The organism is Tritonibacter mobilis F1926 (genome assembly GCF_000376545.2).
GTDB classification, from domain to species: Bacteria; Pseudomonadota; Alphaproteobacteria; order Rhodobacterales; family Rhodobacteraceae; genus Epibacterium; species Epibacterium mobile.
In genome coordinates this window covers 959076-1015066 of record NZ_CP015230.1, presented here as the reverse complement: position 1 = coordinate 1015066, position 55991 = coordinate 959076, and the positions used below count along the sequence as shown (strand labels likewise).

Here is a 55991-nt window from a genome sequence, read left to right as displayed (position 1 = left end):
CGGCGCGTGCAACGACGCCGGGGGCCAGCGGCTTGCCACACTTGCGCTGACGTCCGCTCCGGCCTCCAGCAGCAGCCGGATCACCTCCAGCACAGCGGCGCGGTGTTCGTGTTGGCCAAGCAGACCGGAATGACAGGCCGCCATCAAAGGCGTCAGCATCAGGGGCCCGCCCGGCTGGTTGATCCAATCGATGCCCCTCTGCAGGGCGGCCCGCACCGGCTCCACCGCCCCCGCACCGGCTGCTGTCACCACGCAGCCCTGGGTGATCTCGGGGTGACGCTCAAGAACCTGCGCCGCTGCGCGCGGCTGCGCGCCATCCATATGGCCGCTCAGATCCCCACCATAGGCGCGCTGCGCGAACAGCAGCCGCAGCGCAGGCACATCACTTGCCCGCAGCCGTAACAGTTCCACCATGGCACGCAGATCGGCCCATGAGGCATAGCCATACGCGCGCGCAATGCAGGACTGCGCATCCGCCAGCCGCAAACCTGCGGCCATCAAATCCGCATCACTTGCGCCGCGCGCCACAGGCAGATGCCGCCGGAACTGGTCCATCGCCTCGGGCTGGTGCCTGCGATAGGCTGCAAGCAGATCCTTGGCCTGACGTTTCAGATGATCAAGATTGGGAGTCTCGGGAAGAGAGTTCATAAAAAACCTCCGTGCGCATATCACGCCGATGACCCGCAAATTCGGCTGCACAAAGGTTGAAAACCTTAGGTTAGATCTCTCAAGAGGGCTCAGCCCTTCCCGCGGGTCCGGAAGCGGCTTGACCCGCTGCCTGTTCCTTCGTGCAATCTGCGCAAGCTGTCAAGGTGCGGGGCGGCACAGAGAAGAACAGGCAAGAACGGGGCCGCTGTTGCGCAGGCCGCGCACGCCCCTCTCACCAGAGGTTAAACCCAGCCTGTCATACTGAAGGCGTCGCGACATCGGGCGGCGGGCTGACACCCCGCTGCCACAGGAGAACAGGCCCCAGAGACCACCCCTTCATTGGGTGCAGGGGATCAGGCTTGATGCGGTGAGTGCCGCACCACCTCTCCGCCTCCCCGGGGATCATATCTCTGGTGGCGGCGCCGCCATTCGCTCTTTTGTGCCATGCAGAGGCTGACCAGACTGCAGCATTATATAGATCCGCTACAGGACATGACGCCCCCCGCGCTCTCGCAGGTCGGGCGCTTTGGGCGTGCCATAGGCGCGCTCACGATTGTTTCAGAAATCCGACGTAGTGCCGCAGTCTTCGGCCCGCTAAGGTACAGGAAATGGCCGCCCCATATGTATTTCGCCGGAGCCCCAATGCCTGCCCAACAGACCTCGCTGCCCAGCCCTCCCCTTCGGCGACGCATGATCCAGACTGGCGCGCTGGCTTGTGTGCTGCTGGCGCTCACATTTCTTGCGGCCTGCGGACGCAGCCCGACCGAGCGCGAACAGATGTTTCTGGGCACCATCCATGGCGACAGTCTGGACTACAGCCGCATGCGACTGGTGGAAGGCGCCCCCTTGCGCGCGGTCACATTCCGCCGCCCCCAGCGCCCGCGTGTCACCTGCCGCGAACGCATTGTCCCGCCGCGCCCTGCAGGCGAAATGGTCACGGCCTCTCCGGCAGCGCTGGCGCTGTTCAACCGGATCTTTTTTACCCGCGACTGGTTCTTGCCCGACTACACACCGGAATACCCCGACGCCCTGCATCTGGTAGAGGCGATGCTGCTGGCGCATGAGGCCACCCATGTCTGGCAATGGCAAAACCGCAAATTGACTGGCTACACGCCGCTCAAGGCGCTGCGCGAACACAGCACCTCACCAGATCCCTATCTCTTTGATGTCAATGGTCCTGCGGATTTCCTCGCTTACGGCTACGAGCAACAAGGCACCATCGTCGAGGAATACGTCTGCTGCCGCGCCCTCGCCCCCAAAGCCGCCCGGACACGCCGCCTGCACGATATGCTCGCAAAAGTAATGCCGGTCTCAGATCTGCCCCAAAGCCGCGAACAGGATGTGTACCTGCCGTGGAAAGACGCAACAGTCAAAGGCATCTGTGACTAAGGCCTGACTTTAGGGGGCGCTGCCCCCGGCCCCTTGGGCCTCCCCCGGGATATTTTCAGTTAGAAGAATAAGAGAGGAAGCACTTTCCCCTCTTCTAACCACCAATATCCCGGAGCGCGAGGCAGAGCCTCGCTCCCACGGGGCCAGGTTCGGATACTTAGCTTTGGCGCAAAACGCCCTCTTCCAGATGCAGCACCCGGTCCATGCGGGACGCAAGCTCCAGATTATGGGTCGCGATCAACGCCGACAGGCCGGTTTCTGAGACCAGCCGCATCAACACCTCAAACACCTGATCCGAGGTCGCCGGATCAAGGTTCCCTGTCGGCTCATCCGCCAGCAGGATACGCGGGCTGTTGGCCAGCGCCCGGCAAAACGCCACCCGTTGCTGCTCGCCGCCAGAAAGCGCTGCGGGTCGATGCGCGGCGCGGTCTTTCAGCCCCACAAGCGCCAACAGTTCGGCGCCGCGCGCCTCTGCCGCGCGTTGGGACACCCCATTGGCGAGCTGGGGCAGAACGATGTTTTCCAGCGCCGTGAACTCCGGCAGCAGGTGATGGAACTGGTAGACAAAGCCCACATCCTGCCGCCGCACCCGCGTGCGCTTGCGCTCCCCCGCTCCGGTCATGTTCTGCCCGCCGATCTGCACCAGACCGCTGTCCGCCACATCCAGCAGCCCCGCGATTTGCAACAGCGTCGATTTGCCCGCACCGGAAGGGGCAACCAGCGCCACAACTTCGCCCGCGCGCAGGGTCAGGTCTGCTCCGCGCAGGACCGAGACTTCACCGGGCGTGCCCGCCAGATAGGTCTTGCTCAGCCCTTCGATCTGCAAGGTGATCTCACTCATAGCGCAGCGCCTCCACAGGGTTCAGCCGCGCCGCGCGGCGGGCCGGAAAAATGGTGACAACAAACGACAGGCCCAGCGACAGGCCAACGGCCTTGATCACATCACCCGCCCGCAGTTCAGCCGGTAGCGCGTAAATGCCCCGGATCGACGGATCCCAGACTCCGCCCCCCATGACGTAATTCACAAACGAGAAGATCGGGTCGATATAGATCGCAAAAAGACAGCCAAGGATCACCCCAAGCAAGGTGCCGATCACCCCGGTGATCGACCCGCAAATGAAAAACACCCGCATCACCGACCCTTCGCTGAGGCCGATCGTGCGCAGGATGCCGATGTCGCGGCCCTTGTTCTTCACCAGCATGATGAGGCCGGAGACGATATTCATCGTCGCGATCAGCACCAGGATCGACAGGATCACGAACATCACATTGTCCTCGACCTCCAGCGCCCGCAGGAATCCCCCCGAACTGTCACGCCAGCTCCAGACGCCATAGCTTTGCCCCGCCGCCCGCAGCAACGGCAGGATGTATTGATCCACCCGCTCGGGGTCATCAACCATCACCTCGATCTCATCTGCCGCACCTTCGCGGTTAAAGTAGCTCTGCGCCTCGGCAAAGGGCAGATAGGCGCGGGTGTTGTCGATGTCATAGCGCCCGGCGGTGAAGACATAGACCACCTCATAGGCGTTCACGCGTGGACTGGTGCCAAAGGCAGTCTTGACGCCGTTGGGCGAGATCAGCTTGACCTTGTCTCCGATGCTGAGGCCCAGGGCACGCGCGACACCCGATCCAATCGCAATTCCTTCGTCGAAACGGCCGAGATCGCCATAGGCGACGTCGCTTTGGGCAACACCCGGAATCTCGGCCAGATCCGCGGCGTGAATACCATACACCTGCACACCGGCGTTGCGGTCGCCCCGGCTCGCCATCACCTGACCTTTGATCAGCGGGGCCGCCTGCAACACGCCGGGCACTTGCCCTACCGCATCCGCCAACGCGGCATAATCGGTGATGCTTCGATCGAGCGTGCCGGCTTCAGTGACTTCGCCATGGGCGTAGACCGTGGCATGGGCGTTGGCGCCCAAAATGGTACCCACGAATTCCGACCGAAAGCCTGAGCGCACCGCCAGTGTCGCGATCAGCGCAAAGACCGCCAGCGTGATGCCGATGAGGGAAATCCAGGTCATCACCGACACGCCGCCTTCGCTGCGGCGGGCGCGCAAATAGCGCCAGGCAATCATCCATTCGAAACGGGAAAAAGGCGCAGGTGCAGCCATTTAGGCGGTCTTCCTCTTACGATGAAAATGCGGCTCTGCCAAGGCAGAGCGCGTGTCGCGCAGACCCTAGGGGCGCGAGCATGTGCGGTCAAGCAAGCCTGTCGCGGCGGCGCGCACTGCGGGCAAAGAGACGCCGCACCCCCGCCATCAGCCCCCAGATAAGACCACTGCCCAAAAGCACCCCCACCGCCGCCAGCATCATCGCATCAAGCGAGACCGGCACCGCAGGCTCAAACGCCTGAAGCGTGGCAGAGGCGATCTCACTTTCGGCAAAGCGCCCCAGATGCAGCGCGCGCTCCACCGGGGCCATGGCGCTCAACTCACGCAAGTCAGACGACAGGCGACCGTAGCGGTCGATGGTGGCCGCCATGGTTTCGGCGCGCGCGGCCCCCATCTCGCCCCCCTGAGCCAGTTGCACCAGCGCCGCATGCCGCTCCAGCCCGAGCGCCGCCGCATCGGCATCGAACTCTGCCACCGTGCGGCGCAGCGCGTCCACGTGCCCACCCAGCCGTTGCAGATAGGCCTGCGCATAGGCGGGAAACTGTGACAGGCCCACACCTGCGCCCGCCCCACCCAGCAGTGACACCATCCGCGTAATCATGCTCATCGTCCTTCTCTCACCCCTCAACGCCTATAGGCCGGCACAGGCCCAAAGGTTTCAACCCTTGACCTGAACACGCTATCAAATCGGCCAAAACCCCGCCTGTGAAGGGGGAAAGGGGGGTGCTCCCGCCCCCTTTTGGTGTTTTGCATGCGCAAAACGCCGAAAAGGCGTTGGGGGTGGCGCCGGGCCTTTGGCCCGGCGCCACCCCCAACCCGCAGGGCCCAACCGGATCAGGGCATGTTTCATGCCCGCAAGATGGGCGGGAGCTTGCCCCAGCCTGCAGAGGTTCAAATGAGTTTTCGCAAAATGCTCCACAAAAACCATAGGCCGTGGGCCGACATCCCGGAGAACGCAACCTTTTGGTAAGCGATCTGGAATCACACTCCCATAGGTAGATTGACCCCTTCACCATATCGATCAGCGACATGAGGAGATTGATATCATGACCGCAATTTTGCCGGGACAAGATCCTCGGGTCGCACAGATTTTTCAGGACATGGCCAACAACCAACGCGCCCTCAAGGATGCTGATGAGGTCGAACAGGCAGGCAAACGCGGCCAGGCGGCCATGCACACCGAATATCAGATGCGGGCAGACGACGGTCTCACCGTCAAGGAAGGCATGGGCGTCGGTGACATCAATCTCACCGCCCAGCGCTACCGCCAGCAGGCTGCGGATATGCGCGTTGCCATCGCCAAACTGCGCGATGAAGATCCCGACCACGCAGATTACGCCACCACAATCGCCATGCAGATCCTCGGGCAGGTCAGCACCGGCGACACGATGGCGGACACGATCCTGATGTCGATCGTGGGCGGTGACGCGACGGATGACACGTTCCTCAGCGCCAAATTCGCCATGCCGGATGCGGTGGGCACCGCAGGCGCGGATGAGGTCTCGGTCGACACCGAGGGTATGATCTTTGGCGTCAAAACCGGCGACGGGGCTGATGTGGTCTCGCTCAGCGGCGCGCAGGTCTTTGACGTCAGCACCGATGCCACACCCACTATTGCCGTCACGATTGCGGACAAAGACGGCTCCACCACCTGGATGAGCACGCAAACCTTTGCCAACAATGACAGGTTGACCATTCAGGCCGGAACCGCGGGGTCCATCAGCACCGGTGGCGGTGACGACAGGCTCACTATTGATGCGGATAACCTCTACAGTGTCTCCGCTGGCGATGGGAACGACAGGCTGCGGATCTCAGCCGATTATGCGCAGGGCATCAACGCCGGTGCAGGCAATGATATCATCAACTTACAGGCCACAATTGCCGAACGCATCAGCGGCGGCGACGGGGCTGATGCGATTGATGTGACGGCGGCGCGGGGCTCTGTGGATGGCGGTGAAGGCGACGACCTGATCCGCATTTCCGCAACCGAAGCGGTGACTATAAGCGGGGGACGTGGCAATGACCTGATCGAGGTGCGCAATGGCGGTGGCACCGTCACCCTGTCGCGCAAGACCGGGGACGGCGATGATATCGCCATGCTGGCACCGGGGGCGAAGCTGACCATTGCCTCTGCCGCACCCACCAGCATCACCCGCGAGGGCGACAAGCTGCTCCTGCGCTATGCCGATGGCGGCAGCCTCACCCTGAGCGGGATTGATCAGGCGGGAGAGATCTCCCTCGCCAATGCCCGCGGCGGTGATCCTGTACCGCTGCAAATCCCGCCGGCAGACGCCGATGGTGTCGATACGAGGGTCTGACATTCGGATCTGTCAGAGGCCACGGCTGCCGCGCCTTTAGATTCCCTCAAAGACATGGACCTTGGTCTACACGCAGTGGGCGCACTCGCGCCTAGGGGCGCGCGCCCTTCACCGGTGCTGCGCGCTCACTCGAACAAAGACATCTGATCTGGATGCGGCTGCGTGGGTGTCGCGGGGCTGTCCGCACGAACTGCATCAACCAACGCCCGCAGCCGCAGCAATTCGGACGAAGCGGACGTTTGCTGCAGGCGCGGCAAAAACGATTTGGGGCGGTCGCACCGCATAGAATCTGACTTTGCAAAGTTTGGTTGGGGTAGACCTCAAAAAAACACTTCGCACAGTACATTTTCTTTACCGACAAGCCTCTGCCAAGTACATTCCACCGACAGGATTACACCAGTTCAATTGTGCAGCACATGGGTTTCACTGAAATTATCAATACGGCATTGGACAGGCTTAGCTTTTCAATTGGGCTGGCCTCATGCGTTGCCAGTGGCTTCGCTGCGCTTTCTCCGTGGGTGAGCGCCAACCTTGATCCGAAGTACTTGGTGATCGCGTGGATCGTCTTTGTGTTTTCTTCCGTGTGGGTAGTTGCCGAGATCGGTCGCTGGGCGTCTGGTCGCCTGAAAAACCACAAGCGATCAATCGCTGCTGATCGGGGAAACCTCTTCAGGGATATTTACTATTTGCAGAAAAAGCAGGGGGGCCTCGGCGGTACGCAATGGGTCTTGGAACAGCCGTTCGAAGTTGCTTCTGAAATCGCCGACAAGTATGCGCGATTGAACAATCTCGGCATCAAGACACCCAATATCAATCCTGCAAACGAGGGATGGGATTTTGATCTGCACAACCAGTTTTTGACTGCATTGATGCCATTTCTTACAACCAGCCCGATGAAAGAGGTAAAGGCACAAGCCCGCAACATTCTACGGCATTTGCGGGTAACGACCGCTCCGGGCCGTGACTGAAGTGCTGCGCACGCGAAGGACCACCGATAGGGCAACGAACGCTGAGCGCCCCAAGCTGACCATAGCCTAGATGCACTGAATTCACAGCATTGCTGGCCAAACACAACATGCGGCATAGAAAAACCCCGCCCGACGGCTCTGTCGGGCGGGGTTCTCAATGCTGTGGTGCCGGTGGCTTTAGAAGCCGCGGGGCGTGGGGTGGTTGGCGTAGATCGCGGCGATTTTCTTTACTGCGTCTTCCGGGCTCATCTCTTCGCTTTCGCCGGTGCGGCGGCTGGTCACCTCGACGACGCCGTTCTTCAGCCCGCGCGGGCCGACGGTGATGCGCCATGGCAGACCGATGAGGTCCATGCTGGCGAATTTGCCGCCTGCACGTTCCTTACGATCATCATAAAGCGGCTCCAGACCAATGGCGGTGAGCGCGGCATAAAGCTGCTCGCAGGCGGCATCCGCTTCATCGTCGCCCTGTTTGAGGTTCACGATGCCGCAGTGGAAGGGGGTGACACCTTCGGGCCAGATGATGCCCTTGTCGTCGTGGCTGGCCTCGATGATGGCGCCGAGAAGACGCGAGACACCAATCCCGTGTGAGCCCATGTGGACCGGCACGCTGTCGCCTTCGGCGGTCTGCACGGTGGCGCCCAGCGCCTCGGAGTATTTGGTGCCGAAGTAGAAGATCTGACCAACCTCGATACCGCGCGCCACGCGGCGGCGCTCTTCTGGCACCGCGTTGAACAGCGCCTCGTCATGGGTCTCGTCGGTGCGGGCATAGCGGGAGGTGAACTCTTCGAGAACCGCCTGACACTGCTCGACACTGTCATAGTCGATCTCGCGCGCGCCAAAACTCAGATCGGTGATCTCGCTGTCATAAAAGACCTCCGACTCGCCGGTTTCGGCCAGCACGAGGAATTCGTGGGTGTAGTCGCCACCAATCGGGCCACCATCGGCGCGCATCGGGATCGCCTGCAGCCCCATGCGTTCATAGGTGCGCAGGTAGGTGACCAGATGGCGGTTGTAGGCGTGCAGCGCGTCCTCTTTGGTGAGGTCGAAGTTATAGCCGTCCTTCATGTAGAATTCACGCCCCCGCATCACGCCAAAGCGCGGGCGGATCTCGTCGCGGAATTTCCACTGGATCTGATACATCGTCAGCGGCAGATCTTTGTAGCTGGAGACATTAGAGCGGAAGATGTCGGTGATCAGCTCCTCGGCGGTGGGGGTGAACAGCATGTCGCGGTCATGACGGTCGCGGATGCGCAGCATCTCCTCGCCGTAAGCGTCATAGCGCCCGGACTCGCGCCACAGGTCGGCCGACTGGATGGTGGGCATCAGCATCGGGATGTGGCCCGCGCGCATCTGCTCTTCGTGCACGATGCCTTCGATCTTTTTCAACACGCGGTAGCCCAGCGGCAGCCAGGAGTAGATCCCGGCGGCGGACTGTTTGATCATGCCGGCGCGCAGCATGTAACGGTGGCTGACGACCTGCGCCTCGGAGGGGGTCTCCTTGAGGACAGGCAGGAAATAGCGAGACAGGCGCATAATGGCTCCATGCGGTGAAAGATGTTTCGCCCGGTTTAGTGGCTGCGGCGGGTGTGGACAAGAGTTGAGATCAGACCGCCCTGCCCGCCACCTGTGGGCTGCGGCACTTCTCAACCCTGACAGGCGTGATCACACGCTAGAGTAATTAACATCAAAGTATCTCGTATTTGATATTTGAAAATTACGCATCCAATTATCGGGCTTCATTTCCCGGGACATCTGTCAGTTCTGCCATCGTCAATCTGACGTAGACCCCTACACAATTTTGCGCTCATTTCACGAAATACCAAATTGCGCTCGCCCGGGATGAGCGGAGCATCCCTGTGCCGGGCGTGTTACGCGACAGGATCTGGCAGCGACGCTTTTCCCAGGTTCTGGTCTGATGGCTCCGAATGCGACATGCTACACGCTCCTTTGAGAACTGAACGAGTCGGTCGATTCTGCACCTTTTGAGAGAATTTTCCCCGTGTCTGAGCGCCAAGGCGGGCTAGACATAAAATTTCGCGGCGACTCAGATTTCGCGCCCCTCGCTGTCATTAAAGCGTATAACCAATTGGGCCCTCGCCATTTTTGGCGAGGCAATACTTCAAGGCTGCAGCAAAGAAAAATTCCCGCCCGAAAAAATAAATTCAATTCAATATAGTTTTTTGACACATTCGCTCCGATTGTGCGTATTCAATGAATGGAATTTAGTCACAATGTCCGGGCTACCCCATTTTTTCGATGCCCGATCCGCAGATGTTAAAGATGTGTTGTTCATGACCCAAGCTGCAAAATTGACGCCCGATCCCTATGATGTGCAGCTGCGCGAGCTGGGGCTTGTGAAACATGAACGTGAAGCCGACATTGACAATCTGACCACGCTGGCGGCGCGGCTCCTGAATGTGCCGACCGCATTGGTGTCGGTGGTGCAGCGCAGTCTAGACCGACAGTTTTTCAAAAGCTGCATCGGTCTGCCGGAACTGTCGAGCGAGCTGCGCCAGACGCCGCTGTCGCATTCCTTCTGTCAGTTTGTGCAGGATACCAATCAGCCCTTGGTGGTCACGGACAGTCGTAAGGATGCGCAACTGCGCGACAATGCGGCGGTGATTGATCTGGGTATGGTGGCCTATCTGGGCGTGCCGATCCACCTGCCGGATGGCAAACCCATCGGGGCGCTTTGCGTGATTGACCGGGTGCCCCGGCAATGGAGCCATGATGACCTGAAAACCATGCAGCAGCTGGGCTGCGCGCTGGATGATATGATTGCGCTGAAGCGGGCGCGTGATGTTGCAGCGGATGCGGAGGCGCGCGCGCAGCAGGATGCAGAGGCGCGCAAGACCCATCTTGCCCATATGAGCCATGAAATCCGCACGCCGCTCAATGGGATTATCGGCTCGGTCGATCTGCTGATGCGCGGGGCCTCCAGCCTCAATGCAGATCTGCGAGAACAAAACGATCTGCTGCGCACCATCAACCGCTCTGCCCAGAGCCTGCAGCGCCTGCTGAACGATGCGCTCGATATTGCCAAGATTGACGCAGGCAAGCTGGAGCTGGCCCCTGCCGCCTTTGATCTGCGCGAGGTGGTGAATGATGCGGTCAAACTGTTTTCGGCGCAGGCCAGCCAGAAAGGGGTCGATCTGACCCATAGTTTCCGCGAGATCGATGCCAAGGAATGGCGCTATGGCGATCAGTTCCGCCTGTCGCAGGTCCTTGGAAACTTGTTGAGCAATGCGATCAAATTCACCGATCAGGGCACGGTCAGCCTGCATCTGCATGGCACCCCTGACGCGCTGCATCTGACCCTGAGGGACAGCGGCTGCGGGATTGCGTCGGATCGGCTGGACAAGCTGTTCCTCCCCTTCACGCAGGCCAGCGCGCATGTGGCCCATGAAAAAGGTGGCACCGGGTTGGGGCTGACGATCGTGCATCAGATGGTGGAGTTGATGCAAGGGCGCATCCGGGCCGAAAGCACCCCCGGCGAGGGCACGATCTTTCACCTCTACCTGCCGTTGCCGGTGACCGACGCCGAGATTGAACCTGTGATCGAAGAGTTCGATTTCGACGCCTCCACCCGCAGGGCTGAGGACTTGCCGCTGCTGGGCAAACGGGTCTTGGTGGCTGATGACAGCCCGGCCAATCGCTTGGTCCTGCAGAAGATGCTGGAAAATCTCGGGGCGAGTGTCGACAAGGCCTATGACGGCAGCGATGCCTTTGGCCGCGCGGTCACCACCCGCTATGACGTGCTGTTGCTGGACATACAGATGCCGGGCCACAAGGGCACCGAAGTGGTGCGCAAACTGCGCGCGCATCCCCGCCATCTTGCCCATTCCGCGCTATGTATCGCTGTCACTGGCAATACCTATGGCGATCAGGTCGAAGAATATCTCGACGCCGGTTTTGACGCTTGGCTCGGCAAGCCGCTGCGCCAGCCGGACCTGTTGCGGGTGCTCTCCCCGCTGATCCCGGATCTCGAAACAGACGCCTAGCCCTCCAGAGGTAGAAACCGAGGCGCTGCAAACGCCAACTCTCTCTTGCAACTGAAGAGAGCATGGGCGATCACAGACGCATCCGCGAACAGCCATAGCGAGGATGCCGGATCATGGCTCTGCCCGCCCGCAAACAATTGAAATACTGGGGCCTTGCCGCAGTCCTATTTGCAGTGATCATGTGGGCGCTTGGCAATGTGCTGATGCCCTTTATCCTTGGTGGGGCGATTGCCTATATCATCGACCCGCTTGCTGACCGGCTGGAGCGGGCGGGATTGAGCCGCGAAGGCGCCACTGCGGTGATCACAGTGGGGGCGGTGCTGATTTTCCTCATCATGCTGCTGCTGATCGTGCCAGCCCTGATCAACCAGATGATCGATCTGGTGCAGACCCTGCCGCAAGCGATGTCCAATCTGCGTTCCTTTGCACAGGAGCATTTCCCGTCGCTGTTTGAAGACAACAGCCAGGTCCGCGAGGCGCTGGCGGGCCTTTGGAAAATCGTTCAGGACAAGAGCGTCACCCTGCTGCAGACCTTTGTCGGCTCGGCGATGTCGCTTTTGAATATCGTGGTGCTTTTGGTGATCGTGCCGGTGGTGGCCGTCTATCTCTTGGTGGATTGGGACCGGATGGTGGCGCGCATTGATGATCTGCTGCCGCGCGACCATGCGCCGGTGGTGCGCCATCTGGCGCGCGAGATTGACCGGGTGCTGTCGTCTTTTATTCGCGGCATGGGCATGGTCTGCGTGATCCTTGGCAGCTATTACGCGGTGGCCTTGATGCTGGTGGGGCTGAACTTCGGTCTGGCGGTGGGCTTTGTCGCGGGGCTGGTTACGTTTATCCCCTACCTCGGGGCCATTATCGGCGGTGTTCTGGCCATTGGGCTGGCGCTGTTTCAGTTCTGGGGCGCCGTGGAAGGCGCGGATGGCGAGATGATCCGGCAGGGCACCGACTGGCTGCGGATTGCGCTGGTGGCGGGCATCTTTGTGATCGGCCAGATGGTCGAAGGCAATTTCCTGACGCCCAAGTTGGTGGGGAATTCAGTCGGGCTGCACCCGGTCTGGCTGCTGCTGGCGCTGTCGGTGTTTGGCGCATTGTTCGGCTTTGTCGGCATGTTGATCGCGGTGCCGGTGGCGGCGGTCATCGGGGTGGTTGCACGTTTCGCCGTGGATCAGTATTTGCACAGTCGCCTCTATCAGGGGCTCTCTCACCGGGATGCCGCCACCCTCGCGCCTGAGGACCAGCGCTCCGACATCTGAAACATAGGGTTCGACCCGCCCGACCCATACGCATAAAACAAGCAGACTGCCGATGTCCGAACAGCTGAGCTTTGATCTCCCGGCGAAACCCGCGCTGGGGCGGGATGATTTCTTTGTTGCACCGTCAAACGCCATGGCGGTCGCACTGATCGACCCGGCCTTTGCGTGGCCTTCGGGCAAGCTGGTCCTGACCGGGCCAAAGGGGTCCGGCAAAACCCACCTCGCCCATGTCTGGGCCAAAGAGAGCGGCGCCCGTGTGGTGCCGGCCCGTGCCCTGACCGAGGCCGATGTGCCCGATCTGGCAAGCGGTCCGGTCGCCATCGAGGATGTCCCGGCAATCGCCGAGGATGCGCGGGCGCAAAAGGCGCTGTTTCACCTGCATAATATGGTGTTGACCCATGGGCACCGGCTGATGCTGACCGGCCGCCCTGCCCCGAACCTTTGGGGTCTGGGACTGGCGGATCTGCAAAGCCGGGTGCAGGCGGCGACCCATGCCGCTCTTGAAGCCCCGGATGATGCGCTGCTGGCGGTGGTGCTGGCGAAACTCTTTAATGACCGACAGATCACCCCCAAGCCCGATGTGATCCCCTATCTGGTCGGGCGGATGGATCGCAGCTTTGCCGCTGCGGCAGCGGTGGTGGACCAGTTGGACCGTCTGGCGCTCGCAGAACAGCGCACCCTCAGCCGCGCGCTGGCGATCCGCATGATGTCGAGCGATCAGGAGGGCTGAGGCTATGGGCAAGCCGCAGGAGAGCAACACAGGACAGTTTTGCGCCCTGCCCGCCCCTGTCTTACCTGCGCCTGCGCCCCAGCCTGCTCAGCGACAGCTCATATCGAGACGCAAGGAAATTGCCGCAATGCTGCATGTGCGAATTGACCTGATCGCCTTGATACCCCATTCTTTCCAAAGTCAAAACGCCCCGGAGCCTGCATGACCATTCAGCCCGCTGCCCCGCACCGTGACCTCGATACAGCGACCTCCGGGTCGGACCCGTCAGAGGCCGCACGATCTGATGCACCGGCAGAGGATTGGGGCCCCTATGGCCGTCCTCTGTTTAATGACCCGGATGCCCGCGCGCTGAGCCGGGTGGGCGTGGTCGATGTGGGGTCGAACTCTGTGCGGCTGGTGGTGTTTGATGGCGCAGCGCGCAGCCCCGCCTATTTCTACAACGAGAAAATCATGTGTGGCCTTGGCGCGGGTCTGTCCGACACCGGCAAGCTCAACCCAAAGGGCCGCGCCCGCGCGCTGGAAGCGCTCAAGCGGTTTCAGATGCTGGCAAAGGGCCTCCTCAAAGACCCGCTTACTGTGGTGGCGACGGCGGCGGTGCGCGACGCCAGCGACGGGCCGGAGTTCTGCGCCGAGGTTGAGGCCGCGACGGGCCTGCGCATCCGCGTGATCACCGGCGAAGAAGAGGCGCGGCTGTCGGCACAGGGCGTGCTCTTGGGGTGGCCCGGTGCCTATGGGCTGATCTGCGATATTGGCGGCTCCTCCATGGAGTTGGCGGAAATCCACGACGGTGAGGTCGGCAAATGCGTGACCTCCAACCTCGGGCCGCTGAAGCTCAAGGACATCAAAGGCGGTCGCCGGGGCCGCAAGGCGCATATCGACGAGGTGATGGCCTCGCTGCGTGACCAGCTTGGCGATCAGCGGGATCGTCTGTTCCTTGTGGGCGGCAGCTGGCGGGCGATTGCGCGGCTGGATATGCTGCGGCGCAACTACCCGCTGACGGTGCAGCACGAATATCGCATGACCGCCAAGGATGTGCGCGAGACGGTCAAATTCATTGAGAAGGGCGATCTGGAAAAGCTGCGCTCCGAGTGCGGCGTGTCCTCGGCGCGGATGGCATTGGTGCCTTACGCGATTGATGTGCTCTCGCGCCTTATCAAGACCTTTCGCCCCAAGGATATCGCGATTTCCAGCTATGGGATTCGCGAGGGGCTCTTGTATGAACAGATGCCCGACCGCCTGCGCCAGCGCGACCCGCTGATTGAGGCGGCGCGCTTTGCCGAGGCCAAGGACGCGCGGGTTCCGGGCTTTGGCAAGACGCTATACACCTTTGTAAAACCGCTGTTTTCCGGCGCGCCCTACGCCAAGATGCGCCTTGTTAAGGCGGCCTGTGTGCTGCATGATGTCAGCTGGCGCGCGCACCCGGACTATCGCGCCGAGGTCTGTTTTGACAACGCCACCCGCGCCAATCTCGGCGGGCTGAAACACTCCGAACGGATCTTTCTTGGGCTGGCGCTGCTGCACCGCTATCGCAACAAACGGCAGGGCACCCATTTCGAACATCTCTACGATCTACTGCCGCCGGAAAAACAGAAAGAGGCCGAAATCCTCGGCAAGGCGATGCGCTTTGGCGCGATGCTGATGGTGGGCGAGGATCAGGACATCGGGAGCCTGCGCTGGCAGCCCCGCAAACGCCTCCTGCATGTGGAATTGCCCGCCGCCAGCACCGCGCTGTTTGGCGAGGTGGCAGAGTCGCGGCTGATGTCGCTGGTCAACACGCTAAAGGCCGAGGTGCGGGTGACCGTTGCAGGCACACGCGGCGCGCTGTTGGAAAAGGACGCGCGGGACTAGCGCCTATCCGTCCCGTCCCGGCTCGTTTGGATTGCTGGCATAAAGAGCGATCTTATTGCCCTGCGGGTCGCGCAAATAGCCCACGTAAAACCGCGGACCGTAGGCCGCGCGAAAGCCCGGCTGCCCCTCGTCACTGCCGCCCGCGCGCAGCGCTGCGGCGTGGAGGTCGCGGACCTGCGCTTGGCTTTGCGCCTCAAACGCCACGATCGCGCCATTGCCCGCCGAGGCAGGCCGCCCGTCAAAGGTGGGTTTCACATAATAGTCAGGCGCGATCGGTGACTGCCCCGCTGCTGTCGGCAAGACGTAACTCAGCCCCTCTGACCCCTCTGTTAGCGTGTAGCCAAGAGCAGGCATAAAGGCGGAATAGAACCGCTTGGCGCGTGGGATGTCATCCGCGCCGACCGTGACATAAGAGATCATGACCTTCTTTCCCTGCGGCAGATCATAGCTCGATGCTGCCGTCCTCAGTCGCTTTTGGCGTGGTCTCGGGCTGTGGTGCCTTGCGACGGATGATGATGTCGCCGTTGGGCAGGATTTCTGGCATCTCGTAGACGCTCCAGTCCTCTACCTGATCGGCGATATCCGCCAGCGCAGGCCCCATCTCGGTGAGGAAGCTGCGCATAGAGGGGCCGATTTCGGCAAAAAGGCGCGCGGCCTCTTCGAGCGTCGGCTCCATCTCGCGGCGCAGCCCCTCAAAGAACAGCTCCATCCCGCGATCCATCAGTGTCGGCCCCTCCTCGTCCGTCGGGGCGTCTTCTGCGGCGAGCGGCAGCGCCAACAGGGCCGCAACCCCGGCCCCAAGGGCAAGGCGGCGAAACATGCGAGGGCGAATATCCTGTGTCATGCCTAAGAGTATAGCGCGCTTCTGTAACAGGCATAGGGGGACAAATCCGCGCCGCTTACCCCCGCCACATCGGCTTGGCGATCTCTTGCCGAAGGGCGGCGCGGGTCCAGCCTGCATCCTGCAATGCGCTGTCGGGCGCGCCGAGCAACTCGCGAGCCAGCATCAGGCGCAGACGACGACGGGCAAGCCACAGCGCCAGCCCCCGCTGATCCGGGGCGCAACAGGTCCGGCGCAAGGGGCGCGCGTGCGGCAGGGTCAGAATATCGGCGGACATAAGAGGCTCCTTTGTTCCAATACCGCCAGCTTAGTCCTATAATGACCGCAGAAAAATTGAGTTCTTCTCCTGCTCTTTGGTCTTTCTAGGAACATATGAGACATCTGCCACCCCTCTCCGCCCTGCCCGCATTCGAGGCCACCGCCCGGCTCGGGTCCGTGACCGCTGCGGCCGCAGAACTGGGCCGGACCCATAGCGCCATCAGCAAACAACTGCGTCATCTGGGCGAGGATCTGGGTGGCGCGCTGTTTGAAAAAGACGGCACCGGATTGCGGCTGACCCAGCGTGGTGCACAGTTGCAAGCGGAGCTGCGGCCCATGCTGGACCGGCTGGATCATGTGGCGCAGCAGTTGCGACAGCAGCAGGATCAGCGCCGGGTGCGACTGGCGGTGAGCGCCACCTTTGCCACCCGCTGGCTGACCCCGCGCCTGCCCCGGTTTTATGCGCAGCACCCGGATGTGGAGGTGGATCTGCTGATGTCCGGACCCCACCGCGACATGCGCGACACCTATGATCTGATCTTGAGCTATGACCGCCTGCGCGGCCCTCTGCGGGACACGCGCGAGCCCGAAATCCTTGGCGATACCTCTTATGGTCCGGTCTGCGCGCCGGGCTATCCGTTGGTGCAATCGCCCGAGGGCTGGCGTGCGGAGCTGCGGTTGGTGCACGCAGGTGCGCCGCAATCCTGGGACGCGTGGTGCCGTCTGAGCGGCGTGGCCCTGCGCGCCGCGCGTGAGAGCGCCTATCCGCACCACATCCTCGCGCTGGAGGCGGCGGCAGCGGGGCTTGGCGTGGCGGTGGCAGAGCGGCGGCTGGTGGCGGATGATCTGGCCTCGGGGCGGCTGATTGCGCCGCTGGGGTTTGTGCGTGTGTCCAATGGCTTGCAGGCGATCGTCACCCCGGCGGGTGAGACCAGCGGCCAGCACAAACATGCGGTGCGCGCGGTGCTGGACTGGCTGCGCGCCAGCGTCGCAGAGGAAAGCGCACAGGATTAGCCGGAGGTATGCTCCAGATCCAGCGTGACCGGGAAATGGTCCGATGCCGTCAGGAGCGCCTGACAGAGCGTGGGCGTGCCATAGCAGGCGGCATCCTCAAACGGGTGCCAGATGCGCCATTTCGGCTGATGCGCCTGCAAGGGTGGCGAGATCATGATGTAATCCAGCAACGCCTGAAAATACCGCCCTTCCAGATGGTTATAGAACCGCGCTGAGGTCGGCAGCCCCTGCTGATTGGGCCGAAGCAAATGGCGCGCGTGGGGGTCAAACAGCTCTGCCCCCAGGATGATTTCCACTGAAGAGCGGCCAAAGAGCGCCTCGTAGACATCAAGGCCGGGGCCGTCGTTCAAGTCACCCATCACCACCAGCGGATCGCCCGCCTCCAGATGGTCTTCGACCCGCCCCCTGAGCCAGACCGCCTGCGCCAGCTGCTTGCGGCGGTTGGCAATGGAGATCGCGCGGGCTTCTTCCGGGGTACGCGCGCCATGGGGGGCCTTGGATTTCAGATGCGCGCCGATCAGGCGAAAGGGCATACCCTCCACCGGGGTCACCATAAGCTCCATCGGGGGTTTGGAAAACCGCACCATATCGGCCTTGGCATCGACATCGAGGTCGATTTCAAACGTCGCATCGAACCGGGGCGCGCGCGGCGATGAGATGGGCGCATGTTCCGCCTGCATCACATTGGAATCAAACAAGAATGCGATTTCCTGACGGGTGTCATTGGCAAAGCCCATCACCACGTCCCTTGTGCGCAGATCGGCCCATTCGGCGAACCGCGTGAGCGCGCGCACGGTGCTTTGACGTTTGCCGGTGTTGGGGCCCTCAATGATGGTGATGCCATCGGCATCAATGGCGCGCAGCACATCGGCAATGGCCTCGGCCTGCGCGCGGCGGCTGACCTCGTGACGGGCGGAGGGGGAGCCATCCAGACGCAAGTGATCGCTCTCGTCAAAGAGCGCCTCGAACCATTCGATATTATACGTGCTCAGGCGCATGATCGCGGGCTTGCGCCTTGCCGCTGAGGTCTTCCCACGCGCGGTTGATGTCGATCATGCGCTTTTCGGCCAGCCGGATCGCCTCTTGTGGGACGCCGCGCGCGATCATCGCGTCGGGGTGGTTGTCGCGCACCAGCCGACGCCAGATGCGGCGAATGTCTTCCATCGGGGTGCCGGGGGCCACGCCCAGCACCTCATGCGGATCCTTTGGGGCATCCTCGACAAACCGCGCCCGAAGCGAACGGAACTGTGCCTCGGACTGGCCAAAGATGCGGCTCACCTCCTCAAGGAACACATCCTCATTGGGGTGATAGAACCCGTCGGCAATGGCGATGTGAAACAGCCCCTCCATCAGGTCACAGAGCGTTTCGGGGTCATCCGAGAACATCGCCCGGATGCGGCGGGCATAATCGTCGTAGCCTGCGATATCCTGCCGGGCGAGGTTGAAGACCCGCGCCGCCTGCGCCTCATCCTCGGCGGCGATCTGGAACACCTCGCGAAAGGCGGCGACCTCATCGCGGGTCACCTGCCCGTCGGCCTTGGCCATTTTTGCCCCCAGCGCGATCACCGCGATGGTGAAGCCCACGGAACGTTCCGGCGGCGTGCGCAGGCGGTCGAACACCTCGGCCAGGCTTTCGCCCTGCGTCAGCGCCGCAAGCGCCTCGGTTATGCGGGTCCAGAGTGACATAAGGCCAGTTTAGCCGGGATTGACCGCGCTGTCAGGCGGGGCAGTGCCGTCCTCACGCAGAATTTTCTGCATCAGCACAAGATCGAGCCATTGATCCCATTTGCGCCCCACCTGCGGCAGGCGTCCGACCTCTGTGTAGCCACAGGCGGCGTGGAACTCTTGGGCTGTGGGGTTGGCGCTGCTGATGGCGGCGACCATGACGTGGATGTCGCCTTCCATGGCTCTGTTTTCCAGTTCTGTCAGGAGCTTACGCCCTGCCCCTCGTCCACGGGCGGCCTCGGAGAGGTAGATCGACAGCTCTGCCGTGTGGCGATAGCCCTCGCTGCTGCGAAAGCCCGTGTAGGTGGCGTAGCCAAGGAAGTCTCCATCCGTATCTTCGGCCACCAGAATTGGCGGATCACCGTAGAGGATATCGTCCTGCCAGTCGCTGAGCGCGCGCGCCTCGGTGGCGAAGGTCATAAGCGTGGTGTCAACGATGTGGCGCTGCAGATGCGTGATCGCCTCGGTATCGCTGTCGCGGGCGGGTCTGATCCGCGTCGTTTGTGCGGCGGTCATGACAGATGGCGCAGCCCGTGCGGCGTGTCGATTTCCGCCCGCAGCGCGGCGGGACCGGGTTCAAACACCACCCGTGCATCACCAAGCGGCAGCAGCTCTGCCAGAGCCTGCGCCTCGGGGTGGGAGACCACCAGACGACGCAGGCTACAGCCCTGTTGCATCAGGCGCGGTGCAGGGTGCGGTCCCTGCCACTGGATCAGCGCAGGAAAGATATTGTCATAGGGCAGGATGCCGCTTTTGGGCACCGCCATCTGCCAGCTGAGATCCCCACGGGTGAGCGAGACCGGCGCGCCTGCATCCACCGGCAGCGCGGCCAGCGTGCTGTCCAGATCGCTGCTGCGGCAGATCCAATTGGTGATCCGGGCCGCACCTGCAAACCGGTCCAGATCAAACCAGCGCGGCTGGCGTTGCGGCGTGGCCTCCGGGTCGATGGCGATGGCCTCCAGATAAAGCCCGTCTGCCAGCCCCAAAAGACGGTTGTGGGTGCCAAAGACCGCATGTTCCCCGCCCGGCTGGAGGGGCACGCCAAGCGCCTCCTCGACATGGGCGGTGGCCTCGGCCAACGTGTTGGCGGCAATGGCGAAATGGTCGAGTTCCATGGTGAAGCCCCTTGGCTGGATCGGTGTGGTCCTGGGCGGCAGCCTAGCAAATCCGGGGGGGAAGGACACCCGCAATGCGCGCGGATCACAGAGGCATGGTGGTCTTGATGTTTTGTGCTTGATCTAAAGTGAGCTTGAGGAATTACCGTCTGAGTCGCCGCCCCGGTTGTGCTGCTTTGCAGCCCTAGGGCGCACCGACTATGACTGGAGTTCACATATGCACGACCCTTTGACGCCCGAAGACTGGGCCGCAAACCACATCCTTGGCATCTATGAGACGCATCTGCCGGTGCGGGATCTGGACCGTTCTCTGTCGTTTTATACCGGCCAGTTGGGACTAAAGCTGGCGCATCGGTTGCCCGCGCGCAATGTCGCCTTTGTCTGGGCCGGACCCAAGGAGGTGGGCATGCTGGGCCTCTGGGGGGCGGGCAGCGCGCCGCTGAGCATGACGATGCATTTTGCGTTTCGCGCGACAAAATCCGCCGTGTTGAGCGCCTGTGAGGTATTGCCAAGCCGGGGCATCACGCCGCTTGGCTTTGGCGGAACACCGGTCACAGAGCCGGTGGTGTTTGGCTGGATGCCTGCGATGTCGATCTATTTCAAGGACCCGGACGGCCATTCCATCGAGATGCTGCATATGCTGGAAGATGAGCCAGATACGGATTTTGGCGTGCAGGGCTACTCCGACTGGCTCAACCGAGCGTAACCGGAGTGATAACCGGGGCGGCTCCCGCCCGTCCCGGTGGCATGGCACATGCCACCACGCCCGTTGGGCGTGGCGCGTCGCACCCATTGGGTGCGACGCGCGCAGCCGGCCCTCTCGTCGAGGGTCGGCTGCCACCGCCCGGATGAGACCAAGCGCCCAAGGTCAGAACCCTAATCTTCGGTGATTTCGTACGCGCGACGTATGCCCTGCGTTTTTTGGCCCCAGAGGGAGGCCCCTGCCCGCAGTTGATGCGCGTCAAACGCCGCGCGATCCGTGAAACATTCCTCCACCCGCCAGACGGATGGATCATCGGTTTGCGTCACCTCAAAGGACAGGCACCCCGGCTCCGCCCGCGTGAGGCGGATGTGCTCCGGCAGGTATTGCTCCACTAAGGCCCGCTCCTGCGCCGAAGCGCAGAAGAGATGCCCCGAGAGGTGCACGCGGCCCTTGGGGAGTGCATCGCTCATATCGCACCCCTCGCGTCAGCTGCGGGCATCGCGGATCAGCTCCAGAATGTCCTGCGCGGCGGTGGGGATATTGGTGCCGGGGCCAAAAATGGCCTTCACCCCTGCCTTATACAGGAACTCATAATCCTGCTGCGGGATCACCCCGCCACAGATCACGATGATATCCTCGGCCCCTTGCGCCTTCAGCTCGGCGATCAGCTGCGGTGCCAACGTCTTGTGCCCCGCCGCCTGAGAGGAGATTCCGATCACATGCACGTCATTGTCGATGGCGTCTTGCGCGGCCTCGGCCGGGGTCTGAAACAGCGGCCCCACATCCACGTCAAAGCCGATATCGGCAAAGGCGGTGGCGATCACCTTGGCGCCCCGGTCATGGCCGTCCTGCCCCATCTTGACCACCAGAAGACGCGGGCGGCGGCCCTCTTCTTCGGCAAAGGACTCAATAGATTTCTGGATCGCGGCAAAGCCTTCGTCGCCCTCATAGGCCGCGCCATACACGCCGGCGAGGGTTTTCACCTCGGCGCGGTGGCGGCCAAACTCTTTTTCCATTGCCATGCTGATTTCTCCGACTGAGGCCCGGGCGCGGGCAGCCTCGACCGCCGCTTCGAGCAGGTTGCCGCCCTCAGATGCGCGGCGGGTCAGCTCGGCCAGTGCCGCCTCGCAGGCTGCCGTATCACGGCTGGCGCGGATCTGCTCGAGCCGGGCGATCTGGCTGTCGCGCACCTTGACGTTGTCCACATCAAGAATGTCGATCGGGTCTTCCTTGTCCTTGCGGTATTTGTTGACGCCGACGATCACCTCTTCGCCGCGATCGATCATCGCCTGACGACGGGCGGCGGTTTCCTCGATGCGCAGTTTCGGCATGCCGGAGGCCACGGCCTTGGTCATGCCGCCCATCTCCTCCACTTCCTGCATCATCGCCCAGGCCTTATCGACGAGTTCGGCGGTGAGGCTCTCGACATAATAGCTGCCGGCGAGCGGATCGACGACATTGGTGACGCCGGTTTCTTCCTGCAAGATCAACTGGGTATTGCGCGCAATTCGCGCAGAGAAATCGGTGGGCAGCGCGATCGCCTCATCAAGCGCATTGGTGTGCAGACTTTGCGTGCCGCCCAGAACCGCGCTCATCGCCTCGTAGGCGGTGCGGATCACGTTGTTGTAAGGGTCCTGTTCCTGCAGACTCACGCCCGAGGTCTGGCAGTGGGTGCGCAGCATCTTGGAGCGTTCGGATTTGGCGCCAAACTCCGTCATCACCCGGTGCCAGAGCGTGCGGGCGGCGCGCAGCTTTGCGGACTCCATGAAAAAGTTCATGCCGATGGCAAAGAAGAACGAGAGGCGGCCTGCGAATTTGTCCACGTCCATGCCCGCCTCGATGGCGGCTTTGACGTATTCGCGCCCATCCGCCAGCGTATAGGCGAGTTCCTGAACGAGGTTCGCGCCCGCCTCCTGCATGTGGTAGCCGGAGATCGAGATGGAGTTGAATTTCGGCATCTCGTTTGAGGTGTATTCAATGATATCCGCAATGATCCGCATCGAGGGTTCGGGCGGATAGATATAGGTGTTGCGGACCATGAACTCCTTAAGGATGTCGTTCTGAATGGTCCCGGAGAGGAGCGCCTTGTCGTGGCCCTGCTCTTCACCTGCGACGATGAAGCTGGCCAGAATCGGGATCACCGCGCCATTCATGGTCATGGAGACCGAAACCTGATCGAGCGGGATGCCGTCAAAGAGGATCTTCATATCCTCAACGCTGTCGATGGCCACACCCGCCTTGCCGACATCGCCCATCACACGTTCATGGTCACTGTCATAGCCGCGGTGGGTGGCAAGATCGAAGGCGACGGAGACGCCCTGCTGACCGGCGGCAAGGTTGCGGCGGTAAAAGGCGTTGGATTCCTCGGCCGTGGAAAAACCCGCGTATTGGCGGATGGTCCAGGGGCGGCCTGCGTACATGGTGGCCTTCACCCCGCGGGTGAAAGGGCCAAAGCCTGGCAGAGTCCCCATATGGCCAAGGTTTGCGGTATCCTCAGCCGTATAGATTGGCTTTACGTCGATGCCCTCCAAGGTCTGCCAGGTGAGATCCTCGAGCGGGCGGCCGCGCAGTTCTTTTTCAGCCAGTGCCCGCCAATCGTCCGGTGTCTGGGTCATGCAATCGTCCTCTTGTCAGATCTTCCTGCGCGATTTGGTCAGGCGCAGGTGTGTTGGTGGTCGTGTCCGATTTATTCGGATCTTCGGCCAGTTCAGCGAGGCCATCGGCCCCGCCGACCAGCCACATCATATCGTCATAGTAACTCTCGCGCAGGCGCGCGGCCTCAGCCTCGGAAAAGGGCATCCAGCGGCCCTCCCCTTCGGGCAGGAGGTTGGTGATGCGCTTTGGCAGCTCTGCATGCAGTTCCGGCAGGCGCAGGCTGGCGTTCAGACGAAAGCTGCCACGCACCCGCGGGCAGTCGACGCCGGTCACCGCCGAAAGCTGTGCTTCGGGCTGCGCTGCAAAAACCTCATGTGCGAAGACCCGGATGCGGGCACCGGGCATGGCGCAATAAATGTCTTGAATAACATCACGCCAGCTGCGCGTGGCCTCTGCGATGCGCGACAGTGTCCGCGCGTTGGGCAGACGCAGGGAGTGTTCCAGCCGCACCGCCATGGCGGAGGCCCAGAAGCTCTCCGGGCTGCGGATATTGAGCATCACATCCGTGACAGCGCCGGAAAAAGCATGATCCAGCCGCGACAGATGTTCGCCCGCACCGGGATAGAGCGCGCCCAATGCAAAGCACTGTTCCAGCGGTTGCAGCATGGCCGCATCAGAAATCACCACAGCGGCAGTGCCTGCGTTGTGCAACCCCGCCAGCTGCAAGGAGATCCGCCCGCGCGCGCGTTCAACCGGGTTGCGTCCGGTGACAGAAATCGCCCCCGGCTGCACCCCGTGCAACAGCCCCTTGCGCGTGCGCTCTGGTCCCATGAACGCAATGCCGTATTGCGACAGGGTTTCGCTTTTGCGGGTCATATAGTTCTGAAAGCTGCGGGTGGCGCAGCGGTGGGCACCGATATGCAAAATGACTTTCATCGCAGGTTCTCCTTGCGCAGGCTGAGGGCTCCGCAGAAAACCATGCGCGAAAGGGGTTCCTTCACGCTTAACAGAAGATGATTTTTTTGTGTCCTTGGGGGTTTCAGCGGTCGCTTTTACGCTGGGAACACATATATTTGCGCTTAGAGGAGAGCCTATGAACAGATTGCAAAGCCTCGCGCTGCTTGCCGCCCTGACCACCCTGCCCTTCACGCTGGCCCTTGCGGCGCAGGAGGCTGACGCCCCGCCGCGCGCGCCGGATACCGGATTGAGCGAAGACGCCGCCCCCGAAGAGCTGAGCGTCGAAGAGGCCGCGCCCGCATTTGAGATCCGCGATGGATACGACGTGGATATCGAGGAATTCCAGTGGACCCATCGTCCGGTGGTGGTCTTTGCCGACAGCCCGGCGGACCCGCGATACCAAGAGCAGATCGACGAGCTGTTACAAGACATCCCGGCGTTGATGACGCGCGATGTGGTGGTGTTTGTGGACACTGACCCAAAGGCGCGCTCTGCCCTGCGCAAAAAGCTGCGCCCGCGCGGGTTCATGCTGGTTCTGATTGGCAAGGACGGCGGTGTGAAACTTCGCAAACCGCTGCCGTGGAGCGTGCGCGAATTGAGCCGCAGCATCGACAAGATGCCCACCCGGCAACGCGAAATCGAGGCCCGGCGCGGCGGGTAATCTCTGTTGCGTGCAAAGCGCGCGCCTAGTGGGTGCGGCCGCGTGAATAAAACAGACGCATGTTGCGCCGGTCGAAGATCGCGGTGAACTTGGCCTCGGGGTCGAAGATCAGCACCGATGTGGGGTCGAGAAGCGCGTTGAAATAGGCATCTTCCATCTCGACCGCCATGCAATCCTTGCCACCGGTGCCCGAGGACAGCACCCCAAGCCCTAGTGGCAGATCGCGGGTCATGATCTGTTCGGTCACGACAGTGGGCGACATGTCGGAGATTTCGAAGGCCACCGGCTTGCCCTCGGTGATGGCGCGCATGCCTGTGTCGACGTCGCGGACCTTTTTCACCATGGAGGTGATCCGGCTCGCCTTCACCTCGAAGAGGGCGGCGGTGCAATTGACCCGCGAGAAGAAGTAATAGGTCTCGCCCAGCTTCACCCAATCCTGAATTTGCGAGCGGACCTTCTCCTCCTGATCGAGGCTGCAGGCCGCCATCAGAGCAGAGCCAACCAGCACCCCGGTGAGGGTACGCAGAAGGCGGCGAGGACGGGAAAGCGGCACGAGCAAAATCTCCGGCAATATCGGCATGGTGAAAACACCGGCAGGCAGAGACCTGCGGCAGGGCATATGCGTCAAAAATAGGCGCGCGCCCTTCAGAAAGGCTTAACGTCCCGGCCCGGTTGCTGGATTTTTGCGGAAATTTTGGCCCGCACGCGCTGATCTGCTCCGCGCGCGGATGCGGCGGGATGAGATCAGGGGATATGCGGGCCAAATGGGTCAATGGATCACTCGAATTCGATGATCACATCATCCACCGCGAGGCTGTCGCCAGCGCCCGCGTTGATCTTGGAGACCACGGATTTTTTCTCAGCGCGCAGGATGTTTTCCATCTTCATCGCCTCGATGGTGCAAAGCGACTGCCCTTCCTGCACTTCTTGGCCCACCTCGACGTTGATTTTTACAACAAGGCCGGGCATCGGGCACAGGAGCATCTTGGAGGTATCCGGCGGCAGTTTTTCCGGCATCAAAGCGGCCAGTTCGGCCTGACGCGGACGGCGCACATGCACCTTGAGGTCGGCCCCCCGGCTGCGCACGCGGAAGCCTTGGGTGATCTTGTCGACCTTCAGAACCAAGGGCGTACCATCGGTCAGCACATGCGCAAGGCTATCCCCCGGCGTCCAGTCGGAGCTGACGCGGATTTCGCTTTTGTCCTCAAACCGCACGGTGGCGCCTTCGGGATCTGCAGAGATGCGCAGCGCATATGAGTGATCGCCAATGGCCACCACCCAGTTGTTGCCGACACGGCGTTCGTGGTTATCCATGCGGCCCGAGACCTGCGTGCGGCGGATTTCGGCAACACGGTGCATCGCTGCACAGGACGCCGCGATGCGCTTGAGGTCGCTTTCGGGCAGGTTCACGCCGTCAAAGCCCTCGGGGTATTCCTCGGCAATAAAGGCGGTGGTCATATCGCCCGAGACGAATTTCGGATGATCCATCACCGCCGACAGGAACGGCAGGTTGTGACCGATGCCTTCGACCTCGAAACTATCAAGCGCCACGCGCATCGCCTCGATCGCCGCCTCACGGGTCGGCGCCCAGGTGCAGAGCTTGGCGATCATCGGGTCGTAATACATTGAAATCTCACCGCCCTCATAGACGCCGGTGTCATTGCGCACGACCACATCGCCGGCATCTCCCGGTGCCACGCCGGGCGTATAGGCCGCGGTTTCTGCAGGGGGACGGTAGCGGGTGAGACGCCCGATGGAGGGCAGGAAGTTGCGGTAGGGATCTTCGGCATAAAGGCGGTTTTCAATCGCCCAGCCGGTGAGTTTGACGTCATCTTGGGTGATCGACAGCTCCTTGCCGGCAGCCACGCGGATCATCTGTTCCACAAGGTCAACACCGGTGATGAGTTCGGTCACCGGATGTTCCACCTGCAAACGAGTGTTCATCTCAAGGAAGTAGAAGTTCTTGTTGCCATCAACGATGAATTCCACCGTGCCCGCAGAGGCATAGCCCACGGCCTTGGCCAGCGCGACGGATTGCTCGCCCATGGCGCGGCGGGTCTCTTCATCAAGGAAGGGGCTGGGCGCCTCTTCGACAACCTTCTGGTTGCGGCGCTGGATGGAGCATTCACGCTCGCCCAAGTAAACGCCGTTGCCATGGGCATCACAAAGCACCTGAATTTCGATGTGGCGCGGTTGGGTGACGAATTTCTCAATGAAAATCCGGTCATCGCCAAAGGAGTTCGCGGCCTCGTTTTTGGAGGATTGGAAGCCTTCGCGCGCTTCTTCGTCGTTCCATGCAATCCGCATGCCCTTGCCGCCGCCGCCCGCAGAGGCTTTGATCATCACCGGATAGCCGATCTCATTCGAGATCTTCACTGCCTCATCGGCATCCGCAATCAGGCCCATATAGCCCGGCACGGTGGAAACGCCTGCTTCCTGGGCGATTTTCTTTGAGGTGATCTTGTCCCCCATCGCTTCAATCGCGCCTTTGGGCGGGCCGACAAAGGCGACGCCTGCGGCCTCCAGCGCCTCGGCGAATTTGGCGTTTTCCGACAGGAAGCCATAGCCCGGATGCACCGCCTGCGCGCCCGAGGATTTGATCGCCGCCATGACGTTGTCGATGACGATATAGGATTGGTTGGCGGGGGCTGGCCCCACATGCACCGCCTCATCCGCCATTTGCACATGCAGCGCTTGACGGTCGGCATCAGAGTAGATGGCGACGGTCTCAATGCCCATCTTGCGCGCGGTCTTGATGACGCGACAGGCGATTTCCCCCCGGTTGGCGATCAGGATCTTATCAAACATGGGCTGTCCCTTGTGGTCCGTGTTGATGGGTCTGACGCGCACACAAAAAACCGCCGCGCACGGGGATGTCCCGTGGCGGCGGTGCGCCCGCGTCAAAGCGAGATGTCAGCAGGGCGCGGAGTGCCCGCGCGCCCGAGGCTGGTTTAGCAGCGGCCCGGATTTTCCTTGCAGTAGATGAGGTTGCCAGCAACGCCGACGGCTGCGCCGGTGACGAGGCTGCCGTTGAGCAATGCGGCCCCTGCCGCCCCTGCACCGGCACCATAGAGCACCTGTTCACCGGTGGTATCGCCGCAGGCCGCAACGGCTGCGGTGCCTGCGAGCAGGGCCGCAATGAGTGATTTACGCATCGAAATGCTCCTTTGGATCGTTCTGCATGGTTGAGAGCCAATTTGCCGGTCCAACGCATATCGTCCAGATAGGTTCCGCGCAATCTTGCCGCATGGGCGACAGATCGCCCGCGATAACCACGCAATTGGCGGGCTTTCGCCCATTCTTGAGGCGCGCGTGCGCAGATGCACAGGGATTGCGCGGCGGCAAGGCCAGTGTTTTGATCAATATGCAGATTTTCGCCGCGCACAGCGTCTTTGCCGGATCGGCACAAAGACAGCTGAGACGCGGGAGAGAGAGACCCAAAAGCGGGCAGCTGGCGCGGGGGGGCGCACAGCTGCCCAGTCAGGTTTTGGGGCCAGAACAACAGCCAGAAGGGACGAAAAGGCTGCGTAGGCAGATCCACCCTGCCAGCGCCGGAACGCCTTGAAAACCGCGCCGTTAAATCAGCGGGGTTATTGGCAGCAGGCCGCGCAAATTCCAGAATGGGTAGCAAAAAGACGCCGATACACGCATGAGGTGTAAAACAACACGCGGATTTCCGCTGCTGTAATGAACCCATTTCGATAATATGACGCCCCTTTTGCATTCCTCAGCCCCCAAACGCCTCGGGGAAGGAGCGACGCGCGACGTCAACGTCGATCACCAAGAGCGACTCATAGCTTTCAGGATCAAAGGGATCATCAACCGCAACCACCTCGCGTCCGAACAGCCAGCTCAGCCGTCCTGCGTCCAGATTGCCGCGTTCAAAGGGCTGGTCGCCAAAGTTTTCCCAGAGCGCTTTCATAAAGCCCGCATCCGCCCGCCGGTCCGCGGGTTTGCGGTCGCGAAACCGCTCACGCCGGGTGATCGGCGTGATGCCCTTTGGGTTGGGGCGACGGATGACAAATTGGAAATCGGTGCCGGGAAGACGGCCGGGAAAGCCGCGATGTTTTAGCATGGGAGTGCCTCCGGTCCGGCACCCCGCAGGTCGGAAAGGTCCGGCCACAGGGCCGGACCCCTGAAGTGATTACTTGTACTTACCGGTGTAGACCGGCTCTTGAGAGATCGGCTCGGGATCAACCACGACGAACTCTTCTTCGCGCTGACCGGCGCATGCGGAAACTGCGGCCAGCAGGCCTGCGAGGGTGATGAGTTTGATGCTCTTGGACATGTCTGTCTCCTAAGATCATTGCTGAAACCTGCGCGGGCGAATGCCCGCACCTCTGACAATCCGACAGGCAAAAAACCTGTGGACCAAGGCGCATATTTGCGTCCTGCGCGTAGCATAGCGCCATTGGTTTCAAGGATATATGTAAATTCTGCAGTGTCGCCGCCCTGTGGCGCGAAAATCGCAGAAAAATGCCGAAATTGCGTCTCAATCGCCATCAGAACCCCTCCCAGACGCAAGCTTTGTTCTCAACGCGGTAGGTCTCAAAGAACTGGGTGGCCTCAGGCTCGCTGCTGCCGAAGGGCAGAACACGGTCCGAGAGCGAGATGACCACGCGCTCCGGTGCGATCTCATAAAGCCGCAGATAAGGCACCGCGACCTCCGTGCAGAGGTAGTCAATATCGGCGGCTCTGGCGTCCGGATCACCGCCTTTGGCGATCTCGGGCGCGACAAAGCGAAAGCGCGCCCAAAGCGCACCGGGCGCATCATCCAGCAAGACTTCAGACAATGTCACCGGCTGCGCGGAGGGCACCGGTATCAAAGCGGGCGTCTGTTCCGTGGTGCCATCACCCGCACCGGACGCCGCAAAAGACGCCGAGAGCGGAAGCGTGAGACAGGCCGCGATGGTGGCAAGGCGGCACATTGCGGACAGTTGCGCACCGCGCAACACAACCCAACGCTGTATGGATTGGCCTACCAAATTGCCGCAGCCCCGACCCCAATCAGATTGGGCTCCTCCTGCCGGGGCTGCGGGCGCAGCGCCGGTGGCGCGCGCTAAACTCAGTCTGGCTGAGCCGGAGCATGCAACCGATTCGGCCTCTGTGTCAAATACTGTTACAAATTTGTGCAAGAGCACCCCGCCCCGCCCGATCTGCGCGCAGATTGTAAACACGTTACAAGAATTCAGGGGCTTATTGGGCATATCACTTGCCATTTGGCGTGATTCTGGCCGGTTTCTACGCAGAGTGGAGATCATTTTAACCTCCTCTGAGAGCGCTTTGCCTGTGCCACCCAACGTGCGCGATGCGCCGGGCACGCCAAGAGAGCCGCAATCTTTGTGCTCAGACCCGGCGCGACCGGGGTAGTAACGCGTCCGCCCGCTTTGATTCGAATCACATCGCCCTCACGGGTGAGCTGAACCACAGGGGAAAACCCCCGCACCCGTTTGAGCATCCGCCACATATCCTGTCGGATCTGGTGGGCCAGCCGAAGCGGATCGCCCTCTGGTAGAGTGGTGGACGCCACCACATCAAAGCGCGCGGGCAGTTGGCGCGACAGCGTCAGCTCCCCCTCCCCGCGCGTGATATGCCAGCGCACCGTCATGCGCGCGCCCCGCCACAGCGCGGCGGTTGTGCCATATCCGCACAAAACGCATGAGAGAGGCTGAGGCTCCGCATCACCGTGTCCGGCTTCCGAAATATTGCGGCGACCGGCACGAGCTGTTTAGCTCCGCCACTTGATTAAGGTATTGCCCTCCATTCGCACGGGTCGGTTTGGGCAGCGCCACACCCGGCCATACCATATGGACCACGATCTGCTGCGGTGTGCGACCACCGTTTTTCTGCTGCATTGCGGGCATCACTGCCGTGCAGATTTCCTTCATCCGCTTGGAAGTGACACGCATCCTCGTATCGAACTTGCCATATAGCCCGACCACCGACAGAATCGCTTGTTTCTTTTGAGATTTGGACTGGCCGTCATCACGAGACTGGGTACGAGTGATGTTGGTGGTGTCCAAATGCAGCAGGCAACCGGTGGTGCCGTCGCTCAATTCGAATGTCTGCTTGCCCCGGCATTCCTTGCCCGGCTGCGCGGCGGCAGCCGGCAGGGCCAGCATCACGAAAATGCACGCGAATAGATAACGCATAAGTCGCTCCTTGATTGAATAGACCTTCTGCATAGGGCAATTTTCCTCAGAGCGGGATATTGTCGTGCTTTTTCCACGGGTTCGCGAGCTTCTTGCCACGCAGGCTGGCAAAGGCGCGCGCCACGCGGCGGCGGGTGGATTTGGGCTGGATCACCTCATCAATGAACCCCCGCTCTGCTGCCACAAATGGATTGGCAAAGCGGTCCTCATAGTCGGCCGTATGCGCCGCGATCTTCTCGGGGTCGTTCAGATCGGCGCGGTGGATAATCTCGGTTGCGCCCTTGGCGCCCATCACCGCGATCTCGGCGGTGGGCCATGCGTAGTTGAAATCACCACGCAGGTGTTTGGACGCCATCACGTCATAGGCGCCACCATACGCCTTGCGGGTAATGACCGTGACCTTAGGCACCGTCGCCTCACCGTAGGCAAACAGGAGCTTCGCACCGTGTTTGATGACGCCGCCATATTCCTGAGCTGTCCCCGGCAAGAAACCCGGCACATCCACAAAGGTCAGGATCGGAATTTCAAAGGCATCGCAGAACCGCACAAAGCGCGCCGCCTTGCGCGAGGAGTCGATATCGAGACAGCCCGCCAGCACCATCGGCTGATTGGCCACCACGCCCACACTCTGCCCCTCAAGGCGAATGAACCCGGTGATGATGTTCTTGGCGAAGTCTTCCTGGATCTCGTAGAAATCGCCCTCATCCGCCACTTTGGTGATGAGTTCCTTCATATCATAAGGTGTGTTGGCGTTTTCCGGGATCAGCGTATCGAGGCTATCCTCGATCCGCGCGGGGTCGTCAAAGAACGGGCGCACGGGCGGTTTTTCGCGATTGTTCGCAGGCAGGAAGTCCACCAGACGGCGCACTTCGGCCAGCGCTTCGACGTCGTTTTCAAAGGCACCATCGGCCACGGAGGATTTCTTGGTATGGGTGGAGGCCCCGCCCAGCTCCTCGGCGGTGACCTGTTCGTTGGTCACGGTTTTTACAACATCCGGGCCGGTCACGAACATGTAGGATGTGTCCTTCACCATAAAGATGAAGTCGGTCATCGCGGGGCTGTAGACCGCACCACCGGCGCAGGGCCCCATGATGACGGAAATCTGCGGGATCACGCCAGAGGCCATGATGTTGCGCTGGAAGATTTCCGCATAGCCCGCAAGTGCATCGACGCCTTCTTGGATACGGGCACCGCCAGAATCGTTGAGACCGATGATCGGCGCGCCGTTCTGGATTGCCATATCCTGAATCTTGCAAATCTTTTGCGCGTGGGTTGCGGACACCGAGCCACCCAACACGGTGAAATCCTGTGAGAACACATAGACCTGACGGCCATTGATGGTGCCCCAGCCGGTGATCACACCGTCGCCCGCGGGCTTGTTGTTCTCCATGCCAAAATCGGTGCAGCGATGGCTGATGAACATATCGAACTCTTCAAAGCTGCCTTCGTCCAGCAGGAGTTCGATGCGTTCGCGGGCGGTCAGCTTGCCGCGCGCGTGCTGTGCATCAATGCGTTTTTGTCCACCGCCGAGCCGCGCGTTTTCGCGGCGCTCTTCGAGTTCGGCAAGGATATCCTTCATGGCAAATGCCCCCTGATCAGTTTGGGCCCACTGTTTTGAACAGAGTTGAACCGGGTTCGTTGGGGCCGACCCTAGCTTGGGCCCGCCCCTCACCCAAGGCAAATATCGCAAATTTGCAAATACAATGCATACCCATGATGCAAACTGGCAAATTAGCTAATTCAAGGCACGAAATGGATCGCGCCGTCTGCGCCGCACACCACAGAATAAACGTGCCACTAAGTGACCTGCGACACAGACAGGCTTTGGCGTGGCGCACAAGATTGTACCCTTGAGTGCGGGTTTATTGGACAAGCACCGCTCCGCGCCGTAAACGGTTAACACGCAAACTAAACCGAGACGTATAGTGACACGCAGCACCCCACCGACCATTTGGACCCTGATCCTGCTTTCTGGCCTCTCCGCGCTTGGCATGAACATCTTTCAGCCCTCACTGCCCGGCATGGCCACCTATTTCGGGGTTGAATATCGGCTGATCGCGCTGTCGGTGCCGCTTTATCTGGCCGCAAGCACGGTGATCCAGATCGTTGTCGGGCCGATTTCGGACAAGATGGGGCGGCGTCCGGTGATGATGGCGTCATTGGTATTGTTCTTGCTGGCCACATTGGGCTGTATCTTTGCAACCACGGCCGAGGGATTTTTGGCCTTTCGCATGGCGCAGGCGGTGGTCGCCACCTGCATGGTGCTGAGCCGCGCCGCCGTGCGCGACATGTATGAGGGACCAAAGGCGGCGAGCATGATCGGCTATGTCACCATGGGGATGACGGTGGTGCCGATGATGGGTCCGGCGCTTGGCGGGATCTTGGATCAGGCCTTTGGCTGGCATGCGAATTTCTGGCTGCTGTTTGCCGCCGCTGCGGTGACGCTGTTGATTTTCTACGCTGATTTTGGCGAGACCGCGACCGCGAGCGGCAAGCCGTTGATCGCGCAGTTTCGCGAATACCCGGCACTGCTGCGCTCGCCGCGCTTCTGGGGCTACTCCTTGGCGGCGGGCCTGTCGTCGGGCAGTTTCTTTGCCTATCTCGGCGGCAGCCCCTTTGTGGGCACCAATGTCTATGGGCTGAACAGCGCCCAACTGGGGATCTATTTCTCGGCCCCGGCGCTGGGGTATTTCCTCGGCAACTTCCTGTCCGGACGCTACTCGGAGCGGTTCGGGATCAATGCGATGGTGTTCTGGGGCGCGATCATCAATATCTTTGGCGTCGGGCTGTCGCTGACCATCACTCTGGTCGGGATGGACTCGGTCTGGACCTTCTTTGGCCTGATGTGTTTTGTCGGGCTCGGCAACGGTATGGCGATCCCGAACGGCACCACCGGTGCGATCAGCGTGCGCCCGCATCTGGCGGGGACCGCTGCGGGGTTGTCATCGGCGATCATGATCGGCGCGGGTGCGGCGCTCTCGGCCACGGCAAGCTGGCTGCTGGTGCCCGGCTCTAACGCTTCGCCGCTTCTGGAGATTATGTTTGGCAGCGGTGTCTGCGGGTTGATCGCCATCCTCTATGTGATGCGCCGCGAGCGGCAGTTGGGCCTTGCGGCCTGATCCTTCTGACATTTCTGCCTGACCAGAGGTGTTTCGCTTCGGGCTTTGCCCGAAGCGACCCGCGCGGCGCGCGCCCCTGCCGGGGCGCGCGCCGCGCTCGGCCCAACTGCGGGTCTTGCTTTTTTAAAGCAGGGGCCGTGGGCGGGAGGTCTCCCTTCGCCCTTTCGGGTTGCTCTATGTGGGCGCAGTTAAAACCAGTGCAGCTTGCCAGAGTGAGTTTGCACTTATACAAACTCGCTCAGCTCAATTTGCAAAGGCACGCCACATGGCCACCCAAAAGCTCTATGCCGGGGCGAAACTGCGCGAGATGCGCAACCGGATCGGCCTCACACAGAAGGACTATGCCGCCAAGCTCGGCGTCTCGCTGCCCTATCTGAACCAGATGGAGAACAACAACCGGCCCGTGTCCACCACCGTGGTTCTGGCGCTGGCACAGGAGTTCGGGCTGGATGTGACGGAGCTGTCGTCTGGGGACAGCGAGCGGCTGATTTCCGACATGCGCGAGGCGATGGCCGATCCGGTCTTTGCCGATGATGTGCCGCCGCTTGCGGATCTGCGTCTCACCGCCTCAAACGCGCCAGCGCTCGCGCGCGCTTTCCTCAGCCTGCACCGTGCTTACCGGCAAACCCATGAACGGCTTGCCTCGCTGGATGAGGCGCTGGGGCGTGCGGATGCGCGCATTCAGGCCAGCCCCTGGGAAGAGGTTCGCGACTTCTTTCACTACTGCGACAACTATATCGACGCCGTGGACCGCGCGGCCGAGCGGTTTTCAGGCAGCGGCGACACCCGCCTCAACGCCGAAACAGCGCTGCAACAGATCGGCGTCACCCTCACCCTGCGCGACATGGAAGGCCTGCGCGCCTATGATCCGGAGACCAAGGTGCTGGCGCTCTCGCATCGCTCCGCGCCGCAGACGCGGCTGTTCCAGATGCTCTTGCAACTGGCGTTGCTGCGCTACGGGGATTTGCTGGAAGCAACGCTGGACTTTGCAAAGTTTCAGACCGAAGAAGCGCGCTCCATCGCAAAGATCGGCCTTGCCAACTATTTCGCGGGCGCGGCCCTGATGCCCTACACAAGGTTTCTGGAGGCCGCGCAATCCTGCCGTCACGATCTGGAGCTGCTGGCGATCCGATTTGGCGCTTCGATCGAGCAGGTGGCGCATCGCCTCTCCACCCTGCAACGCCCCGGGGCCAAGGGCATTCCGTTCTTCTTCGTGCGTGTCGATCAGGCTGGTACCATCACCAAGCGCCACTCTGCCACGCGGCTGCAATTTGCCCGTTTTGGCGGTGCCTGCCCCTTGTGGAACGTCCACCGGGCGTTTGAGACGCCGGGGCGTTTTTTGCGCCAACTGGCCGAGACACCTGACGGGGTGCGCTATATCTCACTGGCGCGAGATGTGTCGAAACCGGGCGGATCCTTCGGGGCACCGGTGCGGCGCTATGCGATCTCCTTGGGCTGCGAAGTCAGTCACGCGGATGCGCTGGTCTTTGCGGATGGGCTGGATGTGACGCAGGCCTCGGCGTTTGAACCCATCGGCATTTCCTGCCGGATCTGCGAGCGCCAGCATTGCCACCAGAGATCGGTGCCGCCGCTGGAGCGACGCCTGTCGGTCGACACCAATGAGCGCAGCGTGCTGCCCTACCGGGTCAACTAGTCACGCAAAAGGGCCGCCCAAATCTGGGCGACCCTTGGTGTTCATCAGGAAGGCTCAGGCCTTGGACAGAATGCCCCAGATCTCATCCTTGAGGGCTGCCCGCTTCTTGCGCAGCTCGCTTTCGGCCTGCTCGGACACCGGCTCCACATTGGTTTCGGCGCGGTGCACGGCGCGGTTTACCTCGTGATAGTCGTCCGCAAGCTTTGCAAAATGCGCATCTGACTGTTTGAGATCACTCATAAGAGCGGCTTTTTCAGGGAATTCTTCGGCCAGTTCATGCGGGGTATGGGACATTTGTGCGCTCCTTCAATGCGTTGTTTGACAAGAGCTTAGAAGATGACTCGCAGGCACACTTTGACCGGGATCAAGTTTTGGAGGAATTCAAAACCCCAAATGACGTGCGGCCAGCATCGCTACAATATCCGGGCCTCAAGTCAAGGTGCCGCACCAGCGCCCGATTTGAAGCGCCGCTACATTTTATGCCGTGTGGTGGCAGAGGTTTAGAACCGTGTGAAAGGGCGTACACCTGCTCCACCCCACTCCGAGAAGGGAGCAGCTGCCTGATCGGGCACAGGGATAGGAATAAAGACAGCCTTCAAATCAGGTTGGTCTGCTCTGAGCCCTCGTTGCCTTGCATTGCAAACGAAAGCTGAAGTCATCATTGGCATTCGATTTCCATCCAGTGATTTACAGAAAAGGCTCGTCCTCCGCCAAGACTTTGAAGCTGAACTGTGGCTCCACCATCACCTTTGTCGAAGCGCGCATCTATCGTCGATATGTCTCCAATGCCAGAACTAAGGCTCAGGATCTGAATATCGGGTTTGCCAAATTTAAGCTGCATCGAAAAAACGAGTGCCACGAACTCTTCAAAGTCGCCTTCCAACTTTTCATGGACTGAAGAGACTACCCCGTTGCAAACAAACAGGGATAGGTTCGTGCCTTCGACAACCCATTGTCCCGGCAGGTTTTCTAAAGTAGGCACGAGTTCCCATCCCTGTCCGAGCGCATGCTGTTGTGCTGCTTCAAATGAGCTTCCCAGTTTGAAGCCCCCGACTTCCTTTGGATCGGCAGCATATGCCACAGAGGTGACAAACACGCCGAATGCAGTTGTTAAATAGATCCTTTTTGAAAAGTTCATTCGAGTTCCCATTGGTTGTTAAGTCGGTCTTCGCAGAAACCGGCAGGAAATCAATGACATCTTCGTCCAGTCACCGACCACAATGACTATCAGAAATGTCGATAAAAAAACCGCCCCACTGCGGATGCAGGGGGCGGCCAGTCGTGACCGACAGTGCAGGGTTCAGCGCTGCGAGGTCTCCCAATCCGGGTTGAACCAGGGTTCGGCATTCGACGACGGCAACCGTCGGCCAAGGATATGATCGGAGGCTTTCTCGCCGGTCATGATCGAGGGCCCGTTGAGGTTCCCGTTGGTGATGCGCGGGAAGATGGAGCTATCCGCCACCCGCAGCCCCTCGACGCCGATCACCCGGCATTCAGGGTCAACCACCGCCATCGGGTCATCCACCGCGCCCATCTTGCAGGTGCCGCAGGGGTGATAGGCGCTTTCGACGTGTTCGCGCAGGAAACCGTCGATCTCCTCGTCTGTTTGCAGGTCGCTCCCCGGCTGGATCTCATGCTTCAGGTAGGGTTTCATCGCGTCCTGGGCAAAGATCTCTCGCGTGAGGCGCACGCATTTGCGGAAATCGATCCAGTCCTGCTCGGTTGACATGTAGTTGAACAGAATCTTCGGCGCGGCATTGGGATCGGCGCTGGCCAGTGTGACCTCACCGCGCGAGGCGGAACGCATCGGGCCGACATGGGCCTGAAAGCCGTGGCCCTCGGCTGCCGCCTGCCCGTCATAGCGCACGGCAATTGGCAGGAAGTGATACTGGATGTCAGGGTAGTCGATCCCCTTGTCGGAGCGAATAAAGGCCGCGCTCTCGAACTGGTTTGAGGCCCCCAGCCCAGTCTTGGTAAAGAGCCACTGCGCCCCGACCAAAGCCTTGCCGAAGAGGTTCCAGTATTTATAGAGCGTGATCGGCAATTTGGAGGCGAACTGGAAATAGAACTCCAGATGGTCTTGCAGGTTCTGACCGACGCCGGGGCGGTCTGCGACCACCTCGATGCCGTGTTCGGCCAGATGTTTGGCGGGACCAATGCCCGAGAGCATCAGGAGTTTAGGCGAGTTGAGCGAGGAGGCTGCGAGGATCACTTCCACATCCGCACGGATCACCTCGATCTGGCCACCGCGCTCGACTTCGACACCAACGGCGCGGCCGTCTTCGATCACCACCTTGCGGGCCAGCGCGCGGATCATGGTGCAATTGTCGCGTTTCAGGGCAGGCTTCAGATAGGCGTTGGCGGCAGACCAGCGGCGGCCCTTGTAGACCGTCATCTCCATCGGGCCAAAGCCCTCTTGCTGCTCGCCGTTGTAATCCTTGGTGACCGGATAGCCCGCCTGCTGCCCGGCGTTCACAAAGGCATCATGCAACGGGTTGTCGCGCGGGCCGCGGGTGACATGCAGCGGGCCGTCGGTCCCGCGCCAGTCGGGATCGCCGCCATGGCCGCGGTCATCCCAGGTCTCCATGCGTTTAAAATAGGGCAGCACATCGGCGTAGGACCAACCCGTGGCACCGCTCTCGGCCCAGTGATTATAATCGCCCGCGTGGCCGCGCACATAGACCATCCCGTTGATCGAGGACGACCCGCCAATGACCTTGCCGCGCGGGGTGACCAGTTCGCGCCCGCCCAGATGCGGCTCGGGCTGGGATTTGTAGCCCCAGTCATACATCGACATATTCATTGGGTAGCTCAATGCGCCCGGCATCTGGATGAACGGGCCTGCATCGGTGCCGCCATGTTCGATCACCAGCACCGATTTCCCCGCCTCGCTCAGACGGTAGGCCATGGCGCAGCCTGCGCTGCCGGCCCCAACAATCACGTAATCCGCGTTCATCGCGTCCATTCTCCTGTCACAGGGCCGCACCCGCCGGGGCTGACCACAAGGCATAGCTTCTCTGATCCCGCGCGTCCTTTTGGGCGACGGGGTGGGTGGGTGGGCGTCGCCCAAAAGGACGCGCCCTATCGTTTAGGTGCAGACCTCAGAAGGCTGCTTCGCAATCGCCCATGCGCACATAGACCGACTTCACCTGGCTGAAGTGCTTGATCGCCTCCTTGGAGTTTTCACGCCCCACACCAGAGGCTTTGACGCCGCCAAACGGCGCTTCAACGGGTGCGTCATTGTAGGAATTGATAAAGCAGCTGCCGGCCTCAAGCTGACCGATCACCCGGTGGGCGCGGGTGAAATCCTTGGTGAAGACCCCGGCAGAGAGGCCAAATTCAGTGTCGTTGGCGCGCGCGATCACGTCCTCTTCGCTGTCAAAATCCAGAACGCACATGACCGGGCCAAAGATCTCTTCTCGGGCAATCACCATATCGTCGGTGACATCGGCAAAGACGGTGGGCTGCACGTAATAGCCATCCATATCGGCGCGTCCGCCGCCGCAGATCAGGCGCGCGCCCTCGGATTTGCCCTTCTCGATATAGCCCAGCACGATGTTCATCTGGTTCTCGGTCACCATCGGGCCGAAGTTCACCTCTTCATCCATCGGGTCGCCCAGCTTGGCGGTCGCTGTGCGCTCGGCCAGACGGGCGAGGAATTTCTCCTTGATGTCCTTGTGCACAAACACCCGCGTGCCGTTCGAACACACCTGACCGGAGGAATAGAAATTGCCGTTGATCGCGCCAGAGATGGCGCTCTCGATATCGGCGTCTTCAAAGACGATCATCGGAGATTTGCCGCCCAGCTCCATCGTCACATGCTTCATGCCGGAAGCCGCAGCGGCGTAGACCTTTTTGCCGGTCGGCACAGAGCCCGTCAGCGAGACCTTGTCGACGCGCGGGTCGGTCACAAGCGCACCGCCAACCTCGCCCATACCTTGGATGACATTATAAAGCCCCGCAGGCGCGCCCGCCTCAATCAGGATCTCGGCCACTTTGAGCGCGCAGAGCGGCGTGGTCTCGGAGGGTTTGAACACCATGGAGTTGCCACAAGCCAATGCAGGCGCGCCCTTCCAGCAGGCGATCTGGGTGGGGTAGTTCCACGCGCCGATGCCGACACAGAGGCCCAGCGGTTCGCGGATGGTATAGACCCAATCCTCGCCCAGCGGGATATGCTCGCCCGTCAGGCTTGCCGCCAGACCGCCGAAATACTCCAGCGCGTCAGCACCAGACGTGGCATCCGCGACCAGCGTTTCCTGCAGCGGCTTGCCGGTGTCATAGGTTTCCAGCACCGAAAGCTCATGATTGCGTTCGCGCATGATTTCAGCGGCGCGACGCAGGACGCGGCCCCGCTCGGTGCCGGTTTTCTTGGCCCATTCCTTTTGCGCGGCCTGCGCCGAGGTCAGGGCCTGCTCGATAATGGCCGGGGTGGCGGCATAGACGGTGGCGATCTCTTCGCCGGTGGCGGCGTAGATCACCGGGATCGGGGTGCCGGAGGTATCTTCAACATAGGTGCCATTGATAAAATGGCTGGCTTTGGGCTGGGCCGGATGTGTCATGTCTTTCGCCTCTTTCGTGTTCGAGGTGCCCCGCTCTGGTGCGGGGCGTGATGTGTGGACCTTCGCGGCCAACAGGTGGCGCGCGAAGCTGTGCGGTTTCAATCGGGGACCGGCACATGCAGGACGGGCGCGCAGGCGTCTGTCGTGGATGGGTCGGCGGTGCAGCGCCCCCGGCCGGGGACGCTGCGATGTCACAGGTTTAGTGAACGGTTTCGATCTTGGTGAAATCGAGGTCGTTTTCTTCCGGGCTGGCCTCAATCGCCATGACCTCTTCGCGCTTGTTGACGAAGATATAGATCAGGCAGGCCACGTAGAGACCGATCACCACGGCACCGATCCATTCAATCTGCAGCCACTGGCTCTGGAAGGCGACGGTCAGCGCAAAAAGCACCACCGCATTGCCGATCACATAGACCGGGCGGCCCAGACGGCGCGAGCTGAGGTTGAGGTTGTCAGTGTAGAGACGGATCAACGAGTCAAAGGAGTTGATCACAAAGATCACGCCCACAACCACCATGGAGATATTGATGTACAGCGTCGTCTGGATCTCGTTGAGGTGGTAGTAATAAAGCACCGAGAACCACACCGCGAGGGGGATCGACGGGAACACCAGAAGCGAGACCAGCACCTGCCATGTCTTGAGGCCGCCCACAAAGCGCGAGGTGAACTGACCGATCATGATCGACCATGCAAACCACCAGAACAGGTAGAATTCATGGTAGTCGGTGAGCGGCAGCACGAATTTGTGGATATTGGCAAAATAGCCGCCAATGTTGGAGGCGGTGGAGGCGAACTCGCCCAGCCCCATGCCGGAATAGGCCCACATGCCAAGGATCAACAGCGCAAAAAGCCCGGTCGAGCTGAGTGACAGGATGCGCACATATTTGATGTCAGTGGACGAAAACGCGGCAAACAGCACCACGAGGAAGGTCACAGCATAAAACGCCGGGATCACCGTCTCGCCGTCGCCCACGAAAGTGGCGTAATAGGGCAGATAGTTCAGGAACAATGCGCCGGTAAAGGCACAGGTGCCGATAATGACGATATTGTTGATCCATTTGACCACCGGGATCTCGAAGAATTTGACCTTCGGTTCGATCACGCAGAAGTAGAACGTGGTCAGGAAATAAAAACCCCAGATCAAGAAGCCCCAGAAGCCGAACTCCAGCGCCAGCGGGTTGGTGAACCCATAAGCGGGCTCTGTTGCGGTATCCGCATAGAGCGGGAAGTCCCACGCCAGCGGGAACATCACGAGGCCCACGTCGAGGCCCGATGTGAACAGGATTGCGATAAATGTGAACAGCGGTACAGGCGTCACGCCGACCACCTCCAGGTTCCACCACTTGATGACGCAGAATGCCACCAGCGCGAAGGCCAGCAGAATACCTGCAGAGATCAAATACGTCATTCGTTTTCACCTCCCAGTGAATAAGTCGCAGGGGCACCCTCTGGCGCCCGCTTCGGTCGATGTTATTATTATTGGTGGCGTCGGCTGAGTGGCCTGCGCCTGAACAATCTAACCAAATTTTGAATGGCCATTCAAGTTTTGGTTTTTTGAGGTCAATTATTGAAACTTCTGCCCCACTGGCGCACTCTGATTTTATGGCACGTAAACGCATTCGCGACATCCGCAACGAAGAGCTTATTGAAGCAACCATCATCACCGTCCACAAACGTGGCTACGGGACTGTAACCATGGCGGAAATCGCGCGTGAAGCGGGGGCTTCTGCCGCCTCGATCAGCTATTATTTCGGCTCCAAAGAAGGGTTGATGGAAGCCACGATGCGACATCTGTTGCGCAAGCTCAGAGACGCGATGGTCGCAGGCTACGCGCAGGCGCAATCGCCGCTGGAGCGGCTCTATGCGGTGATGGATGCGAACTTTGCAGATTCGCTTTACACGGTGCCGCAATGCAGCATCTGGATGCAGTTCTGGGCCAATGCCCCCTACTCCACCAGTCTGGCACGCCTCCATCGGATCAACCGCGCCCGTGTGCGCAGCCATTTTGTCGCCGAGCTGAGCCAATTGGTGGCCCCCGATCAGGTGGAAACCGCACGTCAGGCGCTGCAAAGCTATATGGATGGAGTTTGGTTGCAGGCCGCCCAATCGGATCAGCCGCTGGATACCCAAGCCGCACGGCGCGCCGCGCATCGGGTGGTGGATCTGGTCACCTCGCGCGAATTGGTCGCCTAGGGTCAGGCCAGAGTCAGGCCAGGGTCAGGATTGAGGCGCCAGACCGGGGCGCTGCCCCGGACCCCGGGATATTTGGCGTTAGAAGAGAGGCTCAGCCCTCGCGGCGATAGACCAGTTCGGTGCCCCGTGGCAGGTAGGTCAGAGCCAGTTCTTCGTCCGAGATACGGGTGATCTGATAGCACAGGCTGGTGCCCGCGTTATTGTCCCACGTATAGAGGAACACCCCTTCGCCATCGTAGTCGGCGCAGCTGTCTTGCAACGAGATATATTCCACCGAGGTTTCCGCGCCGGCATAGGAGTTGATCCGCTCTGCGCCGCTGACGCGGAAGCTGTCGTTGGGATCCATGGTAGAGAGCCACAGCCCCTGCAGGCTTGCCAGGAGCCGGTCAAATCGGTTTTCGGACTGCACGACCAGGGCGGTGAGGACCAGTTCCGATGTGGTGTCGAAGAGATCCTCGCGCTGGCCATAGAGTTCGACTCGGCGGCCGCGCGGGATCTCCTGCATTTGTTGCCAGAGCTTGCTGGAGGTGCGCCCGTCATCATAGACCAAGAAGCGCCGTCCGGTGCCGATGAAGGTACAAAAGCTGGAGTAACTCGCGACCTCGGTTTCACAGCCCTGAAACACCGCCTCGCTGACAAATTGAGGGTGTGTTGCGATACGCGCCGCGCGGTCGGGATCGGCGGGTTTGAGATTGAGGCTCAGACTATGGCTGTAGTCGGGTGTTTCCAGCCCGGTGTCTATGCGTGCGAAATTCTCGTGGCGAAAGCCCCGGCGGGCGCAGGAGTCGTCCCCACTGATCGAGAAATCATCGTCATCGACGCAAAACCCCAGCTTGTCGTCGGTGAAGACCCAGCCCTCGGTTTCGACCCGCAGGTAATAAAACCGGCGCGGCAGCACGCCGGGCACCACCTCGGCGCATTCTCCGACGGGGACTTGCCACCAGCCTTCGGACACCCAGCTGTCAGCGTTCTTATACCCGATGGCGACATTTTGTGGATCGCTGGTGTCGTTGCACAGATCCAGCGCCGCCTGAGCCACAGACGGCAGCACCAGCGAGATCGCCAGCACCAACAAAAGCCTAAGATCGGGCAAGGACATAGCGCTACACTTCATACATCTCGACGCGGATATCTATGACAGAAGTGTAACGGGCTGACGACACGGCGTGCGGGAAGTTGTTAACTTTTTTGAAGATATGACGTTTGGTTTCTGCAAACCCGCCGTGTCACCGGTGTTTTTGGCGTGAAATGCTGCGCTTTGGCGTCAGGATTTCACCGCATGTGGCGCAGGTGTGATGGCGCGCCGCTTCAGCACGGCTTCGCGCCAGGTGATGAAGGTGACAGCCGCAAGGATCATACTGCCGCCCAGAACCACCCAGATATCGACGCTTTCGCCAAAGGCCAATGCACCTAGCAGCGTGGCCCAGATCAACTGCAGGAAGGTCACCGGCTGGGTTACCGTCAGCGGTGCCGAGGCGAAGGCCAGCGTCATGGTGTAATGGCCTGCTGTCGCAAAACAGGCGACCCCAAAGAGCACCGTGAGTTCATACAGCGTGGGCGTCACCCAATTGGCCAAAGCAAAGGGGGCCAGCGCAACGGTCACCCAGAGCGACAGCATCGCCACCACCACAGTTGGGTTTGTGCGCCCCACCATGGTCTTGGCCAAAAGATAAGAGATCCCGAAGGCAAACCCTGTGACCAGCATCGCCAGATGTCCGGGAGAGACCTCGCGGAAACCGGGCCGCAGGATCACCACCACCCCCAACAGCGCCACCGCAACCGCGGCGATGCGGCGAAAGGCCAGCTTTTCGCCCATAAAAATCGCAGCGCCCAGCGTCACATAGACCGGCGAGAGGTAGTTCATCGCGGTGACCTCGGCCAGTGGAATGCGGGTCATGGCAAAGAACCACATGATGACCCCAAGCGCATGTACCCCACCGCGCAACGCGAACAGACCGTGTAGTTTCGGGGTCCAGGTCACGGCCCTGAGCGAGCCGATCATCGGGATCAGGAACACCAGCCCCAGTAAGTAGCGCAAGAACGCGCTCTCGGCGGGAGGGATGCGCGGCCCCATGTATTTCACCAGCGCCGTCACCGCCACGAAGTTAAGCCCCGTCACCAGCATCCAGAAGACACCGCGCATGGGATTGGAAGCTGGCTGGCTTGCCATCTCTTTGGTCAGGGTTGCATCGCTCATGGGCGCAAGCAGACACCCATTGCGAGGGCAAGACAACCCTTCACTTGTGAAATATTGTACCTCTTTTTGCGCTGCCGTGATGAGTACACGGACCGTGCCCTGCACGCAGATCCTCAAATGATGCGCTGCTCCAGTTCGCGCGGGTCGCTGACCTCTACGTGCCAGAATGCCTCTGCCCCCTCCGGCAGGCGCGCCAGCACCCGGTCCAGATCCTGCTGTCGGATCGAGCGGCGCAGGGCGCGGGCGGTGGCTTTGATGGCATTTTCTGGCGTCAGATTGTGATGCGGGCGCAGGACCTGTGCTTCGCGGGTCAGGCTGGCGCGGTCGCCAAAGGGCACCGGCGGCTGGCTGATATCCCAGTCTTTGACAAAGATCGCGCGCAGTACCGATGGCAGCACCGACGCAAAGGCCAGTCCTTCTTGCGCTGTCAGTCGGCGGCGAAACACCAGCAATACGCCTTCCACCGCCGTATAGGCGGAATTGTCGGACTGAAGGCTCATCTCTTCTTTGACATCCTCAAGGAAGGCGCTGAATTCTTTTGAAGAATGTCGATATGTCCAAGGCATGGGCATCGGGGGTCTCTGCTTTCTCCGGTGGTTTCTGTGTCCAAGGCACTGCACGCAATGCATGCGCGCAGTCTTGCCTGACGTATCGTTCCTGTCGAGACCTCTTGCCTTTCGCGTTCTGGCGCATATGTTTCTTGGCAGGAGCAACAGAGGAAGACCCTATCCATGATCCAGACCCTTGCCGCACTCGCCCTGTTTGTGTCGCTGCACGTGGTTCTTTATCATGTCCTCTTCCAACGCCTCCGTCCGTCTCGACAGCCTGCATTGGTCCGCCGCTGACGCGCGACCTGTTCTCTCGGACGTCACCCTCAGTTTTCACCCCGGTCGCACCGGGATTGTGGGCCGCAATGGCACCGGCAAGACGACGCTGCTGCGTCTGATTGCGGGGGATCTGCCGCCTGCATCGGGTCGTATCGTGACCACCGGCACGGTCGGTTGGATGCGACAGGACGTGGCCGCGCAGGATCACCTGACAGTAGCAGAGCTGTTTGGCGCGGCCTCCGGTCTGGCGCGGCTGACGCGTGCTGAGGCTGGCTGCGCGAATGCCGCCGATCTGGCCGAGGCCGATTGGACCCTGCCCGCCCGGATGGAGGCCGCGATGCAGCGCTGCGGCCTGTCGCTGCGCCCGGAGGCCACGCTGGCGCAGCTGTCGGGCGGGCAACGCACCCGGCTTGCTCTGGCGGCGCTGCTGTTTCAGGAGCCGGATATCCTGCTGCTGGACGAGCCGACCAATACCCTCGACACCGAAGGGCGCGCCACGGTGCGGCAGGTTCTGCGCGACTGGCGGGGCACCGCACTGGTGGTGAGCCATGATCGCGAACTGCTCGACGACATGGATGCCATCGTGGAGCTGAGCCCGCTTGGGGTCAGTCGCTTTGGTGGGCCCTACAGCCAGTTTCGGGCGGAAAAACACGCAGCCTTGGCGGCAGCGCATCATGATCTGAACGAGGCCGAAAAAGCCCGCAAGGACACCGCCCGCCGCGCCCAGGAGGCCGCCGAGCGCAAGGCGCGGCGCGACAGCGCGGGCAAGGCGGCGCGGGCGTCAGGAAGCCAACCCAAAGTCCTGATGGACAAGGCAAAAGAGCGCGCCGAGGCCTCTAAAGGCGCAGGCGCACGACTGCGCGAGGCGCGGCAGGCGGCGGCGGATGAGGCGCTGGCGGATGCCCGCGCGCGCATCGAAATACTTGAGCCGATCCGCATGGACATCCCCGCAACCGGCGTGCAGCCCACTACACGCATCCTGACCCTGCACGAGATCACTGCTGGCTACGGCCCCCGCGACGTGCTGCGGGATCTGTCGCTGGAGATCACCGGGCCGGAACGGATTGCGCTGCACGGTCCCAATGGCTGCGGCAAGACCACGCTTCTGTCGGTGATCCTCGGGCAGTTGACGCCCCGCGCCGGATCTGTGGAGCGCCACGCAAGTGCCGCGCTATTGGATCAGCATGTGAGCCTGCTGGAGGCCTCCGAGACGCTGGTGGAGAACTTCCAGCGTCTCAGCCCCGCAGCCACCCTGAATGAGGCCCGCGCGGCACTGGCGCGGTTTCGGTTTCGCGCCGAGGATGGCCTGCAAGTGGCGGGGGCACTCAGCAGCGGGCAGCGGTTGCGGGCGGGTCTGGCCTGCACCCTTGGTCGGCTGGTACCGCCGCAGCTATTGGTGCTGGACGAGCCGACCAACCACCTCGACCTAGAAGCGGTTGAGGCCTTGGAAGCCGCGCTGCGGGACTATGACGGCGCGCTCATCGTGGTGAGCCACGACAGCGCGTTTCTCGACCGGATCAACCTGACCCGGAACATCAGCCTGGGGCCTTAACGGTTTGGCAGCGGTATGAATTCCGCGTCATCGCCGGGCGGCAGGTGAAAGCGCGGGTTATTGGCAAAATCGCCGCGCGCCCATGCCTGCTTGGCCTCTTCGATCTTTTCCCTGGAGGAGGCGACGAAGTTCCACCAGATGTGGCGCGGCCCGCCCATGGTCTCGCCGCCCAGCGCCATCAGCCGTGCGCCGTCTGGCCCCGCCGTCACGGTGATCGCATCGCCGGGGCGAAACACCATCATCTGCCCCGCCTCAAAGGTCTGGCCTGCAATCTCGACCGCGCCGCGGGTGATATAAAGCCCGCGATCCTCGTGATTATCCGGCATCGGCAGCTTGGCCCCGGCGTCCAGAATGACATCGGCATAGAAGGTCTCCGACAGCATGGTCACAGGCGCGCGCTCGCCCCAGGCGGAGCCGAGGATCAGCCGCACATCCTTGCCCTCGCCCAAAAGATGCGGCAGCGCCTCTTTGCCGTGGTGTTCAAACACCGGCGTCATGTCTTCCTTGTCTTCGGGCAGCGCGATCCATGTCTGGATGCCAAAGAGGCTGCTGTGCCCCTTACGGGTCGCCTCCGAGGTGCGCTCGGAATGGGTGACGCCATTGCCAGCGACCATCCAGTTGACCTCGCCCGGGTAGATCATCTGATGGGTGCCGAGGCTGTCGCGGTGTTCAAACTCGCCCTGATAAAGATAGGTCACGGTGCCAAGGCCGATGTGCGGATGCGGGCGCACATCGATGCCGCCGCCGGTGATGAACTCTGCCGGGCCCATCTGATCGAAAAAGATGAACGGCCCCACCATCTGACGCCGGGGCGCGGGCAAGGCCCGGCGCACCTCAAACCCGCCGATGTCGCGGGCGCGGGGAATGATCAGCGTCTCGATACTGTCGAGGCTGCCTGCATCGGGGCACTTGGGTTCCAGTGTCGGGTTCCAGCTCATGGGCCTGTCCTTTCCTCGCCGCGTTGCCCTTAAACTAGGCCACGGGTGCCGCTCTGACAGCCTGTTGGTTTTGCACAGACCCTGCGCGCCCGCTCACATCAGGGCGAGTTTCAACGCCAGCGCCAGCATCACCACCCCGATCAGCGCGTCCAGCACCTGCCATGCGCGGGGCCGCGCAAACACAGGCGCCAAGAGCCGCGCGCCGTAGCCCAGCGTGAAGAAGAACACGAAAGAGGCCGTGACCGCGCCAAGGCCAAAGATCCACGCCGGTGTGTATTGCGCCGAGATCGCCCCAAGCAGCACCACCGTATCGAGATAGACATGCGGGTTGAGCCAGGTAAACGCCAGACAGGTCAGCACCGCAGGCAGGAGCGCGGTCTGCACGCCCTGCCCTTCGGTCCTGAGTGCTGCGCCCCCTGTCCACGCCGCCCGGAGCGCGCGCAGCCCGTACCATGTCAGGAACACGACACCGCCAAGGCGCATCGCGGTTTCAAACCATGGCACCGCAGCGGTGAGTGTGCCAAACCCCGCCACCCCGGCGGTAATCAGCAGCGCGTCCGAAAACGCGCAGGTCAACACGATGGGCAGCACATGCTGGCCCCGGATGCCTTGGCGCAGCACAAAGGCGTTCTGCGCCCCAATCGCAAGGATCAGGCTAAAGCCAAGGCCAAAGCCTGCCATCAGGGTCGGCAGCATGTCTGCGGTCATCGGGAGGGGCTGCATGGGACTTTGTCCTTTTGTGTCATTGCGCAACGCCCTAGGGCGGTTGCCTTTGACTAAAGCCGGGGTGTGACGTAATCAAATTAAAGATACTGACCTCAGTTAAGTTTTGCTAATGCGATATGATCCTCTCCAGCTGGCCGCGCTTTCCGCGGTGCTTGATCTTGGCAGCTTTGATGCGGCGGCGGCGGCGCTTGGCGTGACGCCCTCGGCGGTCTCGCAGCGGATCAAGGCGCTGGAGGATCGGGTGGGCACGCCGCTGGTGAACCGCACAAGCCCCTGCACCGGCACCGAAACCGGGCTGCGCATTGCCAAACATGCCGAGGATATCGCCCTGCTGGAGCGCCGCCTCAGCCGGGATCTGTCGCTGGAGACCACCGAAAAACCGGCGCGGCTGAAGGTTGCGGTCAATGCCGACAGTCTCGCCACATGGTTTGTGCAGGCGATGGTCGCGGCGGATGATGTGCTGTTTGATCTGGTGATCGACGATCAGGACCACAGCACGGAATGGCTGCGCCGTGGGGTGGTCTCTGCCGCCGTGAGCGCAGACTCCCGCGCGGTCACCGGCTGTGATGTGCATGCGCTGGGGCGGCTGTCTTATGTGGCCACGGCCAGCCCCACTTATATGGCGCGCTGGTTCCCGGAGGGGCTAACGACTGAGGCGGCCCGTCGCGCGCCCTGTATGGTGTTCAACGCCAAGGACCGGCTGCAACATCGCTGGCTGGATCGCCATGTTGCGCCGGGCATCGTGCCGCCTGCGCATTCCCTCTCCTCCACACAGGCGTTTCTGGATGCGGCGGCAGCCGGGCTGGGCTGGGGAATGAACCCGGAGGTTCTGGCGCGCCCCTATCTGGCGCGTGGAGATCTGGTGGAGTTGGTGCCCGGCAGCCAGCTGGATACGCCGCTTTATTGGCAGGTGAGCCGGATCATGGCCCCTGCCCTGCGCGAGATCACCTGCGCGGTCCGTTCGGCTGCCGCAGATATGTTGCGACAGGATCGCTAGGCTGGTCGCAGAGTGCGGACAGCTGCTAGGCTGGCGGTATGCTGTTGTTGCGTCCTCCCAAAGGGTCCTTTGCCCATAGCGTGTGGGTCCGGCTGATTGTGCCGCGCGCGCTGCTGCTAGCGGCGTTTTGGAGCATGAACCAGAGCCTGCAACTGCCGGTCTGGCTGGCCTATCTGCTGGTGGCGGGGGATGCGATTTTCTTGCTATGGCAGATCGCGCGCTATCACAGCGCGGCCGAGGCCCATATTCGCGACACTGGCGCGATGGCCCCGATCTGGGGCGGCTATCTGCTCTGCCTGTTGGCGATCCTCTCCAGTGCAACCCTTTGGTGGAACACGGTGTTGATTGCACATCGCCCACCGCCCGAAGAACAGCATAGCGAACAGATGCGGCGCGCGCGCGAGGCGCTCTATACCCTGACGCGCAGCCCGGATGGCCGCAGCATCACCTTTGACGGCGAGATCACCTTTGGGCTGAAGGCGCGGCTTTCTCAGATGTTGGACCTCTCCCCCGGCATTGATGAAATCCGCCTGAACAGCCCCGGGGGCCACATCTATGAGGCGCGCGGCGCGGCACAAGTGATCGCGGCGGCTGGGCTCGATACCCTTGTTCAGGGAGAGTGCAGTTCGGCCTGCACCCTGTTGTTCATGGCAGGACATCAACGTCGCCTCGCGCCGGAGGCGCGGCTTGGATTTCACGGGTACGGATTGTCCGAGGACGTGAACCTACCCGGCTATGATATTGATCGCGCGCAGGAAAAGGATCGCGCCAGTTTTATCGCGCAGGGTATGCAGCCAGAGTTTGCGGCGCGGGTTTTTGATATGCCCCCGAACCGCATGTGGTACCCCAAAGAGCCGATATTGCGCGCCGCAGGCGTGTTGCGCCCCTAACGCGGCCACACCTGAGAGGCCTCCGTCCATGAGGGTTGGGTTTGGCGGCTTACAGATTAGTTGTATTATACAACCATGAATCAACTCCCTGATACCTCCCGTATCGACAAAATGCGCGCGGCCGCCCGTCACATCGTGCGCGAACTTGGCTTTATGCAAAAGGGCTTGGCCGGGACGGCTCTTTCACCTTCGGCGGTGCATACGATCCTTGAGATTGGCTATGGCACGGTGGCGACGGCCAGCGCGCTGGGACCCCTGTTGCATCTGGAGAAATCCTCGGTCAGCCGCCTGCTGCAAAGGCTGGAGTCCGACCATCTGATTGAGGGGATATGTGATACCTCTGACAGGCGATCGCGCCGGTTGAGCCTGACCCCAAAAGGGCGCGATCTGCTGCGTGAGCTGGAACACTTCGGCAGGCAGCAGTTTCGCGCGGCACTGGATAGAACCTCCGCCAATGAGGCACAGACAATCGAAGCTGGCCTGTCACTGCTCGCCGATGCCTTGCGGGCATCCGGAGCGCAAAAGAAACCTATCGTTCAAGAGGTGCGCTGGCATCAGGGCTACAGCCCCGGTGTCATCGGCACGGTGAGCGCGCTTCATGCTGCATATTATGCGCAAAACTATGGGTTTGGCGCGGTGTTCGAGCGCAAAGTCGCAAGCGAGATGTCTGAGTTCATGTCCCGCATCGAATCCTCGGCGAATACGGTGTTTTGTGCCTATCAGGGGGAAGAGCTTTTGGGGTCCGTATCCCTTGATGGGCAGGATTTGGAGGACGGCACCTGCCATTTACGCTGGTTTATCGTCAGCCCCAAGGCGCAGGGCCTTGGGATTGGCGGAAGGCTGATGGAAAAGGCGGTGAATTTTGTGGATACCCAAGGGTATCGGATCACGCGGCTCTGGACCTTCAAAGGCCTAGATGCTGCGCGCCACCTCTATGAAAAACATGGCTTTTGCCTCACCCATGAGGCGCCGGGCGCACAATGGGGCACCGAGATGATCGAACAGGAGTTTGAGAGGACCCGCGCATAACGTGCCCGATCTTTCATTCACGCTAGGCTAGATAACCAAAAACGGGGGTGCTCCCGCCCCTTTTTGAGGTGTGGCAAAGCCACCCCCAAAAGCGTTGGACCCGGCGGGGGCCGCGCCAAAGGCGCGGCCCCCGCCCCCTCGCGATGCGCAAAGCGCAGCGCAAAACCTCAAACAAGGCGGATCAAGGCGCCTTCGGACCAGTAGGCCAGAGACAGAACGAAAACGGCCCCGACCAAAGCAGTCGGAGCCGTCACATCCTACGCGTGATCCGGTCGGATCAGAGCTGCGCCATCACCTCGTCGGAGGCCTCGAAGTTGGTGGTGACGCGTTGCACGTCATCGTCATCTTCAAGCGCGTCGACCAGCTTCATCAGCTTCTGCATGCCTTCCAGATCCAGCTCGGTGGTGGTGGTCGGCTTCCAGATCAGCTTGGTGCTCTCGGATTCGCCCAACTCCCCCTCCAGCGCGTTGGACACCTCATTGAGGTCCGTGTCGGCGCAAAAGATCACGTGACCGTCCTCAGAGCTTTCAACATCCTCGGCACCGGCCTCGATCGCGGCCATCATGACGGTATCGGCATCGCCCACCTCAGCCGGGTAGGTGACCTCACCCTTGCGCTCGAACATGAACCCCACGGAGCCCGTCTCGCCAAGGTTGCCGCCGTTCTTGGAAAACGTCGAACGCACGGTGGAGGCGGTGCGGTTCTTGTTGTCGGTCATGGTTTCAACGATCACCGCAACACCGTTGGGGCCGTAGCCCTCATAGCGGATCTCATCGTAATTCTCCGCGTCACCGCCGGTGGCCTTCTTGATGGCGCGGTCGATCACGTCCTTGGGCACCGAGTTCGACTTGGCTTCCTTGACAGCAAGACGCAGGCGCGGGTTTTTCTCGGGATCCGGGTCGCCCATCTTGGCGGCGACGGTGATTTCTTTGGAAAGTTTGGAGAAGAGCTTGGACCGCGCAGCATCCTGGCGACCTTTACGGTGCTGGATGTTTGCCCATTTGGAATGGCCTGCCATGGTGCATCCTGTGTTTTGATTTCAGAAACTGGCGCTCATATAGCCCCGGAGCGCACAGGCTTTCAAGGCAGGGCTTTGAGGGGAGGCCCTCAGACCGCATGGCGTTGACGGGCGATGCATTGCTCAGAAGGCAGGGTCTGTTGCGCCAAGCCTAGGTCTTTAGTGGATTTTCTGCTGATCTGGTCGGGCAGGCAGGGGAGCCATTGCGATGCAATACCTATCCGGAGAACGCGCAGAGCCAAGGGGTTTTATCCCGCAAAGGATAGAAACCCAGAGGCTCGATCTGCGACTTGCGCGCCGTGACGATGCCACTGCACTTGCGGACGTGCGCAGCAAAAACCACGCAGAGCTATGGCCATGGTTTCATCAAGAGATGGGGACCACAGCTGAAGAATCCAGCCCGGACTGGCAGAGCCAGCGGCTCACACGTGATATCGACGCATTAAACCGGCGCCAGCGCTTGCCTTACATCATCTGGCAGCAAAAGCAGCTGATCGGTCGGATCGATGTGATCCCGCATTGGCACGAGGCGCGATTCCGGCTCGCTTACTGGATCAGCAACACGCATCAAGCCAAGGGCTATGGCAGTGAAGCGGTCACCGCTGTCACCCAGATGGCATTTCGCGCACTCGGGGCACAGCGTGTCACCACCGGCCATGCCGCCCACAATCGGGCCAGTGCCGCACTCGCACGTCGGCTGGGGTTTCAACCCTATGCCCGCCAACCAAATGCCTGCCTGTTGCCGGATGGCTCAAGCGTCGATGGGTTGGGGTATGAGCGGCGAAATTCTGAGCGCTTGCCTGAGGTGGGCGCGCGGTGGCGTTGACAGGCATGGGCCGATTGATGCGGATTTCATTTCAACGCCTTGCCAGCGCGACGCCAGCAGCTAGAGTGGCCGCATGACATTGGACCAGACCCTGCTTTTCAGCCTTTTCGCCGCCGTTTTTGGCCTCCTGCTCTGGGGCAGGTTTCGCTATGATTTGGTGGCGTTCGCCGCGCTGATGGTGGCGGTGGTGCTGGGGCTGGTGAAGACCGAAGACGCCTTTGCGGGCTTTGGTCATCCGGCCACATTGGTGGTGGCACTGGTGCTTGTGGTCTCGGCAGGGCTGGTAAAATCCGGTGCGGTGCATCTGATCACCCGTACGCTGGTGGACCAGAGCCGCGCGCTTGGGGCGCATATCGCCCTGATGGGCAGCGTGGGTGCGGTGCTCTCGGCGTTTATGAATAATGTGGCGGCGCTGGCGCTGTTGATGCCGGTGGATATTCAGACCGCACGCAAGGCCGGGCGTGCGCCGGGGCAAAGCCTGATGCCCTTGTCCTTTGCCACTATCCTTGGCGGGATGGCCACTCTGATCGGCACGCCGCCCAACATTATCATCGCCACAATCCGCCATGATACATTGGGCGCGCCGTTCAAGATGTTCGATTTTGCCCCCGTCGGCCTCGCGGCGGCGGCGGCGGGTCTGGCCTTTGTGGCGCTGGTGGGCTGGCGGCTGATCCCGGACCGCTCTGGCGCGGCAGGCGCAACCGAGAGCCAGCTTGCCCCCTATGTGGCGGAACTGACAGTGCCCGAAGAATCTGAGCTGATCGGCCAGCGGCTCGGCAGTCTGGATACCGAGGCCGAGAAGGCCGATGTGGCCATTCTTGGACTGATCCGAAGCGGCCAGCGCCGCTATGGTCGCGCCTCGGGCGCGCTGTTGCAGGCGGGCGATACCATTGTGCTGGAGGCCACGCCCGAGGCGCTGGATGAGTTCCGCACTACCCTGAAACTCGATTTCTCAGATGCGGCGCGCGAAGAAAAGCTCAAGGCCGCAGGCGATGGGCTGGAGTTGATCGAGGTGGTGGTGCCGGAGCATTCCCGCATTGCTGGCCGCAGTGCTCAGGCCGTGGGGCTGGCGTGGCGGCAAAGCGCGGTTCTGTTGGGCATCGCCCGGCAGGGCGAGCGGCTGAAAAAGCACCTGCGCCAGACCGAAGTGGCCGCGGGTGACATTCTGCTGATCCTGTGCCCACGTGATCGCGGCGCAGAGGTGGCAGACTGGCTGGGCTGTCTGCCGCTCGCGGCGCGCGGCCTTTCGGTGACGGCAAATGACAAGACATGGTGGGCCATTGGTCTCTTCGCGGCGGCGGTTCTGGCGGCCTCGGTGGGGCTTGTGTATTTGCCGATTGCACTGGGGCTGGTGGCGATTGGCTATGTGTTGTTGAAAATCCTGCCGGTGGCAGAGATCTATGACCACGTGGAATGGCCGGTGGTGGTGCTCTTGGGGTCGATGATCCCGCTGGGGCAGGCGCTGGAGAAGTCCGGCGGCACCGAACTCTTGGCCAATGGGCTGGTGGATCTGACGGCGGGGATGCCCGCGTGGGCGATCCTGACGGTGCTGATGGTGGTGACGATGACGCTGTCGGATGTGCTCAACAACACGGCCACGGCGATCGTGGCGGCCCCGGTGGGGATTTCCATGGCCAATGCGCTGGATGTCTCGCCCGATCCGTTTCTGATGGCCGTGGCCGTGGCGGCCTCGGCAGCATTCCTGACCCCCATCGGGCATAAGAACAACACGCTGGTACTGGGTCCGGGGGGATATCGGTTTGGCGACTATTGGCGCATGGGGCTGCCGCTGGAGATCCTCGTGATCGCCGTGTCGATCCCCGCAATCCTGTTCTTCTGGCCGCTCTGATCAAAGCCACAAAAGGAAGTTATATAAGGGAGGGGGTGCTCCCGCCCCTTTTGTGAATGTGGCAAAGCCACCTCCAAAAGCGTTGGGCCCGGCGGGGGCCGCGCCAAAGGCGCGGCCCCCGCCCCCCCGCGACGCACGAAGGTGCGGCGCAAAACCTCTGACCAACACTTCGCATAATCCGGCTTGTCCGCTTTCTCTCACTGCGCCCGAACTGGCGTGCCCTCACGGCAGCTCTACACGCAAGGATTGCGCGGCGCGGCCCCTTGCGCCTAGGCTCAGAACCACAGGCATTGCCAATCGGGGAGGAGCGCCATGGCCGCT

The 55991-nt window shown here is 61.4% G+C and carries 55 protein-coding genes (2 of these 55 cut by a window edge); 20 read left to right on the top strand and 35 right to left on the bottom strand.

Annotation, left to right across the window (positions count from 1 at the left end; all coding sequences use genetic code 11):
• Positions 1 to 648, bottom strand: the 5' portion of a protein-coding gene (locus tag K529_RS04900; RefSeq protein WP_046002006.1) for an ankyrin repeat domain-containing protein. The gene continues 978 nt to the left of window position 1, outside the view; the window shows 648 of its 1626 coding nt (coding positions 1-648); the start codon lies at positions 646 to 648; the stop codon falls past the left edge of the window.
• Positions 649 to 1290: 642 nt separating this feature from the next.
• Between K529_RS04900 and K529_RS04895 the strand changes: the two genes are divergently transcribed.
• A complete protein-coding gene (locus tag K529_RS04895) occupies positions 1291 to 2037 on the top strand; it encodes a hypothetical protein (RefSeq protein WP_406707194.1) in 747 nt (248 codons plus the stop codon).
• Between the two features lie 157 nt (positions 2038 to 2194).
• Here K529_RS04895 and K529_RS04890 read toward each other — a convergent pair whose 3' ends face one another.
• The 3 genes from K529_RS04890 to K529_RS04880 form a co-directional block, all read right to left on the bottom strand.
• Positions 2195 to 2878, bottom strand: coding sequence for an ABC transporter ATP-binding protein (locus K529_RS04890; protein WP_046002005.1), 684 nt, complete (start codon positions 2876 to 2878; stop codon positions 2195 to 2197).
• A complete protein-coding gene (locus tag K529_RS04885; RefSeq protein ID WP_005675184.1) occupies positions 2871 to 4154 on the bottom strand; it encodes a lipoprotein-releasing ABC transporter permease subunit in 1284 nt (427 codons plus the stop codon). Before K529_RS04885 ends, K529_RS04890 begins: the two co-directional genes overlap by 8 nt.
• An 88-nt stretch (positions 4155 to 4242) precedes the next feature.
• Complete coding sequence (locus K529_RS04880) at positions 4243 to 4761, bottom strand: DUF2937 family protein (protein ID WP_227512305.1); 519 nt, start codon at positions 4759 to 4761, stop codon at positions 4243 to 4245.
• A 439-nt stretch (positions 4762 to 5200) separates the two neighbouring features.
• Here K529_RS04880 and K529_RS04870 point away from each other — a divergent pair, with 439 nt between their 5' ends.
• On the top strand, positions 5201 to 6472 hold the full coding sequence (locus tag K529_RS04870; RefSeq protein ID WP_005658476.1) for a hypothetical protein: 1272 nt from the start codon (positions 5201 to 5203) through the stop codon (positions 6470 to 6472).
• A 416-nt stretch (positions 6473 to 6888) separates the two neighbouring features.
• Positions 6889 to 7440: a hypothetical protein gene (locus K529_RS04865; protein ID WP_005658479.1), complete on the top strand. Its 552-nt coding sequence runs from the start codon at positions 6889 to 6891 to the stop codon at positions 7438 to 7440.
• Between the two features lie 177 nt (positions 7441 to 7617).
• Here K529_RS04865 and proS read toward each other — a convergent pair whose 3' ends face one another.
• Positions 7618 to 8973, bottom strand: coding sequence for a proline--tRNA ligase (proS, locus tag K529_RS04860; RefSeq protein WP_005658481.1), 1356 nt, complete (start codon positions 8971 to 8973; stop codon positions 7618 to 7620).
• A 758-nt stretch (positions 8974 to 9731) separates the two neighbouring features.
• Here proS and K529_RS04855 point away from each other — a divergent pair.
• The 4 genes from K529_RS04855 (at position 9732) to K529_RS04835 (ending at position 15275) form a co-directional block, all read left to right on the top strand.
• Positions 9732 to 11441: a GAF domain-containing hybrid sensor histidine kinase/response regulator gene (locus K529_RS04855; protein WP_227512306.1), complete on the top strand. Its 1710-nt coding sequence runs from the start codon at positions 9732 to 9734 to the stop codon at positions 11439 to 11441.
• A 113-nt stretch (positions 11442 to 11554) separates the two neighbouring features.
• Complete coding sequence (locus K529_RS04850) at positions 11555 to 12697, top strand: AI-2E family transporter (protein ID WP_005658487.1); 1143 nt, start codon at positions 11555 to 11557, stop codon at positions 12695 to 12697.
• Between the two features lie 52 nt (positions 12698 to 12749).
• Entirely contained in the window at positions 12750 to 13427 is a 678-nt protein-coding gene (locus K529_RS04845; protein ID WP_009177103.1) for a P-loop NTPase family protein, read from the top strand.
• Positions 13428 to 13628: 201 nt separating this feature from the next.
• Positions 13629 to 15275: a Ppx/GppA family phosphatase gene (locus K529_RS04835; RefSeq protein ID WP_046002003.1), complete on the top strand. Its 1647-nt coding sequence runs from the start codon at positions 13629 to 13631 to the stop codon at positions 15273 to 15275.
• A 3-nt stretch (positions 15276 to 15278) separates the two neighbouring features.
• On the opposite strand, the gene K529_RS04830 is transcribed toward K529_RS04835, so the two are convergent.
• The 3 genes from K529_RS04830 to K529_RS04820 all read right to left on the bottom strand — a co-directional run bounded on the left by K529_RS04830 (position 15279) and on the right by K529_RS04820 (position 16393).
• Positions 15279 to 15695, bottom strand: a complete 417-nt coding sequence (locus tag K529_RS04830; RefSeq protein ID WP_046002002.1) for a VOC family protein — start codon at positions 15693 to 15695, stop codon at positions 15279 to 15281.
• 22 nt (positions 15696 to 15717) lie between these two features.
• Positions 15718 to 16095 carry a hypothetical protein gene (locus tag K529_RS04825; RefSeq protein ID WP_080929560.1) on the bottom strand — a complete coding sequence of 126 codons (378 nt, stop codon included), beginning with the start codon at positions 16093 to 16095 and terminating at the stop codon, positions 15718 to 15720.
• Positions 16096 to 16174: 79 nt separating this feature from the next.
• Positions 16175 to 16393 (bottom strand): hypothetical protein, encoded by a 219-nt coding sequence (locus K529_RS04820; RefSeq protein ID WP_046002000.1) that lies wholly within the window; start codon positions 16391 to 16393, stop codon positions 16175 to 16177.
• A gap of 95 nt (positions 16394 to 16488) precedes the next feature.
• Between K529_RS04820 and K529_RS04815 the strand changes: the two genes are divergently transcribed.
• The gene (locus K529_RS04815) at positions 16489 to 17388 is read left to right on the top strand and encodes a LysR family transcriptional regulator (protein WP_046001999.1); all 900 of its coding nucleotides are present in this window, start codon (positions 16489 to 16491) and stop codon (positions 17386 to 17388) included.
• On the opposite strand, the gene K529_RS04810 is transcribed toward K529_RS04815, so the two are convergent.
• Genes K529_RS04810 through K529_RS04795 form a run of 4 tightly spaced genes read right to left on the bottom strand, consistent with a single transcriptional unit; the run spans position 17385 to position 20228 of the window.
• Positions 17385 to 18386 carry an endonuclease/exonuclease/phosphatase family protein gene (locus K529_RS04810; protein WP_046001998.1) on the bottom strand — a complete coding sequence of 334 codons (1002 nt, stop codon included), beginning with the start codon at positions 18384 to 18386 and terminating at the stop codon, positions 17385 to 17387. The genes K529_RS04815 and K529_RS04810 overlap by 4 nt on opposite strands.
• On the bottom strand, positions 18367 to 19074 hold the full coding sequence (locus K529_RS04805) for a molecular chaperone DjiA (RefSeq protein ID WP_009176686.1): 708 nt from the start codon (positions 19072 to 19074) through the stop codon (positions 18367 to 18369). The genes K529_RS04810 and K529_RS04805 overlap by 20 nt, the downstream gene beginning before the upstream one ends.
• A gap of 9 nt (positions 19075 to 19083) precedes the next feature.
• Positions 19084 to 19629 carry a GNAT family N-acetyltransferase gene (locus tag K529_RS04800; RefSeq protein WP_040643849.1) on the bottom strand — a complete coding sequence of 182 codons (546 nt, stop codon included), beginning with the start codon at positions 19627 to 19629 and terminating at the stop codon, positions 19084 to 19086.
• Positions 19626 to 20228 carry a VOC family protein gene (locus tag K529_RS04795; RefSeq protein ID WP_046001997.1) on the bottom strand — a complete coding sequence of 201 codons (603 nt, stop codon included), beginning with the start codon at positions 20226 to 20228 and terminating at the stop codon, positions 19626 to 19628. The genes K529_RS04800 and K529_RS04795 overlap by 4 nt, the downstream gene beginning before the upstream one ends.
• A 217-nt stretch (positions 20229 to 20445) precedes the next feature.
• Here K529_RS04795 and K529_RS04790 point away from each other — a divergent pair, with 217 nt between their 5' ends.
• Complete coding sequence (locus tag K529_RS04790; RefSeq protein WP_005683880.1) at positions 20446 to 20934, top strand: VOC family protein; 489 nt, start codon at positions 20446 to 20448, stop codon at positions 20932 to 20934.
• A gap of 170 nt (positions 20935 to 21104) precedes the next feature.
• Here K529_RS04790 and K529_RS04785 read toward each other — a convergent pair whose 3' ends face one another.
• The 3 genes from K529_RS04785 to K529_RS04775 are packed head-to-tail and all read right to left on the bottom strand — an operon-like array spanning position 21105 to position 24462.
• Positions 21105 to 21401 carry a putative quinol monooxygenase gene (locus K529_RS04785; protein ID WP_005687995.1) on the bottom strand — a complete coding sequence of 99 codons (297 nt, stop codon included), beginning with the start codon at positions 21399 to 21401 and terminating at the stop codon, positions 21105 to 21107.
• Positions 21402 to 21416: 15 nt separating this feature from the next.
• Positions 21417 to 23546 (bottom strand): methylmalonyl-CoA mutase, encoded by a 2130-nt coding sequence (gene scpA / locus K529_RS04780; RefSeq protein WP_046001996.1) that lies wholly within the window; start codon positions 23544 to 23546, stop codon positions 21417 to 21419.
• Positions 23509 to 24462 carry a hypothetical protein gene (locus K529_RS04775; RefSeq protein WP_005648991.1) on the bottom strand — a complete coding sequence of 318 codons (954 nt, stop codon included), beginning with the start codon at positions 24460 to 24462 and terminating at the stop codon, positions 23509 to 23511. Before K529_RS04775 ends, scpA begins: the two co-directional genes overlap by 38 nt.
• A gap of 157 nt (positions 24463 to 24619) precedes the next feature.
• Here K529_RS04775 and K529_RS04770 point away from each other — a divergent pair, with 157 nt between their 5' ends.
• The gene (locus K529_RS04770) at positions 24620 to 25144 is read left to right on the top strand and encodes a DUF4174 domain-containing protein (RefSeq protein ID WP_046001995.1); all 525 of its coding nucleotides are present in this window, start codon (positions 24620 to 24622) and stop codon (positions 25142 to 25144) included.
• A gap of 25 nt (positions 25145 to 25169) precedes the next feature.
• On the opposite strand, the gene K529_RS04765 is transcribed toward K529_RS04770, so the two are convergent.
• The 9 genes from K529_RS04765 to K529_RS04725 all read right to left on the bottom strand — a co-directional run bounded on the left by K529_RS04765 (position 25170) and on the right by K529_RS04725 (position 32875).
• A complete protein-coding gene (locus K529_RS04765) occupies positions 25170 to 25724 on the bottom strand; it encodes a hypothetical protein (RefSeq protein WP_005646784.1) in 555 nt (184 codons plus the stop codon).
• A 197-nt stretch (positions 25725 to 25921) separates the two neighbouring features.
• Complete coding sequence (locus K529_RS04760) at positions 25922 to 27952, bottom strand: acetyl-CoA carboxylase biotin carboxylase subunit (RefSeq protein WP_005646787.1); 2031 nt, start codon at positions 27950 to 27952, stop codon at positions 25922 to 25924.
• A gap of 143 nt (positions 27953 to 28095) precedes the next feature.
• Positions 28096 to 28299, bottom strand: coding sequence for a hypothetical protein (locus tag K529_RS04755; protein ID WP_009176242.1), 204 nt, complete (start codon positions 28297 to 28299; stop codon positions 28096 to 28098).
• 572 nt (positions 28300 to 28871) lie between these two features.
• Positions 28872 to 29219 carry a hypothetical protein gene (locus K529_RS04745; protein ID WP_005619646.1) on the bottom strand — a complete coding sequence of 116 codons (348 nt, stop codon included), beginning with the start codon at positions 29217 to 29219 and terminating at the stop codon, positions 28872 to 28874.
• Positions 29220 to 29288: 69 nt separating this feature from the next.
• Positions 29289 to 29432: a hypothetical protein gene (locus tag K529_RS23650; RefSeq protein ID WP_005619648.1), complete on the bottom strand. Its 144-nt coding sequence runs from the start codon at positions 29430 to 29432 to the stop codon at positions 29289 to 29291.
• Positions 29433 to 29646: 214 nt separating this feature from the next.
• Complete coding sequence (locus K529_RS04740) at positions 29647 to 30129, bottom strand: DUF6497 family protein (protein ID WP_227512307.1); 483 nt, start codon at positions 30127 to 30129, stop codon at positions 29647 to 29649.
• A gap of 272 nt (positions 30130 to 30401) precedes the next feature.
• Positions 30402 to 30752: a hypothetical protein gene (locus K529_RS04735; protein ID WP_005619651.1), complete on the bottom strand. Its 351-nt coding sequence runs from the start codon at positions 30750 to 30752 to the stop codon at positions 30402 to 30404.
• Between the two features lie 73 nt (positions 30753 to 30825).
• Positions 30826 to 31296: a hypothetical protein gene (locus K529_RS04730; RefSeq protein ID WP_110590741.1), complete on the bottom strand. Its 471-nt coding sequence runs from the start codon at positions 31294 to 31296 to the stop codon at positions 30826 to 30828.
• Between the two features lie 46 nt (positions 31297 to 31342).
• Positions 31343 to 32875 (bottom strand): acyl-CoA carboxylase subunit beta, encoded by a 1533-nt coding sequence (locus K529_RS04725; RefSeq protein WP_005619654.1) that lies wholly within the window; start codon positions 32873 to 32875, stop codon positions 31343 to 31345.
• A 346-nt stretch (positions 32876 to 33221) separates the two neighbouring features.
• Between K529_RS04725 and K529_RS04720 the strand changes: the two genes are divergently transcribed.
• Positions 33222 to 34415: a multidrug effflux MFS transporter gene (locus tag K529_RS04720; protein WP_046001994.1), complete on the top strand. Its 1194-nt coding sequence runs from the start codon at positions 33222 to 33224 to the stop codon at positions 34413 to 34415.
• Positions 34416 to 34680: 265 nt separating this feature from the next.
• The gene (locus tag K529_RS04715) at positions 34681 to 36069 is read left to right on the top strand and encodes a helix-turn-helix domain-containing protein (protein WP_046001993.1); all 1389 of its coding nucleotides are present in this window, start codon (positions 34681 to 34683) and stop codon (positions 36067 to 36069) included.
• Between the two features lie 54 nt (positions 36070 to 36123).
• Here K529_RS04715 and K529_RS04710 read toward each other — a convergent pair whose 3' ends face one another.
• The 5 genes from K529_RS04710 to K529_RS04690 all read right to left on the bottom strand — a co-directional run bounded on the left by K529_RS04710 (position 36124) and on the right by K529_RS04690 (position 42036).
• On the bottom strand, positions 36124 to 36363 hold the full coding sequence (locus K529_RS04710; protein ID WP_005631653.1) for a YdcH family protein: 240 nt from the start codon (positions 36361 to 36363) through the stop codon (positions 36124 to 36126).
• Positions 36364 to 36727: 364 nt separating this feature from the next.
• On the bottom strand, positions 36728 to 37207 hold the full coding sequence (locus K529_RS04705) for a hypothetical protein (protein WP_005631656.1): 480 nt from the start codon (positions 37205 to 37207) through the stop codon (positions 36728 to 36730).
• A gap of 162 nt (positions 37208 to 37369) precedes the next feature.
• The gene (gene betA / locus K529_RS04700; RefSeq protein WP_046001992.1) at positions 37370 to 39025 is read right to left on the bottom strand and encodes a choline dehydrogenase; all 1656 of its coding nucleotides are present in this window, start codon (positions 39023 to 39025) and stop codon (positions 37370 to 37372) included.
• Between the two features lie 145 nt (positions 39026 to 39170).
• Positions 39171 to 40628: a betaine-aldehyde dehydrogenase gene (betB, locus tag K529_RS04695; RefSeq protein ID WP_005670941.1), complete on the bottom strand. Its 1458-nt coding sequence runs from the start codon at positions 40626 to 40628 to the stop codon at positions 39171 to 39173.
• 199 nt (positions 40629 to 40827) lie between these two features.
• Positions 40828 to 42036 (bottom strand): BCCT family transporter, encoded by a 1209-nt coding sequence (locus K529_RS04690; protein ID WP_005615170.1) that lies wholly within the window; start codon positions 42034 to 42036, stop codon positions 40828 to 40830.
• Positions 42037 to 42230: 194 nt separating this feature from the next.
• On the opposite strand from K529_RS04690, the gene betI reads away from it, so the two are divergent.
• Complete coding sequence (betI, locus tag K529_RS04685; RefSeq protein ID WP_005615171.1) at positions 42231 to 42821, top strand: choline-binding transcriptional repressor BetI; 591 nt, start codon at positions 42231 to 42233, stop codon at positions 42819 to 42821.
• 91 nt (positions 42822 to 42912) lie between these two features.
• Here betI and K529_RS04680 read toward each other — a convergent pair whose 3' ends face one another.
• The 3 genes from K529_RS04680 to K529_RS04670 all read right to left on the bottom strand — a co-directional run bounded on the left by K529_RS04680 (position 42913) and on the right by K529_RS04670 (position 45590).
• The gene (locus tag K529_RS04680; RefSeq protein WP_005615173.1) at positions 42913 to 43920 is read right to left on the bottom strand and encodes a DUF1036 domain-containing protein; all 1008 of its coding nucleotides are present in this window, start codon (positions 43918 to 43920) and stop codon (positions 42913 to 42915) included.
• A gap of 165 nt (positions 43921 to 44085) precedes the next feature.
• The gene (locus tag K529_RS04675; RefSeq protein WP_198528087.1) at positions 44086 to 45018 is read right to left on the bottom strand and encodes a DMT family transporter; all 933 of its coding nucleotides are present in this window, start codon (positions 45016 to 45018) and stop codon (positions 44086 to 44088) included.
• Positions 45019 to 45131: 113 nt separating this feature from the next.
• Entirely contained in the window at positions 45132 to 45590 is a 459-nt protein-coding gene (locus K529_RS04670) for a DUF2267 domain-containing protein (RefSeq protein WP_005615177.1), read from the bottom strand.
• Between the two features lie 217 nt (positions 45591 to 45807).
• Here K529_RS04670 and K529_RS04665 point away from each other — a divergent pair, with 217 nt between their 5' ends.
• Positions 45808 to 47397, top strand: a complete 1590-nt coding sequence (locus K529_RS04665; RefSeq protein ID WP_046001991.1) for an ABC-F family ATP-binding cassette domain-containing protein — start codon at positions 45808 to 45810, stop codon at positions 47395 to 47397.
• Here the strand turns inward: K529_RS04665 and K529_RS04660 are convergent.
• Positions 47394 to 48335, bottom strand: a complete 942-nt coding sequence (locus K529_RS04660) for a pirin family protein (RefSeq protein ID WP_046001990.1) — start codon at positions 48333 to 48335, stop codon at positions 47394 to 47396. The genes K529_RS04665 and K529_RS04660 overlap by 4 nt on opposite strands.
• A 93-nt stretch (positions 48336 to 48428) precedes the next feature.
• A complete protein-coding gene (locus K529_RS04655; protein WP_080929559.1) occupies positions 48429 to 49058 on the bottom strand; it encodes a LysE/ArgO family amino acid transporter in 630 nt (209 codons plus the stop codon).
• A 112-nt stretch (positions 49059 to 49170) separates the two neighbouring features.
• On the opposite strand from K529_RS04655, the gene K529_RS04650 reads away from it, so the two are divergent.
• The 3 genes from K529_RS04650 to K529_RS04640 all read left to right on the top strand — a co-directional run bounded on the left by K529_RS04650 (position 49171) and on the right by K529_RS04640 (position 51977).
• Positions 49171 to 50058, top strand: coding sequence for a LysR family transcriptional regulator ArgP (locus K529_RS04650; RefSeq protein WP_046001989.1), 888 nt, complete (start codon positions 49171 to 49173; stop codon positions 50056 to 50058).
• A gap of 38 nt (positions 50059 to 50096) precedes the next feature.
• Positions 50097 to 50948: a COG3904 family protein gene (locus tag K529_RS04645; protein WP_005670506.1), complete on the top strand. Its 852-nt coding sequence runs from the start codon at positions 50097 to 50099 to the stop codon at positions 50946 to 50948.
• A 75-nt stretch (positions 50949 to 51023) separates the two neighbouring features.
• Entirely contained in the window at positions 51024 to 51977 is a 954-nt protein-coding gene (locus tag K529_RS04640) for a helix-turn-helix domain-containing GNAT family N-acetyltransferase (protein WP_005670502.1), read from the top strand.
• A gap of 277 nt (positions 51978 to 52254) precedes the next feature.
• Here the strand turns inward: K529_RS04640 and K529_RS04635 are convergent, their stop codons facing one another.
• Positions 52255 to 52995: a YebC/PmpR family DNA-binding transcriptional regulator gene (locus K529_RS04635; protein WP_005665681.1), complete on the bottom strand. Its 741-nt coding sequence runs from the start codon at positions 52993 to 52995 to the stop codon at positions 52255 to 52257.
• Between the two features lie 208 nt (positions 52996 to 53203).
• On the opposite strand from K529_RS04635, the gene K529_RS04630 reads away from it, so the two are divergent.
• From K529_RS04630 to K529_RS04620, 3 genes are all read left to right on the top strand, one after another.
• On the top strand, positions 53204 to 53821 hold the full coding sequence (locus tag K529_RS04630; protein ID WP_005665685.1) for a GNAT family N-acetyltransferase: 618 nt from the start codon (positions 53204 to 53206) through the stop codon (positions 53819 to 53821).
• A 73-nt stretch (positions 53822 to 53894) separates the two neighbouring features.
• Positions 53895 to 55670, top strand: coding sequence for an SLC13 family permease (locus tag K529_RS04625; protein ID WP_046001988.1), 1776 nt, complete (start codon positions 53895 to 53897; stop codon positions 55668 to 55670).
• A 312-nt stretch (positions 55671 to 55982) separates the two neighbouring features.
• Positions 55983 to 55991, top strand: the 5' portion of a protein-coding gene (locus K529_RS04620) for an FAD-binding dehydrogenase (protein WP_046001987.1). The gene runs 1665 nt beyond the window's last position; only the first 9 of its 1674 coding nucleotides appear in the window; its start codon is at positions 55983 to 55985; its stop codon lies off the right edge, out of view.

Bases quoted from the DNA above. Each gene is read 5' to 3' on its own strand.
- K529_RS04835 (WP_046002003.1), top strand. From the start codon at position 13,629: ATGACCATTCAGCCCGCTGCCCCGCACCGTGACCTCGATACAGCGACC.
- K529_RS04715 (WP_046001993.1), top strand. From the start codon at position 34,681: ATGGCCACCCAAAAGCTCTATGCCGGGGCGAAACTGCGCGAGATGCGC.
- K529_RS04635 (WP_005665681.1), bottom strand. From the start codon at position 52,995: ATGGCAGGCCATTCCAAATGGGCAAACATCCAGCACCGTAAAGGTCGC.
- K529_RS04790 (WP_005683880.1), top strand. From the start codon at position 20,446: ATGCACGACCCTTTGACGCCCGAAGACTGGGCCGCAAACCACATCCTT.
- K529_RS04890 (WP_046002005.1), bottom strand. From the start codon at position 2,878: ATGAGTGAGATCACCTTGCAGATCGAAGGGCTGAGCAAGACCTATCTG.
- K529_RS04855 (WP_227512306.1), top strand. From the start codon at position 9,732: ATGACCCAAGCTGCAAAATTGACGCCCGATCCCTATGATGTGCAGCTG.
- K529_RS04690 (WP_005615170.1), bottom strand. From the start codon at position 42,036: ATGACGTATTTGATCTCTGCAGGTATTCTGCTGGCCTTCGCGCTGGTG.
- K529_RS04885 (WP_005675184.1), bottom strand. From the start codon at position 4,154: ATGGCTGCACCTGCGCCTTTTTCCCGTTTCGAATGGATGATTGCCTGG.
- K529_RS04645 (WP_005670506.1), top strand. From the start codon at position 50,097: ATGCTGTTGTTGCGTCCTCCCAAAGGGTCCTTTGCCCATAGCGTGTGG.
- K529_RS04650 (WP_046001989.1), top strand. From the start codon at position 49,171: ATGCGATATGATCCTCTCCAGCTGGCCGCGCTTTCCGCGGTGCTTGAT.
- K529_RS04895 (WP_406707194.1), top strand. From the start codon at position 1,291: ATGCCTGCCCAACAGACCTCGCTGCCCAGCCCTCCCCTTCGGCGACGC.
- K529_RS04800 (WP_040643849.1), bottom strand. From the start codon at position 19,629: ATGACCGCCGCACAAACGACGCGGATCAGACCCGCCCGCGACAGCGAT.
- K529_RS04870 (WP_005658476.1), top strand. From the start codon at position 5,201: ATGACCGCAATTTTGCCGGGACAAGATCCTCGGGTCGCACAGATTTTT.
- K529_RS04765 (WP_005646784.1), bottom strand. From the start codon at position 25,724: ATGCCGATATTGCCGGAGATTTTGCTCGTGCCGCTTTCCCGTCCTCGC.
- K529_RS04710 (WP_005631653.1), bottom strand. From the start codon at position 36,363: ATGTCCCATACCCCGCATGAACTGGCCGAAGAATTCCCTGAAAAAGCC.
- betA (WP_046001992.1), bottom strand. From the start codon at position 39,025: ATGAACGCGGATTACGTGATTGTTGGGGCCGGCAGCGCAGGCTGCGCC.
- K529_RS04755 (WP_009176242.1), bottom strand. From the start codon at position 28,299: ATGCGTAAATCACTCATTGCGGCCCTGCTCGCAGGCACCGCAGCCGTT.
- K529_RS04665 (WP_046001991.1), top strand. From the start codon at position 45,808: ATGTCCTCTTCCAACGCCTCCGTCCGTCTCGACAGCCTGCATTGGTCC.
- scpA (WP_046001996.1), bottom strand. From the start codon at position 23,546: ATGACCCAGACACCGGACGATTGGCGGGCACTGGCTGAAAAAGAACTG.
- K529_RS04785 (WP_005687995.1), bottom strand. From the start codon at position 21,401: ATGAGCGATGCACTCCCCAAGGGCCGCGTGCACCTCTCGGGGCATCTC.
- K529_RS04880 (WP_227512305.1), bottom strand. From the start codon at position 4,761: ATGAGCATGATTACGCGGATGGTGTCACTGCTGGGTGGGGCGGGCGCA.
- K529_RS04850 (WP_005658487.1), top strand. From the start codon at position 11,555: ATGGCTCTGCCCGCCCGCAAACAATTGAAATACTGGGGCCTTGCCGCA.
- K529_RS04670 (WP_005615177.1), bottom strand. From the start codon at position 45,590: ATGCCCATGCCTTGGACATATCGACATTCTTCAAAAGAATTCAGCGCC.
- K529_RS04730 (WP_110590741.1), bottom strand. From the start codon at position 31,296: ATGCGTTATCTATTCGCGTGCATTTTCGTGATGCTGGCCCTGCCGGCT.
- K529_RS04640 (WP_005670502.1), top strand. From the start codon at position 51,024: ATGAATCAACTCCCTGATACCTCCCGTATCGACAAAATGCGCGCGGCC.
- K529_RS04770 (WP_046001995.1), top strand. From the start codon at position 24,620: ATGAACAGATTGCAAAGCCTCGCGCTGCTTGCCGCCCTGACCACCCTG.
- K529_RS04795 (WP_046001997.1), bottom strand. From the start codon at position 20,228: ATGGAACTCGACCATTTCGCCATTGCCGCCAACACGTTGGCCGAGGCC.
- K529_RS04845 (WP_009177103.1), top strand. From the start codon at position 12,750: ATGTCCGAACAGCTGAGCTTTGATCTCCCGGCGAAACCCGCGCTGGGG.
- K529_RS04830 (WP_046002002.1), bottom strand. From the start codon at position 15,695: ATGATCTCTTATGTCACGGTCGGCGCGGATGACATCCCACGCGCCAAG.
- K529_RS23650 (WP_005619648.1), bottom strand. From the start codon at position 29,432: ATGTCCAAGAGCATCAAACTCATCACCCTCGCAGGCCTGCTGGCCGCA.
- K529_RS04655 (WP_080929559.1), bottom strand. From the start codon at position 49,058: ATGCAGCCCCTCCCGATGACCGCAGACATGCTGCCGACCCTGATGGCA.
- K529_RS04775 (WP_005648991.1), bottom strand. From the start codon at position 24,462: ATGAAAGTCATTTTGCATATCGGTGCCCACCGCTGCGCCACCCGCAGC.
- K529_RS04625 (WP_046001988.1), top strand. From the start codon at position 53,895: ATGACATTGGACCAGACCCTGCTTTTCAGCCTTTTCGCCGCCGTTTTT.
- K529_RS04705 (WP_005631656.1), bottom strand. From the start codon at position 37,207: ATGAACTTTTCAAAAAGGATCTATTTAACAACTGCATTCGGCGTGTTT.
- proS (WP_005658481.1), bottom strand. From the start codon at position 8,973: ATGCGCCTGTCTCGCTATTTCCTGCCTGTCCTCAAGGAGACCCCCTCC.
- K529_RS04725 (WP_005619654.1), bottom strand. From the start codon at position 32,875: ATGAAGGATATCCTTGCCGAACTCGAAGAGCGCCGCGAAAACGCGCGG.
- K529_RS04810 (WP_046001998.1), bottom strand. From the start codon at position 18,386: ATGCGCCTGAGCACGTATAATATCGAATGGTTCGAGGCGCTCTTTGAC.
- K529_RS04630 (WP_005665685.1), top strand. From the start codon at position 53,204: ATGCAATACCTATCCGGAGAACGCGCAGAGCCAAGGGGTTTTATCCCG.
- betB (WP_005670941.1), bottom strand. From the start codon at position 40,628: ATGACACATCCGGCCCAGCCCAAAGCCAGCCATTTTATCAATGGCACC.
- K529_RS04815 (WP_046001999.1), top strand. From the start codon at position 16,489: ATGAGACATCTGCCACCCCTCTCCGCCCTGCCCGCATTCGAGGCCACC.
- K529_RS04760 (WP_005646787.1), bottom strand. From the start codon at position 27,952: ATGTTTGATAAGATCCTGATCGCCAACCGGGGGGAAATCGCCTGTCGC.
- K529_RS04820 (WP_046002000.1), bottom strand. From the start codon at position 16,393: ATGTCCGCCGATATTCTGACCCTGCCGCACGCGCGCCCCTTGCGCCGG.
- K529_RS04675 (WP_198528087.1), bottom strand. From the start codon at position 45,018: ATGAGCGATGCAACCCTGACCAAAGAGATGGCAAGCCAGCCAGCTTCC.
- K529_RS04805 (WP_009176686.1), bottom strand. From the start codon at position 19,074: ATGTCACTCTGGACCCGCATAACCGAGGCGCTTGCGGCGCTGACGCAG.
- K529_RS04865 (WP_005658479.1), top strand. From the start codon at position 6,889: ATGGGTTTCACTGAAATTATCAATACGGCATTGGACAGGCTTAGCTTT.
- K529_RS04660 (WP_046001990.1), bottom strand. From the start codon at position 48,335: ATGAGCTGGAACCCGACACTGGAACCCAAGTGCCCCGATGCAGGCAGC.
- K529_RS04745 (WP_005619646.1), bottom strand. From the start codon at position 29,219: ATGCTAAAACATCGCGGCTTTCCCGGCCGTCTTCCCGGCACCGATTTC.
- K529_RS04680 (WP_005615173.1), bottom strand. From the start codon at position 43,920: ATGTCCTTGCCCGATCTTAGGCTTTTGTTGGTGCTGGCGATCTCGCTG.
- K529_RS04825 (WP_080929560.1), bottom strand. From the start codon at position 16,095: ATGTTTCGCCGCCTTGCCCTTGGGGCCGGGGTTGCGGCCCTGTTGGCG.
- K529_RS04735 (WP_005619651.1), bottom strand. From the start codon at position 30,752: ATGACGGTGCGCTGGCATATCACGCGCGGGGAGGGGGAGCTGACGCTG.
- betI (WP_005615171.1), top strand. From the start codon at position 42,231: ATGGCACGTAAACGCATTCGCGACATCCGCAACGAAGAGCTTATTGAA.